The organism is Mesorhizobium sp. M1163 (genome assembly GCF_040318415.1).
GTDB lineage: Bacteria > Pseudomonadota > Alphaproteobacteria > Rhizobiales > Rhizobiaceae > Mesorhizobium.
Window position 1 is genome coordinate 1 of record NZ_JAMYMF010000016.1, and the last position, 55,008, is coordinate 55,008.

The window sequence follows — 55,008 nt, forward strand, 5'->3', positions numbered from 1 at the left end:
ACCTTTATTCCATTTTTTGGGTGGGGGCGTTTTTTTTTTTTTTTTTTTTATCTTGTTTCACCTCCGTGTTTTGGTTCGTGGGTTTGGGGGGGGGTGTGGGGGGGGGGGGGGGCCCCCCCCCCCCCCCCCCACGCCAAACAATGTTTTGGAAACGCAAAACAAAGGACGCCGGCTGCGTCCTGCAAAGTGCAACGCAAGCCGCGAGATCGTACGGAATCGTACAAGCTCTTTCGCTTTGCCGCAGTCTTGCTATCGTTGGCTGGGAGAGATGGGTGGAGGCTTCCGTGGGGCAGATCAGGTCGCCGCTAGGAATCGGTATTGATACCGACGCTGCCGTTCATACCGTCATGGCCGACTACCATTCCGGCGACATTCTCTCGACCACCGTCGTCATAGCCGATTTGCGCAGACGCTTTCCCTGGTTCCGGCAAACCGACGAAGAACTGGTTGGCTCCATCATTCGGGCGCTGGACGGGCGGGAGATCGCCGTCAGCTTCGACCATCGCAGCCGATAGGCGGCTGATTTATGGCAAACTGACGAGGCTGCGGAGCGCACGCTCCGCAGCCTCGTCAGGCTATGATCACAGGGCGTTTACTTGCCGCAGTGGTTATCGTTCACCGTCGGCGCCATCGTTCCCGGAGCCTTGCCGGTCGCATCGGGCAGAGCCCCCTGCGGGCCCGGCGGGCAATTCCGGTCGGCATTCGAATTCGTCGTTGAGAAATCGCGAATGCTGTTGGTGATGGTCGAATCCGTGCCGGTGTCAGGGCCGCCATTATCCGGGACTACGACCGTCCGCCCGCTGCCGTCGGCAGCGGTTCCTGAGGGGGCGCCGACGTTCTGGGCCATCGCTGACGTGGCCAGACCGATCGTAAGCGCCGAAGCTGCGAGAATTTTCGTGAGCATGATGCTTCTCCTTTTTACGAGGGTCGTCGCGTTGCGACTACGAAAACAACCGTTCGGGCGGGCGAAGGTTCCGACAAATTTCCTATGAATTCAGCATGTTCTCAGGTGTTCAAGGTGGCCGGCGCGCCATTGCACAGCCCGGCGTTTTCCTCGCTGCATGAGCGTGCGCCTTGCTGTCCCGCCGGAACAGGAATGCTCCTTGCGAGTTCATACCTTTGTACAATGCGAACGCGCTGATGCGAAATGGCGGCAGCGCAAACAAGGAGAGCAGACATCATGGGCCTTGGAACCATTCTCATCATCATCTTGGTCCTTGCCTTGCTTGGCGGCTTCAGCGGCTTGGGCGGCGGACCGTTCTACGGCACCGGCTATTACGGTGGCGGTGGCCTCGGCCTGGTGCTGCTCATCGTCATCATCTTGGTCGTGCTTGGGCGCATTTAGCGTCACGCTCACGACAAAACGCCTGCCGCCGGGTAATAAGCGGCGGGCGTTTTGTCGTGAACAGACGAAAAGTCTCTGGGACCCTGGCTAAAAAGGCCGACCCGGCGCCGAACCCTTCGACACCGAGGACCCCGCCATAGCAGCAGCATTAGTGTTGGCGATCGGCGGCCAGTGCTTCTTTTAGATCGGCGCTTAGCGCGCCCTCGTTGAACAGCGACATGATACGGGCGGCCAACCGCTCGCGGACCGGACTGTCGTCCGCAACACCCAACTCGCGGCAGCAGTCGTCGAGCGCTTTTCTCAGCACGCTCAGTTCGGCTGGAGTTGCTGCACCATGCATCGACATGCCATCCTCCCTGAAAAGGGCGAAAGCGCGAAGCGTCTTTCAAGCATCCACTCGCCATGTCTGTGTGGACGACTCAAATTCAATTAGCGCCGCTCGCCTCCAAACTCAATGTACGGAAATTACCGAGCGGACAGATGGGGAACAACTGCCTTTCACCTGCATTATTGTAGTGATCCAAGCCACCCTCATTTGGATCACTGGGCGTAGCCCACGACGCCCGAATGGAGCCCGTTGCATCCCTCGCGACGGGCTCTTTCGCGCCCGACATTTTTGATTTGTCGATTTCGTACCAAAGCACCTTTGGTACGTTTTCAACTCTAACTTTCAGTGGGATGTTTTCGTAGGCAAGCGGCAGGAGAAACTGCCGTGCATCGATTGATTTATTTATTTAGTAGGCTCCATACCTTTCAGCGCTTATATAAGCCGTATCGTCCGCAGGTTATACCGGGCGCGGACGGCTGGGAGATCAAAACGCTCTTGCCCTGTTTTGGGCCTGGCTATGTCTGATCCAGCAATTTCCAATCAAAATCTATTCAAAAACAAGCTGTTGCGCCGGATGAGCGCCGGCGATTTTGCATTCCTCGAGCCGCACATCGAGCGCTGTTCGCTGGAGTTGCGGCAATCGCTCGAAGTATCCGGATCACCGATCGAGGCCATCTATTTCGTCGAGGACGGCATTGGTTCAGTGGTTGCGAAAATGCCGAATGGCAGCGATGCGGAAGTTGGCCTCATTGGCTTGGAAGGTATGACCGGCTCGGCCCTGGTGATGGGCGACGATCGCATGGTCCATGATTGCTATGTGCAACTGGCGGGAGAAGCCGCCAGGATAGATGCCGAGCCATTCAAGGCAGCGCTGACGCAAAGCCCGACACTGCGGTTGTTTTTGTTGCGCTACGTGCAGTGTCTGCATGTCCAGACCGGCTACACCGCGCTGGTCAACGCGCGATCGAAGCTTGAAGACCGGCTGGCGCGCTGGCTGCTCATGTGTGACGATCGGGTGGCCGGCGACCGGCTGACGATCACCCACGAATTCCTGTCGATCATGCTCGGCGTAAGACGTCCGGGCGTCACGGTCGCGCTCCAGCTGCTTGAGGGCCGAGGGCTCATCCGGTCCCGCCGCGGCGAAATCATTATCCGCGACCGCGATGGTCTCGTTTCGCTAGCGGATGGCGGCTACGGCCTGGCCGAGGCCGAATATATCCGCCTGGTCGGACATACCGGCGAGCGCTGAGTGCTTTTCTCGCCTGTTGCTACCGCAGGTCGAGGCCCCTTGCGATACGACACAAGTGCCGTCGGAAAAATTTTCAAAGCTCCTGAACCGTCAGGGAACTTGTTTCCCATCGGAGGGTTATCGGACGCCTCTACTTTGCGAGGCTGCCACCAACTCCCGGGAGACGACCATGCCGACTACGAAAAAGGCCGCGAAGGCGGCAAGCAAGGGCCTTGAGGACCTGTTCCTCGACGGGCTCAAAGACCTCTACTACGCCGAGAAGAAGATACTGAAAGCGTTGCCCAAAATGGCCAAGGGCGCGGAGTCGGAAGAAGTGACTGCCGCCTTCGAGAAACACCGCATGGAAACCGAAGGACATGTCGATCGCCTGGAGGAGGTGTTCGAGAAATTCGGCAAGCCGGCCCGCGGCAAGACCTGTCCAGCGATTGACGGCATCATCGAAGAGGGCTCGGAAGTGCTCGAGGAGTATAACGGTGCTCCTGCGCTCGACGCCGGGCTTGTCGGCGCGGCGCAGGCCGTCGAGCATTACGAGATCGCTCGTTACGGCACTTTGATCGCATGGGCGGAAGAACTCGGCAAGAGCGACGTTGTCGAACTGCTCAGGGCAACACTCAAGGAAGAGGTCGCGACCGACGAAGCGCTTTCCAAGCTCGGCGAAAGCGGTGTCAACGAACGCGCAATGCAAGAAGCCGCTTGATTTTCAGACTGCATCCCGAGCCTCGGCAATGGATTGCCGAGGCTCGGCTAGTGCGGCGAACCAGTGAATTCTGCATCGGTTCCGTCGTAGGCGGCAGAACGGAACACCAAGAGCGCCTTGAAGCGTTGCCTCCGGCGGGACTTACTCCATCTGCTCGAACGTGCATTGCCGGGGCTCCTTATCCGGCCGCCAGCGCAACAGCTTGGTTCCGTGCCGGAACCGGTCGCCTGTCACATGGTCGAAACGAACCTCGACCACCAGTTCAGGCTTTATCGGTTCCCATTGTCCGCTGCGCTCCGTGCTCCAGCGGCTTGGTCCGCCTGGCGCCTTGCCGGTGAAACCCGGTTTAGCCCGCAGTTTTTCCAGCTGTCTGGTTAGCGCCGCCCTGTCGTCCTTGCCGATGGTCGAGGTGAATCCGACATGGTCCAGCCTGCCTTCGTTATTGTAGAGGCCAAGCAGCAGGGATCCGACTTCGTTGCTGCCGGCGAGATAGCGAAAGCCGCCGACCACACAATCCGCAGTGCGCAGCCGCTTGACCTTGACCATGGCGCGCTCGCCGGGCTGGTATGGCTCGGCGATCAGTTTTGCAACAACACCGTCGGTCGAGCCATGGCCGGCGCCTTGCAGCCAGCGCTCGGCGGCAGCGGCATCGTGCGTGCATTTGGACAGGCACAGTTCGGGCCGTCCCGCCGACGCGACAAAGGCCTCGATCGCTCGTCTCCTGTTGGTGAGGGGTTGTTCGATGATGACCTTGCCGCCGGGTTCGGCCAGCATATCGAACAGGACCAGCATGGCAGGCGTCTCCAGGCTCAACTTGCGGATCCTGCTTTCGGCTGGATGAAGGCGCATTTGCAGGGCCTCGAACGAGGACGATCCGTCGACCTCGATGACGATCTCGCCGTCGGCAACAAACCGTCGCGACCTCACATCGCGCAGCACCGCGATCAGTTCGGGAAAATAGCGGCCAAGCGGCTTGCCCGATTTTGCACGCAGATCGACGGCATCGTCACCCTTGAACACGAGGCACCGAAACCCGTCCCATTTCGGTTCGTACTGCCAAAGCCCGTCGCCGCCAGGAATTGCGTCGGCGGCTTTGGCTTCCATCGGACGAAGGTCGAGCGGCAACGGAAATGCGGTCATGGCTGGTCCGCGCCGCCGCCGAGGCATTCGCTACCGCCGTCGGCCATTCCCCTGGGCCCTGCTTTGCCGCCTCGCCACTTTGCGGCCGGTCTGGTCGGGCGAAGGCGCCAGCGGATCGACTTCGTCGGACCCGCCGATCTCCTTGGTAATGCGATAGGCCAGATAAGCGACGGCTCCTGCAACCAGCAAGCGGACCATGATTGAAAATCCTTCGTTGGCGTGAACCCACCAACCCCGAGCCGAAGGTTTTGTTCCGCCGCTGCCCATAGCCGAGGTGAATCGTCGGCTGCGCAACCAAAACCTAAGCGCATCGTTTGTTGCTTATCGACGAAAAGAGTCTGCGATGAAGACGCTGTTACCCTTGTTCGCTTTGACCCTGGCGCCAATCCAGGCCAGCAGCGCTTGGCCTGACGGGTGACCGCGATGCTCCTCGTTGTTCCGGTTTGGCAAGACATCGCGGCACGGCTGCTTCTGACCGCGCTCGCAGGCCTTTTGATAGGCCTCAACAGGGAGGCGCGCGGGCACGCGGCGGGGCTACGCACCACCGTGCTGGTGGGATTGGCCGCCGCCATCACAATGATCCAGGCCAGTATTCTGCTGGAGACCGTTGGCAAGCACCCGGATTCGTTTGCATCGATGGACGTCCTGCGCTTTCCGCTGGGCGTGTTGACCGGCGTCGGCTTTATCGGCGGTGGCGCCATTCTTCGCCGCGGCAATCTTGTCAGCGGGGTCACCACAGCGGCCACGTTGTGGGTGATGACGGCGATCGGATTGGCTTTCGGTGGCGGCCAATACGGCTTGGGCGCGGCCGGCACGGCGCTGACGCTGGCCACTTTGCTGGTCCTGAAATGGGTGGACCTTCGAATGTCGCGCGAACACCATGCCCAGTTGGCACTGACGTGGAAGGCCGCGGCTCGACAGGAGCTCGATGCGCTCATCGGGCCGCTTGGCTACCAGGCACGCCTCGTCGCAATAGAGAGGCGCCCAGATCTCAAGGACCCTGTGTTCTCGTTCGAGATCAGTTGGAGGCGGCCCGACACTGGCGCACCGCCAATGGATCTGCTGGCATCGGTGGGCGAGCATTGCGAGATCCAGAAGTTTGATCTCCTCAGCGAGCCTGCCCGGTAGAGCGGTTCATCGTTTCACGGAAACGCCGAACCGCTCTATCGCTTTGTTTCTGCGCAATTCCGGACGGAAAACCGTTTCACACTTTTCCTGGAAGTGCTCTAGCGGCTCGCAACGATCGCGGCCTGAATCAGGCCATCGCTTCTTCGCGGCACTTTCGATACCTATCTGTCGAGGCAGGACTCAAGGAGCAAGCAAAAGAGCGTGGCACAGCGATCGGGAAGTGCTGACCTTCCACTTCACGGCGGGCGCGTGCCGAAATGGCTCGGCGACCGCATGACGCGGCTTGGCGCGGTCATGTGCGAGGCGATCATCCACCATTACGGCCGCGATGAATTGCTGCGCCGGCTGGCGCATCCGTTCTGGTTCCAGTCTTTTGGCGCCGCGATGGGGATGGACTGGCACTCCTCCGGCATCACCACCAGCGTCGTCGGTGCCTTGAAGCGCGGCCTGTCGCCGCTTTCCAGCGAGCTCGGCATTCACGTTTGCGGCGGCCGCGGCGCGCATTCGCGCAAGACCCCGCACGAGCTTGCCCTGATCGGCGAGCGTGTCGGCCTCGACGGGCAGGGCCTGGCGACTGCCAGCCGGCTTGTCGCCAAGGTGGACAGCGCCGCGGTCCAGGACGGTTTCGATCTCTATCTGCACGGCTTCATCGTCACCGATGACGGCAAGTGGGTGGTGGTGCAGCAAGGCATGAACGGCGACAGCAAGGTGGCGCGCCGCTATCACTGGCTGTCGGAGGGCCTGAAGAGCTTTGTCGACCAGCCGCATGCCGCCATCGAAGGCGCCAACCAGGGCGAGATCGTCAACCTGACCGACCGCCGCGCCGAAGCGTCGCGCCAGGGACAAGTGGACCTTCTGCACGATCTTGGACCGGATCGCATCGTAAGGGAGCTTGCCGCTTTGGAGCGGGGTTCGGCGCCAGTGCCGGAGCCGGCACAGAAGCTGCTGCCGCATCTGGTGATGCCGGCGCACCACGATGTACGCGAAAGCGATGTCGTCATGCGCCGCCTGCACGGCAACATCGCGGCGGCGGCCGAGCGCGGCCCGACGGATTTCGCCGGCCTTCTCCTGGTGCCCAACGTCGGCGCGCGCACGGTGCGGGCGCTGGCGCTGGTCGCCGAAGTCGTGCATGGCGCGCCATGCCGTTTTTCCGATCCAGGACGTTTCTCGCTGGCGCATGGCGGCAAGGACAGGCATCCGTTCCCTGTGCCGCTGAAGGTCTATGACGAGACGATCGGCGTGCTGAAGTCGGCTGTCCAGAAGGCCAGGCTCGGCCGTGAGGAAGAGATCGGCGCCTTGCGGCGGCTGGACGACCAGTCGCGGCAAGTCGAGCGCTATGCCACCGGGCCGAGTCTGAAGGAAATCGTCGCCGGGGAGTTCGAGCAGTCGCATCTGCTCGGCGGCCGCAGCGTCTTCGGTTGGGAAGTCGCCCCCGAAACGACCGCAGTTAAATCAACGAAGTGATCGGCTCGGATCAAGCCTCCAGGTCGATCAACGCGACACCGAGTTCGGGACGGTGCCTGCGGCGCAGATGACCAGGCGTTTCCACCAGCGTGACCTCGAGCGTCGGGCGAACGATGGCGTCCAGCAGATGGCCGCCCCTTGTGCTGCCGTCGCTCAATCCGAGCACGGCATGGACGTGCAGGCTGGGCTTGCCGTCGTCGCCGATGGCAACATCGCCAATCGCGCTCAGCACCTCGCACTGTTCCCGGATGGGAATTTTCCGGTAGGTCCTTTCCCTAGGGTCGAACCAGCCGACAGTTGCCCTTTCGAAAGCGCCGAGCGCGGTCAGCGACGCGCTGCCAACGCCGTGGTCGGCCGCAAACGAGGTCAGCTGCGCAAACGCCTCTTCGCCGGGATCAAGCACAACGACGAACGTTCTTTGGCCGGCGCTTTCGGCAACAATCTGTGACTTCATGATCTCGCTCCAGACGCCATTTCGGTTCTGTCCGATCGGGGTTGAACGGCAAGCCGGCTCGAGAGTTCCCCGGCACGGTTCGGATGAACATAGGATCACAGCCACGTGAGGCGGAGGAACCTTGCCTTGCGTGACTGGTTCGGCCGGCTTGAGACCCAGCCAGCCGGGAGCCAGCCATGTCCGAAACCCCTCTTGCCAGCCTGAGCCGACGCAGTTTCATGACCGGATCCGTTTCGGCGGCTGCGGCAGGGCCGCTCATGGCCACGTCGGCAAAAGCCGCCGCCCCGCAACCTGCCGCTTCGGCCGAGCCGCGCGATCTGTCGGCGATTTCACTGCGCATCAACAAGCAGCCCTACAATCTCGCCCTCGACAATCGCACCAGCCTGCTCGACGCGCTGCGCGACCATGTCGGCCTGACGGGTACCAAGAAAGGCTGCGACCATGGCCAGTGCGGGGCCTGCACCGTTCTTGTCGACGGCAAGCGGGTGCTGTCGTGCCTGAGCTTCGCCGTGATGAACAAGGGCCATGAGATCACCACGGTGGAAGGGCTCGCTTCCGCCGACGGCAATCTGCATCCGATGCAGCAGGCCTTCATCGACAATGACGCCTTCCAATGCGGGTACTGCACGCCCGGCCAGATCATGTCCGCCATCGGTTGCATCAACGAAGGCCATGCCGGCTCCGAGGACGATATCCGCGAGTATATGAGCGGTAATCTCTGCCGCTGCGCTGCCTACCCCAACATAGTCGCGGCCATCGTGCAGGCCCGGGACGAAACAAGGAAAGCCTGAGATGCGCCCCTTCGTTTACGAGAGACCGGCCAGCGTGTCCGCGGCGGCCGCCATTGCTTCCCGTTTTGCCGCAGAGGGTGTTCCGCCGACCGAGGCCGCCGCGCAATTCATCGCCGGCGGCACCAATCTGGCCGACTACATGAAGCTTGGCGTGGCCCGGCCGGAACGGCTGGTCGATCTCAATGGTCTCGGTGACAGGGCCCTGCGGCAGATCGAGGTCGGCGACGACAGCATCCGCTTCGGCGCGCTGGTCCGCATGGGCGAGGCTGCTGACACAGGCGAGATCAAGCGCCTTTGCCCGATGCTTGCCGAAAGCCTGAAGTTCGCCGCCAGCGGCCAGATCCGCAACATGGCGAGCCTGGCCGGCAATGTGTTGCAGCGGACGCGGTGCGAGTATTTTCGCGAGACCTCCTGGCCATGCAACAAGCGCGAGCCGGGCTCCGGCTGCGCGGCCATGGAAGGCTTCAACCGGCAACATGCGGTCCTTGGCACCAGCAACGCCTGCATCGCCACCTACCACGGCGATTTCGCCCAAGCGCTGATCGCGCTCGGCGCGACGGTCGAGGTGGAGGCAAGGCGCGGTATGCGCAAGATAGCGTTTTCGAGGCTACATCGCCTGCCGGGAGATACGCCCAACGTTGAGACCGAACTGGCCTCCGACGAGGTGATCACGGCCATCGAGGTGCCGCTTGGCGCCTGGAGCCGCCGCTCACGCTACCTGAAGATCCGCGACCGCGAGTCCTATGCGTTCGCGCTGGCCTCGGCGGCCGTGGCTCTGGATATGGACGGCGACACCGTCAGCCAGGCGCGCATTGCGCTTGGCGGCGTGGCAACCGTGCCATGGCGGGCCAAGGCGGCCGAGGAAGCACTGAGCGGCAAGGCACTCGACGATGAGGCGGCCGAAGCTGCCGCCGAAGCCGCGTTCGCCGAGGCGAAACCGCGCGAACACAATGCGTTCAAGATACCGCTCGGCAAGCGCACGCTTGTGCGGGCACTGCTCGAAACGCGCGACATGAAGGTCTGACCCATGAACCAAGCTGCTCCCGCGCCGAAAGAGAACATGGGAAATCCCGTTCCGCGCATCGATGCCCGCCTGAAGGTCACCGGACAGGCCGGCTATTCGGCTGATCTTCCAACCGCCAATATGGCCTATGGCGCACTTGCTACCAGCAGCATCGCCAAGGGCAGCATCACCGCCGTCCGGCTCGAAAGGGCGCGTAAGGTGCCCGGCGTTCTCGATATCGTCAGCGTCGGCGACATGGACGGCATCGACAAGCCGAAATTCGGCAACACCGGTGCAAGTTCGATCGCGCCGCTGCATGACAAGGCCATTTTCCACGACGGCCAGATCATCGCGCTGGTGGTGGCTGAAACATTCGAGGCGGCCGAGGAAGCCGCGGCGCTGATCCGCGCCGACTACGCCGAAGAGACGCCCAGCGCCGGCTTCGATTCCAGGGGAACGGAGATGGAGCCGGCCGCCGGCAAGAGTCCGTTGTTCAAGGAGGACGTCAAAGCCGGCGACTTCGATGCTGCCTATGCCGCAGCCGCAGTGAAGATCGACGAGAAATATTCGACGCCGACCCAGCACCACAACCCGATCGAGCTGTTCTCGACGACGGCGGTCTGGCAGGGCGATCAGCTCACGGTCTATGAACCGAGCCAGAACGTCACCGGCTGGAAGGCCGAGCTCGCCCGGCAGTTGAAGATCGATCCGGCCAATGTGCGGATCGTCAGTCCCTATGTCGGCGGCGCCTTCGGCTCCAAGGGGCCGATGACGGCCCGCACGGCGATCGTTGCCGTTGCGGCCCGCCGCGTCGGCCGGCCGGTGCGCTGCGTCGTCAGCCGCATTCAGGCGTACGGCACGCAGACCTACAGGGCGGAGACCCGGCACCGCATCCGCATCGGCGCAAACCAGGACGGCCGCATCACCGCCTTTGCACACGAAGGCTGGGAAGTCACGTCGCGGCCCGATCCCTATGTCGTCGGTGGCACTTCGGCCACCGGACGCATGTACGATTACGGCTCGGTGCTGACCCACGTCTCGCTGGTGCATGCCGACCGCAATACGCCTGGCTACATGCGTTCGCCGCCGGAGACGCCCTATGTCTATGCGCTGGAAAATGCCATGGACGAGATGGCGATGGCGCTCGGCATGGACCCGGTCGAGTTCCGCCGCGTCAACGAGCCGCAGAAGGAGCCGATCGGCGGCAAGCCCTTCTCCAGCCGCTCGCTCGTGAAATGCTACGACCAGGCCGCCGAGGCCTTCGGCTGGTCCAAGCGCGAGGCCGCGGTTGGCTCGATGCGTGACGGCGACTGGCTGGTCGGCATGGGCTGCGCCACCGCAATCTATCCGACGGCGGCTGCGCCATGCGCCGCCCGCGTCTGCCTGACCACTGACGGCGAGGTTCGCGTCCAATGCGGCTCGCATGAGATCGGCACCGGCGTGCGCACGGTGGCAGCGCAGATGGCAGCCGAACGGCTCGGGATAGAAATGGACAAGGTCAGCGTCGAAATGGGCGACAGCGCCTTGCCGCCGGCACCGGTGTCCGGCGGGTCGATTTCGACGGCAAGCGTGTGCTCGGCGGTGCTGAAGGCCTGCGATGCCGTCCGCGCAAAGCTCTTCGCCGCGGCCGTCGCCGAAGCCGGGCCGCTGGCCGGGTCCGGCAACGCCAAGCTTGAAATGAGCCAAGAGAAAATCGTCGCGGACAACGGCAAATCGGCCAAGCTGTCGGATGTTTTCAAGACGATGCAGATCGGTGCGATCGAGGAATATGCCGAATTCGCGCCAAAGGGATCGTCACCGGAGGCGCTGAAGAAGCTCTATGCCGGGCAATCGGAGTTCCACGGCGGCGACCAGGACAAGGATTCGGTGAAATACGCCTTTGGCGCGGAATTCGTCGAGGTGCGCATCAACAGCCATACGCGCGAGATCCGCGTCCCGCGCATCGTCGGCGCCTTTGCCGCGGGGCGCATCATGAACACCCGCACCGCGCGCAGCCAGCTGATGGGCGGTATGATCTGGGGCATCGGCCAAGCCTTGCACGAGGCGACGGAAATCGACAAGCGTTATGCGCGCTACGTCAATCGCGACCTGCAGGACTATCTCGTGCCGGTCAACGCCGACGTGAAGCAGATGGAAGTGATACTGGTTCCGGAGATCGACCACGAGGTGAACCCGGCCGGCGTCAAGGGTTTGGGCGAACTCGGCAATGTCGGGACCGCGGCGGCGGTCGCGAGCGCGGTCTACCACGCCACCGGCAAGCGCATTCGCGACCTGCCGATCAGGATCGATCACCTGATCGTCTGACCTCTCCAACTCAGCCGGCTTCGGACCGGCTAGGCGCAGTTTGCATCTATTCCTTCGGCGCGGTGGCGGGCGCGGTATAGCGGCGGCGCACTGCGTCCAGGACGTGGTTGCGGCTCTCCTGCGCCGAAAGTGTGTCGTCTTTCTCCGCTTCGGCGGTTTCGCGCGCCAGCTCCTTATCCCTGATCTGGTGGCGAAACCATTTGGAATAGTCGCCGGCGCGCAAATGATGTTCCCAAGTCTTGTCGTCAATGCCCTCGGCGATCTGGGCGAAAATCATCAGATTATGGGCGCGCAGGTTCATCGCATGGTCGGGGCCGCGGAAATAGAAGCTGCCCTTCTCGTCGAGCTGGCCCTCGGCATATTTGCGGCTATGGCGCTTGAGCGACTGCCGCGGCTCGATCGGCTCGACCGTGCAAGGTTTCTTGTGCGCCTGCGGCCGCCAGAACAACACGTGCTCGTCTTTTGGAGAGCTCAGATCCTTGTCCTTTGGCGGTTCGGTGCCGGTCTCGCGACAGAATGTCTTGACGACCTTTTTCGCCTTGGGGCCGAGTGCGATGACGGCGGTGACCAGCCGCAATGCTTCGGTTGAGATCGCATCCGGATGAACGGTGATCAGGATCGTGCCCGGCAATTCCATCGCCAGAACCATTGGCGTGTCGTCGCGCCGCTTCGGCAAGAGGTGATGCGCTTCGTCGATGATCAGCCAGTGTGGTCGCGCGGTGCGGAAGCGAACACCGCCAAGGCCCGGCAGCAGGTCGGCAAAGAAGTCCGGCCGCTCGTTGACGCGCAGCGCCAGGCCGTTGACGACCAGATTGTTGTCCGGCTTCTCCAGGAGATCGAGCAGTTGCGTCTTCGTCGGCGCATTCGAGCCGTCGCCCAGCCGGACGGCGCCCTCGAGGCCGTCATAGTCGCCTTCCGGATCGAAGATGCAGAACTGGAACTTTCTCTCGACAAAGCGCTCCGTCAGTGCGGTCGCCAAGGTCGATTTGCCGATGCCGGAGCTGCCGGCGATCAGCACCGTATCGGTTGGCGACAGATACACCTCCTTGCCATCGTCCGAGCCAAGCAGAATGCCGTCGCGGTTCGGCACAAGCTCGCGATCGCGCTCGACCACCTTGGCGATCAGTTCCTCGACGCCTTTTCCGCGCGCGCCTCGTGTCACGAGATCCGCCGTATCCTTGACTGCCGGCAGTGCGTTGTCGACGGCGACGCTGAAGCCGCAGGCGCGCAGGAAGGCGTGGTCGTTTTCGGCGTCGCCGACACCGACGACGTTGTGCGGCGACAATCTGAGGTCCTGAAGCGCGGCTGTCAGCCCGGTCGCCTTGTTGATGCCGCTGGGCAGGATCATCACCGCGCCCTTGTTGAAGATGATTTCCAGCTCCAGCCCCAATTTCTTGATGACCTCGAGCGCGACAGCCTGATGCGGTTCCCAGGTGGCGACGATGGAGCGTCCGACCGAAAGCGGTTTGACACCGCGTTTCCTGAGTTTGGCGATGAACTCGGGGGCGGGCGGCGGAGATATCGCCCGCTCTTCCTCGCTGACCGGCGTGTAGATCAGCGCCCCGTTTTCCGCGACCACCTTGTCGAAGATCGCAACTTCGGGAAAGACGCGTTTCAGGTCGGGCAGCTCGCGCCCGGTGACGAGAATGAGCTTGCGGCCGCTCTTCTTGAAGCGTTGAAGCGCCGCAAGTGTCTTTTCGGCGACAATCCCTTCATGCGCCAGCGTGCCGTCGTAGTCGGTGGCCAAGGCTATGAAATACATGTCGTCAGTAGCCGCCGACGATTGGCAATATCTCGCCGGTGATGTAGCTCGAGCAGTGCGGCGAGGCGAGGAACACATACGCTGGCGCGATCTCTTCCGGTTGTGCCGGTCGTTTCATCGGTGTGTCGGCGCCAAATTTCGAAACATCGCCGGCTTCCTTGTCCGAGGGGTTGAGCGGCGTCCAAACCGGGCCTGGTGCCACGGCGTTGACCCTTATGCCCTTGTCGACAAGGTTGCCCGAGAGCGCGCGGGTGAAGGCATGAATGCCGCCCTTGGTCATGGAGTAATCGACCAGTTGCTTCGATCCCTCGATGCCGGTCACTGAACCGGTGTTGATGATCGCCGAACCGGGTTTCATGTGCGGAACGGCCTCCTGCGCCATGTGGAAATAGCCGTAGAGGTTGGTCTTCAGCGTGGTGTCGAAATGCTCCTCGGTCAGCTCGCTGAAATCGCTGGAATGGACCTGGAAAGCGGCGTTGTTGACCAGCACGTCGATCCGCCCAAACTGCTGCACGATCTCAGCCACCGCGTTGTGGCAGTGGCCGCGTTCGCTGACATCGGCCTTGATCAGGATGCATCGCCGACCTTCGGTTTCGACGGCCCTTTTGGTCTCTTCGGCGTCCTTGTCCTCCGACAGATAGACGATCGCCACATCGGCGCCTTCACGTGCATAGAGCACGGCCACCGCGCGGCCGATGCCTGAATCGCCGCCGGTAATGACGGCCACTTTGCCGTCGAGCTTTTTCGATCCGATATAAAATGGCGCATCGTAAAGCGGCGCCGGCTCGATCGCCCATTCATGCCCCGGCTTCGGCTGGTGCTGCTCGGGGAAGGGCGGCTCGGGATATTTGCGGGCACCGGCCTGCATGGCGCCTTTTGGCTTGCCCTTGGACTTGGACTTGTCCTTCTCGTCGATACGGCGCTGGATGTGCCGTTGCTTGGCGGCCTCGCCGGCGATTTCCGATTTCATCTGCATGGTCATCTCCCTGGCTTGAAACCCAACAACGCACGTCCGGCGAAAAGGTTTATGCGACCACTTCATTCCTTCAGCCCGGCGACCCGCTCCAGCAGCGGCCGTTGCAGCCGCGGTAGATGGCCGACGACGCTGAAGGCCGCGTTCCTGAAGCTTTGCATGATGCCATTGTCCGACCGGGCCATTGACAGGATGCGCTCGCTGAGGGTGATCCACCGTCGCCCTATCGGGTGGCGTTAGCTTGTGTAGCCGGCCAGCGTGCCTTCGACGAAACGCCTGGCGAATGATGCGGCGAGATTCATGCCGCGCGCGCCCAGCGGCGAATGGGATGGAGGTCGGGGATGGTCATGATGGTTGTCCGGGTGAAACGAAACGTGACCTCATCCGAACACATGGAGTGTTCGATGGTTTCCGGTCAGCCCGACCCGATGGGCCAGGGCGGGGTAACCATTCTGTGATCTCCGCTGCCCCGGCCGGAACTTACCCACGCAGCCGCAGTTAGGGGCTTTGGGGGGTGGATACGGTTGCTGGATGTGAAATCGGCGAGGGGATGCCGCAGGTCTTTTCAAGGAGCGCCAACGGCATTTCACGCTTCGCTCTGTGGGGCGCGTGTTTCATGGCCATCTTTGCGGCTCTCGGCGGTACCGCCATCCTGCGTTCGGACTTCGTCACCGGCGTTGGCCGGCCGTTGGCGCAACCAGTGCCGTTCAGCCACAGGCACCATGTCGGCGAGCTCGGCCTCGATTGCCGTTATTGCCATAGCGGCGTCGAGACTTCGTTATCGGCTGGTCTGCCGGCGACGGAGGTGTGCATGACCTGCCATTCGCAGCTCTTCACCAACGCGGACATGCTGGCGCCGGTACGGGCGAGCCTTGCCTCCGGGCAGCCATTGCAGTGGCAGCGGGTGAACAGTGTGCCCGACTTCGTCTATTTCAATCATTCGATCCATATCGCCAAAGGCGTCGCCTGCGAGACGTGCCATGGCGAGGTCGACGACATGCCGCTGATACGGCGGGCGCACGCCCTGTCGATGGAATGGTGCCTGGGATGCCATCGCGATCCCGAGCCCAATTTGCGTCCGCCGCAGGACGTGTTCCTGATGCACTGGAAGCCGCCGGCCGGCATCGCCGAAATCCGCCGGTCGCTCATCAGCCTTCTCGATATCCACCCCGAGACCATGACCGACTGTTATGTCTGCCACCGCTGACAAGCCGATTGCGGCTCCAGACATGGCCGGCCTGCGCGAACGGCTTTCGCCTGGTCCGGAGCTGTGGCGGAGCCTCGACGAACTCGCCGATACACCGGAATTCCGCCGCTTCGTCGATGCCGAATTTCCTTCGATCGCCGAGCGCATCCCGGCGCGGCTCGACCGGCGCACGCTGCTGAAGCTGATGGGTGCATCGCTGTCGCTGGCCGGGCTTGCCGCCTGCAGCCGGGCCGAAGACATCCTGCCTTATATCCGCCAGCCGGAAAACATCGTTCCCGGCCGGCCGCTTTATTACGCGACCACGCTGTCGAGCGACGGCTACGGCATCGGTGCGGTGGTCGAAAGCCATGAGGGCCGGCCGACCAAGGTGGAAGGCAATCCCGACCATCCGGCCTCGCGCGGTGCGACGGACGCTGTCATGCAGGCGGCGGTGCTGTCGCTGTTCGATCCCGATCGCTCGCGCATGCCGCTGAAGCATGGCGAACCCGCAGCCTATGACGACTTCCTTGCCGACATGGCCGAGCTCACCTCGCGGCTCGCTGGAGCTGGCACGGCGCTGCTGATCGAAGCAACGACCTCGTCCACCATGAAGGCGCAGCTCGAGGCGCTGCGCGCGCGCTATCCCAGGCTGAGGCTGTTCCGGCACGATCCCCTGGCGACGCTGTCCGGCACCGAAGCCACACAGGCCCTGTTCGGCAGGGCGCTTGCACCGGTCTGCCGGTTTGATCGCGCCGAGGTGATTTTCAGTCTCGACGCGGATTTCCTGGGCGAGGGCCCCGGTCGTCTCGCCTACGCCCGTGATTTCGCTGCAAGACGCCGCGTGCGCCGGGCGGACGATACGATGAGCCGGCTCTATGCGGTGGAGTCGACGCCGACGATCACCGGCGCTGCCGCCGATCATCGCCGGCCGGTGCGGCCGAGCGAGGTCGAAACCGTCGCAGCGGCGCTGAGCGCCGTGCTTGGCGGCGAAGCGGCGCCAAGCGCCTTGGCATTGGACCCGACCTGGCTGGCTGCCGCCGCGAACGACCTGAAGGCGGCCGGCCGCTCGGCGCTGATCGTGCCGGGCGCCCATCAAACGCCGTTCGTCCATGCCGCCGCTCTTGCCATGAATGCGCGGCTTGGTGCGCTTGGCAACACCGTGGAACTGATCGAGCCGCCCGACGCGATGCCCATCGAGGGCGACCTCGCGCGTCTTTGCCGGGCGATCGCCGCGCGGGACATCGACACCGTTGTCATACTTGGCGCCAATCCTCTCCACACTGCGCCTGCGGGACTTGATGTCCACGACGTGTTTTCGCAGCTGAAGCTTCTTGTCCACTGGGGTCTCTACCGCGACGAAACCGCCTTCGTCGCACACTGGCATATCCCTGCTGCGCATGATCTCGAGAGCTGGAGTGACCTGCGCGCCTATGACGGAACCGCGTCGATCGTGCAGCCGCTGATCAGGCCGCTTTACGAGGGGCGGACGGTGCATGAACTCCTGGCCGTGCTTGGCGGTGAATTAGCTGTTTCTGCGCTGCCGCTCGTCCGTAGGACATGGGCACAAACGACTTGGGCGCAAGCACTGGACGATCCGGCGTGGCGAAAGGCGCTTCGCGACGGCTTTGTATCCGGCAGTGCCAGCAGTCCAGTCGATGTTGCAATGCCTGCGGATTTGCGCGGCCTGAAGCCGCGCATCGAAGCGGCAAAAGGCGTCGAAATCCGTTTCGTTGCCGATCCCTGGCTGCGCGATGGACGCAATGCCAATTCGTCCTGGCTGCAGGAGCTGCCGCGGCGGCTGAGCAAGATCGTCTGGGGCAACGCAGCCCTGATGTCGCCGGCGACATCAGGACGGCTTCAGGTGGAAAACGGCCGGGTCGTCAACATCGCCTCGAACGGCATGGACATCGATGCGCCGGTCTGGATCATGCCTGGCCATCCCGACGACACCGTGACGCTTGCTCTGGGTTTCGGCCGGAAGCTCGGTTCGGTGGCAGCACTCGCTGACGGCCACGACGCGTACAGGCTGCGAAGCCCTGAGGCTCCCTGGATCGTCTATGGCGCCATGATCACGCCGCGCGACAGCAGCGCACGGGTCATCACCACACAACACCACCAGGCGATGGAGGGCAGGGCGATCGTTCGCCATGCCTCGCTCGATGCCTTTCGCAAAGATCCGCACTTCGTGCGCGACGGCGTGCCGCCGACGCCAAGCGAGTCGCTCTATCCTGACTGGCAATACAGCCAGGAAGCCTGGGCCATGTCGATCGATCAGTCGGCATGCATCGGCTGCATGGCCTGTGTTTCTGCTTGCCAGGCGGAAAACAACATCGCCACCGTCGGGCCGGACGAGTCGGCACTCGGCCATGAGATGCATTGGCTGCGGATCGACCGCTACTATTCCGGCCCACTCGACGATCCCGAGGTCTTTTTCCAGCCGGTGCCTTGCATGCATTGCGAGAAGGCGCCGTGCGAGGTCGTCTGTCCGGTCAACGCCACCACCCACACCCATGACGGGCTCAACGCGCAGGTCTATAACCGTTGCATCGGCACGCGCTACTGCTCGCAGAACTGCCCCTACAAGGTGCGGCGCTTCAACTTCCTGGACTTCCAGGAATTCGACAAGGATGCCGCGGGACCTGAACAGGCCGTGCACAATCCAGACGTCAGCGTCCGTTCGCGCGGCGTGATGGAGAAATGCACCTACTGCGTCCAGCGCATTTCCGAAAAGCGCATCAAGGCTCAGATCGAAAACCGCGCCATCGCCGACGGCGAGGTGGTGACCGCCTGCCAGCAGGCCTGCCCGACGCAGGCGATCGTCTTCGGCGATCTCAACAGCAAGGGCGCCAGGGTGGCGCAGGAAAAAGCGGCACCGCATCACTATGCCTTGCTCGAGGAGCTGAATACGCGACCGCGCACCACCTATCTCGGCAAGATCAAAAATATCAATGGCCGTCTCTCGTCAGGCGGGAAAGCCGATGGCTGAGGCTTTTGCTGCAAAACCGGGCGCATTGCCCGTTCTGCGTGGCAGGCACGACCTTCCGGAGATCAGCGGCCGTATCAGTGCGGTCGTCCTCGACGGCAGGCTGCCGCGCTATTTCTGGGCAGCTTTTTTTTCCTGCTTCGTCTTCGTCCTCATCTTCCTCTATTCGATCACCTATCTGATCTCGGTCGGCGTTGGCGCCTACGGCATCAACGTCCCCGTCGTCTGGGGCACGATGATCGGCAATTTCGTCTGGTGGATCGGCATCGGCCACGCCGGCACGCTGATCTCGGCCGTGCTCCTGCTTCTGCGCCAGCCATGGCGCGCCTCGATCAATCGCTTTGCCGAGGCGATGACGCTGTTTGCCGTTGCAATGGCCGGGCTTTTCCCGATCCTGCATCTCGGCCGCCCGTGGTTCTTCTACTGGTTGCTGCCGCTGCCCAACACCCATATGCACTGGCCGCAATGGCGCAGCCCGCTGGTCTGGGATTTCGCGGCGATCGCCACTTATGCCAGCGTTTCGCTGATGTTCTGGTATATGGGCCTGCTGCCCGATCTCGCCGTCCTGCGCGACCGAGCGAAATCGCGCCCGGCGCAGCTGTTCTACGGCATACTGGCAATCGGCTGGCGCGGTTCGGCCTTTCATTGGGCGCGCTATCAGACGGTCTATTTCCTGATGGCGGCACTGGCCACGCCGCTGGTCGTCTCGGTGCATTCGATCGTCTCGCTCGACTTCACCTTCGCCATCACGCCGGGCTTCCACTCGACGATCTTTCCTCCCTATTTCGTTGCCGGAGCGCTGCTGTCCGGCTTCGCCATGGTGCTCACCATCGCCATCCCGCTGCGCTGGGCGTTTTCGGTCCAGGATCTGATCACGCTGCGGCACATGGACAATGCCGCCAAGCTGATGATCGCCGCCGGCATGATCGTCATCTATGGCTACGCGTCCGAGGCCTTCTTCGCCTGGTATTCGGGCGAGATCTACGAGCGCACGATGATGTGGCAGCGCGCCTTCGGACCTTATGCGCCGCTGTTCTGGGCCATGCTCGCCTGCAACGGCGCAGTTTTGCAATTGCTCTGGTTCCGACGGGTGCGCCTCAACATGCCGGGGCTGTTCGCCATTGCACTCATCATCAACGTCGGCATGTGGATCGAGCGCTATGTCATCGTCGTCACCGGGCCAAGCCGCGATTACCTGCCGTCGTCCTGGGGCGAGCAGTCATTGAGGTGGCTCGACTTCGGCATCCTGTTCGGCTCGATCGGCACCTTCTTAGCACTGGTCTTCCTGTTCATCCGCATCCTCCCGGCCATCACCATCTTCGAGGTCGAGGAGCTGGCCGAGGAAAGGGGCAGCGCAGGATGAGACTTTACGGCGTCATCGCGGCTTTCGCCGATCCCGAAGCGCTGACCGAGGCGGTCCGCACCATGCGGGCGCGTGGCTACCGGCGCATGGACGCGTTCTCGCCATTCTATGTGCGTGGGTTGGCCGAGATGCTCGGCATGCGCAAGACGCGCTTGCCGTGGGCCATCCTTGGCGGCGCCGTCGCTGGCGCGGTGTTTGTCTACGGGCTGATCCTCTATTCGGTCGAGATCGACTATCCGCTCAATGTCGGCGGCCGGCCGCTGCATTCCTGGCCGGCCTTTCTCGTCATTGCCTTCGAGGCGGCGATACTTGGCGCCGCGCTGGCCGCATTCTTCGGCGGGCTGGCCGCCAATCGCCTGCCCGAATATTACCACCCGGTCTTCAATGCCACGAGCTTCACCTACGCGCGCGGCGGCAAGTTCTACCTGCTCGTCGAAGCCGCCGATCCGAAGTTCCGCAAGGGCGTGACCAAGGGCCAGCTGACCCGGCTTGGCGCCGAAACCGTCGAGGAGGTGGAGGCGTGAACATGCGCACGAGTCTGCTGGCGGCAGCCTTGCTGCTCGCCGGCTGCCGGCAGGACATGGAGGACCAGCCGCGCTACGATCCGCTCGAAAAGAGCAACCAGTTCGCCAACGGCATGTCGGCGCGGGCGCCGGCCGAGGACACGGTCGCACGCGATGCCGATCTTTCGCCGGTGCCGGACACGTTTCCCTATCCGGTCACCATGACGCTGCTGCGGCGAGGCCGGCAGCGCTTCGACATCTTCTGTTCGCCTTGCCACGGCCGCACCGGCGACGGCCACGGCATGGTCGTCGAGCGTGGCTTTCCAGCGCCGCCCACCTATCATCAGGACGCGCTGCGCAAGGCGAGTGACAGGCATTTCTATGAGGTCATCAGCTACGGCTATGGCGCCATGTTTTCCTACGCGGCGCGCGTCCCGCCTGCCGACCGCTGGGCGATCGTCGCCTATATCCGCGCCCTGCAATATTCGCGCGAGGCGCCAATTGCCGAACTGCCGGAAAGCCTCCGCGCCGAGCTCAATGCGGAGCCAGATCGATGATGCGGCTTGCCACCGAACGTTTGATTTTGCCGGCGCTTGCCGTGGCCGCCGCCGGACTTGTGCTTTGCGCCGCGGGATTGGCCTTCGACCTCAGAGCCATGTTGGCCGGCTGGCTGCCTGCGGCGCTGTTCCTGCTCGGCCTGCCGCTCGGTGCGCTGACCATCCTGATGGTGCATGGGCTGACCGGTGGCCGCTGGGGCGAGGCAATTCGCCAGCCGCTACGCGGCTTGGTCACGACGCTGCCGCTGGCGCTGCTTCTGCTGCTGCCGGTTCTGCCCAGGCTCGACCTGGTCTTTCCCTGGGCGAGTGCCGACGCGGCTGCATTGCCCGAGACGGTGCGCCTGAAACTCTCTTATCTGAACGTTCCGTTCTTTTTGTTGCGCTTTGCCGCCTGCGCTGCGATCTGGCTGGTGCTGGCGTGGCGCGTGCTCGACTGGACAACGACCGATAGCGGCCGCGGCAGCGCCGGCCGCGGCAAGGCCTATGCCGCTGGATTGATTGCGCATGGGCTGACGGTGACGATCTTTGCCATCGACTGGATGCTCTCGCTCGAGCCGGAGTTCTCCTCGACGATCTATGCGCTGCTGGAAGCATCCGCCGAAGTCGTCGGCGCTTACGCTCTGGCAATGACGGTGCTGTGTGCGAACCGCTCGATCGAGATCATGCCGGGCGGCGAGGAGGATGTCGCGCTGAGCGAGGATTTGGCCAACATGCTGTTCGGCTTCGTGCTGCTATGGGCCTACCTGTCGTTCATGCAATGGCTGGTGACCTGGGGCGGCGACCTGCCGAACGAGATCCGCTGGTACCTCATTCGCAGCAGCAATGGCTGGCAATATCTGCTCTGGCTGCTGATTGCGCTGCAATTCGCGATCCCCTTTGCCGGGTTGCTCAGCCGGGATCTAAAGCGCAGCCATGCCGGCCTTCTGTCGATCTGCGGCATCGTGCTGGCCGGCCATTATGTCGATGTCCTGTGGCGGATCAGACCGCCGCTTGCCGGTGGCGGTGTGACAGCGTTCTGGTGCGACCTTGCCGCGCTGGCAGGAGCCGGCGGCCTCTGGCTTGCGCTGCTGCTTTTCGTGCTTGGCCGGCCGGACGGTATCGGCTTCTGGCGCCGGGGGCCGGCGCATGGCTAGGGCGGCCCGCCATCCCGAAACGCGCGATATCTGGCCGGGCGCGCTGCTTGCCTTCGCGGCCGGCTTGCTGCTGTTCCTGGCGGCATCAGCCATCGTCCTCGGGCTCGTCTTCGACACCAGACCGTTGTGGCCGCTGCCGGGGCCATCGTCGGCCGGCAACCGAGCCAGTCCCGCCTTGCAGCGCTTTCCGGAAGACGACCTAGCCGCCTTCCGCAAGGCGGAGGAGCAGGCACTGAACAAAGTCGGCTGGGTCGACCGCACCGCCGGCATTGCTCGCATTCCGATCGAGGACGCCATGTGGGCGATCGTCAGCCACGGTTTGCCGAACTGGGGGCAGCCGCCGGCGGCCGCCGGCGCCGACTGCGGATTGGTCGAGGCCGAGATACCACGCGCGCCACAGGCCGCTCGCTGCCGGACCGCGCCAGGCCAGGGAGGCCGGCCGTGAAGGCTTGGCTAACCGCTTTTTCCCTCCTCGTGGTGCTGCCCGCCTCAGCCGTCGCACGCCCGGCCTTCGATCCCGAGATCGGCGCACAGCTCAGCCTCGACCGGGTGTTTCGTGATGCATCCGGCGTGCAGCGCACGATCGGCCAAACGCTTGCGGGCCGGCCGGCGCTGCTGATTTTCGGCTATGACAAATGCCCGAACCTTTGTGGTGTGACCCAACAGGCGGTCGCTTCGGATTTGAAAAAGACGTCGCTCGATCCCGAAACCTATCGCGCTTTGTTCGTCTCGATCGATGCCGCCGACACGGCCGGTGATGCGAGCGATGCGCAAACCACCGTCGCCGCTGTGGCCGACGCGAGGAACCTGTCGGCATGGCGGTTCCTGACCAGTGCCGACGGCGCCGGTGCCGCCCTTGCGGCGGAGGCTGGCATCAGCTTCGACACACGCGCCAGGATCGACCAGTTCGCCCATCCGATCGCCGTCATCGCGCTGACGCCGAAAGGCCGGATAGCGCAGGTGCTGCCGGCGCTGAGCTTCACGCCGCGCGATCTTAAGCTTGCCCTTGTCGAGGCATCTTCCGGCAAGCTCGGCTCGATCGCCGATCATGCCTTCCTGCTCTGCGCCGGCTTCGATACCTCTAAGGGGCAATATACGCCGGCGATTTGGGCTGCCTTGAAGCTCGCCAGCATCGTGATGGTGGTGGGGTTGGCGACGGCCATACTGCAGCTGGCGCGCAGGAGGCGGGCGTGAGCTTCGGTATCCGGTTTTTCCCGCCGGAAGCCTCGTCGATCGCAAGCAGCATCGATGCGTTGTTCTATACATTGCTGGCCTTCGCGGCCGCGCTCGGCCTGTTCCTGACCGTTCTCGTGGTCGGCTACGCCGTCAAATATCGCGTCGGCTCCGCCGCCGACCGTACCGGGGCGCGTGCCCGCAGCCTGCCGCTGGAGATGACATGGAGCATTGCCAGCCTGGTGATGGCCTTCATCTTCTTTGGCTGGGGCGCAGTCCTGTTTGTGCGGCGCGACCATCCGCCGCCGGACGCTATCGAGATCGCCGGCCTCGGCAAGCAATGGATGTGGGAGTTCCGCCATTCCGGCGGCCAGCGTGAGATCAACGAGCTGCACGTGCCGGTCGGCAAGGCGGTGGTGGTGTCGCTGGCATCGCAGGACGTCATCCACTCCTTCTATGTGCCGGCCTTTCGGGTGAAGCAGGATGCGGTGCCGGGACGCACCACCAACGTCTGGTTCATTGCCACCGAACCGGGCCGCTACCATCTGTTCTGCGCCGAATATTGCGGCACCCAGCATTCCGAAATGGGCGGCTGGGTAACGGTGCTGGCTCCGGAGCAATATGCGTCGTGGCTGGGCAGCCAAGATGAAGGCGAAAGCCTCGCCGCGAGCGGCGGGAAACTGTTCCGCGCGCTCGGCTGCTCCGGCTGTCATGGCAATTCCAGTAAGGTGCGGGCGCCCGGCCTCGATGGGATTTTCGGCCGGCCGGTGGCGCTGGCGAACCGGCAGACGGTCATCGCCGACGAACGCTATCTGCGCGATTCGATCCTTGTCCCGAACAAGGAAATCGCCGCCGGCTATCAGCCGGTGATGCCGAGCTTCGACGGTCTGGTCGATGAAGCCGAGTTGCAGATGCTGATGGCCTATCTCAAGTCGCTTTCGTTCCAATTTCCCTCGTTCCCGGCGGCAAACAGCGAGGCGCCGCAATGAATCGCGATTTGGCGCCGGCAAACTATCTCAGTGAGGGTGCCTGGCCGCGCGCCTGGCTGCTGACAACCGACCACAAACGGGTAGCGTGGCTCTATTTCGTCTCGCTGACGGCCTTCTTCTTCCTCGGCGGTGCGTTTGCCGTGCTGATGCGCATCGAGCTTGCGACGCCGGCCGGCGACCTGGTCTCCGACGATGTCTACAACCGGCTGTTTTCGCTGCACGGCATCATCATGGTATGGTTCTTTCTGGTGCCGTCGATCCCGGCGACGCTCGGCAATTTCCTGTTGCCGCTGATGATCGGCGCGCGCGATCTTGCCTTTCCCCGCCTCAACCTGGCCAGCTGGTATGTCTTCATGTTCGGCAGCCTGTTCGCGCTCGCCTCGGTGCTTTTGGGCGGCGTCGACACCGGCTGGACCTTCTACACGCCGCTGTCGACGCTCTATGCCAACGGCTTTGTCTCGACCGCGGCATTTGGCGTTTTCATCGTCGGCTTTTCGACAATCATGACCGGCATCAATTTCATCGTTACCGTTCACACCTTGCGGGCGCCCGGCCTCACCTGGTTCCGGCTGCCGATCTTCGTCTGGACGCTGTACGCCACCAGCCTGGTGATGGTGCTGGCCACGCCGGTGCTTGCAGCATCGCTGATCCTCATCGTGCTGGAGCGCGTCTTCGGCATCGGCATCTTCAATCCCGACCTCGGCGGCGATCCGCTGTTGTTCCAGCATCTGTTCTGGTTCTACTCGCACCCCGCCGTCTACATCATGATCCTGCCGGGCATGGGGGTGGTCTCGGAAGTGCTGCCGTGCTTCAGCCGCCGGCCACTGTTCGGCTACAAGGCCGTCGCCCTGGCTTCAATGGCGATCGCCGTCTTCGGCTTTCTCGTCTGGGGCCACCACATGTTCGTCAGCGGGCAGTCGGCCTATGCCGGCGTGGTGTTTTCGTTCCTGTCCTTCTGCGTCGCGATCCCATCGGCGATAAAGGTGTTCAACTGGAGCCTGACGCTGCGCAAGGGCGAAATCAGCTTCGAGACGCCGATGCTTTATGCGCTGTTCTTCCTGGCGCTATTCACTTTTGGCGGGCTGGCCGGCCTTTTCCTTGCCGCCCTCGCCGTCGACGTCCACGTTCACGACACCTATTTCGTCGTCGCCCATTTCCACTACATCATGGTCGGCGGCATGGTGACCGCCTACATGGCCGGGCTGCATTTCTGGTGGCCGAAGCTCACCGGCCGCATGTATTCGGAGATTTGGGGCCGTATAGCCGCGGCTGTGACCTTCATCGGCTTCAACCTGACCTTTTTTCCGCAATATGTGCTCGGCTTTTTGGGCATGCCGCGGCGCTACCATACCTATCCGCCGGAATTCGCTTTCTGGCACATCTGTCGTCGGCAGGCGCCGTGGTGCTGGCGATCGGCTATCTGATGCCGCTCCTCTATTTGGCGTGGTCGCTGTTTCGAGGCGCGCGGGCGCCGGATAATCCATGGCGAGCCACCGGGCTCGAATGGCAAACAAGCTCGCCGCCTCCGGCGCATAATTTCGATCGCATGCCGACCGTCACCAGGCCAGCCTACGATTATCCGATGAAAGGCCTGACCGAGAAACGGTCGGACCCGGTGGAGGATCTGGTTTGAAGTCACCGATGACAAGCATCGCCTTCGACCGGCCGACTCGCGAAACGGCAGCCGCCAGCTTTGCCATGTGGGTGTTCATCGGCTCCGAGGCGATGCTGTTCGGCGCCATCCTGCTCGTCTTCATGTTTGCCCGGTTGAGTTATGGCGACGCCTTCGCCGGCGCGGCGAAGCATCTGTCGCTGCCGTTGGGCACGGCCAATACCGTCGTCCTGATCACCAGCAGTTTCGCCATAGCGCTCGCCCATATGTACACGGCCGCGCGGCGATGGCGCGCCGCCGGCCGGGCATTGGCTGCGACGGCGCTGCTCGGCGTCGTCTTCCTGGCGATCAAGGCGACGGAGTACGCCAGGGAATTCGGCGAAGGGCTGGCGCCGGTGCTCGGCGCGCCTTTCATCTATAAGGGCCCGGATCCTGTCCATGCCGAATTCTTCTTCGGCCTCTATTTCGCGATGACCTCACTGCATGCCTTGCATCTGATTTGCGGCGTAATCGTCATCGGCGGCATCCTCGCTCTGTGGCCGCGCACGATCGAGGCCAGCCGGTTCCGCCGCGTGCAGGCAATCGGCCTCTATTGGCATTTCGTCGATATCGTCTGGGTCTTCCTGTTCCCCGTCCTCTATCTGATCAACAGATGAGCGAGTTCCGCAAACTCACGCTTGCCTATGGCGGGCTTCTGGCCTTGCTGGCCCTGACTGTCGGCTCGTCCTTCCTGGCGCTTGGCGCCTTCAATTCGGCACTCAACCTGACGATCGCCGTGGCCAAGGCTGCCGTCATCGCCATCCTGTTCATGCATCTGGCCAGCGCCGGCGTCCTGCCGCGTCTTGCGGTCGCTGCTGCCGGGCTTTGGCTGATGATCCTGTTCGGGCTGACGCTGATCGGACAATAGGCCGAAGCGGCGCACCTCGTTCATACCCTTACAGCGGCTCCGGAACGGCTTTGCACGGACGGCTTTTGCTCGGCCGCCGGCATGGAAGCCCTTTGGCCATCGCCATTCAGATGCCGGGCCTCGTCCTCGGCTGCGTCTTCAAGCTTGGCGACGAGCAGATCCTTGAGGTCGCCAACCTCTTCCTCGATATCTTCGATGGGTACGCCGGCGTCGGCCGCCTCTTCCTCGCATTCCCTGGCGAGGATTTCCGCCTCTCTTTCAAGCCTGATCGGAGGCGGCGGCACATGAACGTTTTCGTGAATCCAGTCCTGCAAGAATTCTATCGCACTATCACTCATGGGGCTCACCTGTAGCGGCAAACTGTAGTGCCATTAACGTACGTGCTGCAAAATGGATGCTTGGCAACGCCGGATTTCGAATAGCGATACTTGACAATAGCGTGATCGCCAAGGAGCTAGAGCTTTGCAGCCAGGGAAATCATTTGGCGTCGCAGAAATGCGGCTAACCAGACAGTTGGAGCGGGATGTAATTTGAAGGCATCCCGCCCTAAGACGCGTTGCGCCGTCGCGCCGGTGTTGCGCGATTCGGGTCGCCGGACGGCCGAACATCGTCATCTGCGGCAGATCGTGTCGGCCGCTCAGCGACACGGTCGGCGCGCATTTTGCGTTTATGCGCCATCCAGAATGGCAAGAGCTCGGCAAGAAAACTGTATATCGTGGTCTTCATCGGCATGCTCCGGACAACGGTTACAACTCGTCATCCCGGAGTTCCGTTCCAGCAAAGAGTTGCGTTCCGGCAAATCCGTCGCCTCTACAATTGCGATTCGATAGGCAGGCATCCAACCAGCGCTGCAACGATGCGCCGATAGAGACTGGCCTCCGGTTCACGCGAACATTGCCGCATCTCGCCATCCGCCATGCCGAGCCACCGCAAGGCGCCTTTGTCCAGGACCAGCTGGTAGCTCGTCTGTGGCGACTTTTCGTGCTCGAACAGCCGGCGCAACTCCATCACCAGATTGGCATCGTGGAAAAGCACGCCCATTTCCGCATTCAACGACACCGAACGCGGATCGAAATTGAAGGAACCGACAAACCCCAGCGTGTTGTCCACCGTAAAGGCCTTGGTATGGAGGCTGGCTCCCTTTGAGCCGAAAACGGAGATGTTGGCCTGGCGGTTGAAGGGTTGCAATTCGAAAAGCTGGATACCTTTTTTAAGCAGCTTGCGGCGGTATTTGGCATAGGCGCCGTGCACGGCGGCGACGTCCGTCGCGGCGAGCGAGTTGGTGAGGATTGCAACCTCGGCGCCACGATCCACCAGCTTCGACAGGATGGCCAACCCGGTGCGGCCGGGGATGAAATAGGGCGAGACGATTTCAAGGCGCTGCCTGGTCGCCGCGATAGCGGGAAGCAGCTCTTTGGTCAGCCAGTTCCTGCGCCGCTTGCCGCGCACCTTTTCCGGCGGATCGGAAATGACGCGAACGCCTTTCGTCCAGCAGACGTCGCTGTGCGCTGCAATGAACTCCGTGATCGTGCGCCAGGCACTGAGGCTGTTCAAAAGCTGGCCGTCCGCGGTCGCATCGAGATCGTCGAGGAAATCGGCGCGCGAGCCCGCCGCAGCCGGGTTGAGCAGCTGGATCGGCTTTGCCGCCTCGCAATTCCAGAACGCCTCGAAGATCTGCATCGTCTGCCCTACGGCAGGACCGAGAAGCAACAGGTCGAGATCACGGAAATTTGTCTCCGCGGCGTCGAAATAGGCATCGCCGATATTTCTTCCTCCGACGATGGCCAGGCTCCCGTCGGCGATCCAGGCCTTGGTGTGCATGCGGCGGGTCATCGCAAACAGCCGGGCGACCATCTCCAGCGAGCGAAAGATGCTGCCGTTCCTCATGCCGCTGGGGTTGAACAGCCTCAGCTCGATGTTCTTGTAGCTGTTGAGCGCCAGGTAAGCGGCGTCGCTGTTGCGCGGATTGATATCGTCCAGCAGCATGCGGACGCGGACGCCGCGCTCCGCCGCCTTGACGACCTCCTGCATCAGCAGCCGGCCGCTATGGTCGTCGTGCCAGAGATAGTACATCAGGTCGAGGCTGCTGGTGGCACTGCGCGCGGCAAGGATTCGTGCGGCAAACGCGTCATAATTGTCGGCGATCAGCACCAGCCCGCTATTGCCGGCCGCGATCTTGTCCCGGGCAACCCGCGAAATGGCCGTATCCATGAAATACACCGGCAAATATCAGCGAAGCAAACGATCTGAATCTGACTAACAACCCTCCAGGTTCATTCTGGTTGCAGTCGCGGCTGCCGTATCGCGTCCAGGTTCAGCCGGGCCTTGATCGGCAGATGATCGGAAGCCCGCTGCGCCAGCGGCGTCTTGTGCACCTCGATGCTGGAAATCAGGTGCGGCGGCCTGGCCAGGATGCGGTCGAGCGCAAACAGCGGAAAGCGCGACGGAAAGCTCGGCAGAACCGCATCGATCGGACCGAAATGCGGCAGCAGGGCCAGCAGCGAAGACCTGTTGCGGACGCGCCATTCGTTGAGGTCGCCAAGCAGGATTGTTGGCCGCAGAACCGGGTGCGTGGCTTCGACAAGTGCGTTGGCTTGCTGCGAGCGCGAGCGCCGCAGCAAGCCGAAATGCGCGGCTATGATCCTAAGCGAGACGCCCTTCAGCTCCAGGTCCGCGATCACCGCGCCGCGCGGCTCCAGGCCGGGCAGCCGGATCTGGTTCACGCTTTCGACCACGCCGCGGCGTGCCAGGATCAGATTTCCGTGCCAGCCATGGCTGCGGCGGTTTTCCGGGATGTGTGTGGGGACGAGATCGCTGTCGCGCTCGAGTGCCGCGAGATCCAGCAATCCCTGCCTGCTTCCGGTCCTTTCGTCGGCCTCCTGCAAAGCAATGATATCGGCGTCGATTTCCTTGACCACGGCCGCGACCCGCTCCGGATCGAACCTGCCGTCGGTGCCGACGCATTTATGCACATTGTAGGATGCGACCGTAGTGCATGAAATTTCATTGCCGGGTGCCGCAAACCGCGGCACTTCCCTTCGCAGTGCAGCGCCAAGCGACCTTGGGAGGGTAGGCGATCGATCCAGCATGTGGTCCATTTGCTGTTGAGTCGGCGAGTGGCGGCCATTGCGATTATGGCGCGTGCGGAGGTCTGAAACAACGACGACCTTGCAGAACCGTTCCCGTCGGTCTTCTTCCACCGCGAGCAGCGGTGAGGTTTCACTGGAAGTCTGCCTCTGTCATGGAACAATCGCAGCCGCGCGCGGTTCAGCAAACTTGCGCCGAAGACGATCTGACGCCATGCGGCGTGATCGAAACGGGATGGCCGGATCATGGAAACACCCGCCTTCTGCACCACGCCAGTGCTGCGCATCGCGTACATCGCCGGTGGCTCTGGAGCCGGCGCGCCCGTCCTGCTTCTCCACGGCTGGCCGGACGACGCAACCACCTTCACGCGCATTGCGCCTGTCCTGCATCGTGCTGGCTTCCGCACCTTTGCGCCATGGCTGCGTGGGTTCGGCAAAACCACCTTCCTGTCGGACGAGACCATGCGATCCGGTGAAATTGCCGCCATGGCTCAGGACGTGATCGATTTCGCCGACGCATTTGGCCTCGGCCGTTTTGCGGTCGTCGGCCACGATTGGGGCGCGCGGATCGCTTACCTGCTCGCCTCGGTATTTCCCGAACGGATACGGTGCTGCTCGGCATTGTCGCTTGGCTGGCAGCCGGGCGAACTCGCAACGCCGTCGCTGGGCCAGGTCAGGGCATTCTGGTACCAATGGTTCATGGCAACGGATCGCGGCGCCGAGATCGTTCGCCAGCAAGGCAAGGCGTTCGCGCATTTTCAATGGGAAAGCTGGAGCCCGCCCGGCTGGTTCGAGGAAGAGCTTTTTGACAGCGTTGCCGCTTCCTTCGAAAATCCCGATTGGGCCGACGTGACGTTGCACTCCTACAGGGTTCGCTGGGGCGAAGCCGATCCCGATCCGCGCTACGCCGATCTTGCCCGGCGCCAGATTTCCGCCAAGTCCATTCCCGCGCCTACTCTGACGATCCACGGCGATGCCGACCGCGTTGTGCTGCCGCAATCGTCCGAAGGCAAGGAACGATACTTCACGGCCCATTACGAGCGCCAGCTTCTGGCTGGCATCGGCCACTTTCCGACGCGCGAAGCACCCGAGCGCGTTGCCGATCACCTTGTCGGGTTCCTCGACAGTTTCGGAAGAGGAGAAGCGTAGAACTGGAACCCTGACCGGCGATAGTACGTTTCGGGAAGGCAGCGCAGTCAACGGAGAAGTCGAATGCAGTCCTTAGCCGCAGATTCCGCCCCCCGCCCAGGCCCGCTCAGGATTGTCCCGTTTGATGGAACCGTGACCGTCCGGTTCTCCGATGCCATTATTGCGTCGAGCGAGCGGGCAAAGGTGCTCTATGAAGACGGCCATGATCCTGTTTTCTACATACCCTTCGAGGACATCTATTTCGACCTCTTGGAGAAGACGAACACGACGAGCCACGGCCCGCTGAAGGGCACGGCAAGCTATTGGCGTGTTCATGCGGTCGGTTCGTCGGCAGAAGACTTCATGTGGGCCTACGAGACGCCCGACACCCCGGCATTGGCGATCGCCCGCCATGGTGCGTTCGATCCCGGCAGGGCGCGGATCGACGCCGATCCCGCGGAAGACAAGCGGCACACGCCGCACGTCACCGAGTAGACCCACATCGGCGACAGCCGCCAGCTGTCCGTCAGCTCGCGAACTCTTCCCTGAGAATGCGCAGGCCGTCTTCGTATTTCGCTGTCGAGGCACCGATCTGCCGTGCCTGCCATAGATTGTCGGCGAGATCGGCGCGCTTGACTGGCAACGCCAACGGATTGGCCGCGGCCCTGCGAACGAAAGCGGCATCATCCTCGTTTGGCAGTCGCGTCATGGCGTTGATGGCAGACACGATGGACGGCCCGAACCCGGCCGCCTCAAGCCGGTCGCGGTTCCAGCCGTCACCTTTTTCGATGACGTCGTGAAGATAGGCGATGGCTTTCTGGTCGAGCGTTTCGACGGCATCGACGACCCGGCGGCAATGTTCGACATAAGGCCGCCCCGTCTTGTCCGTCTGCCCGGCATGAGCCTGTTCGGCGATTTTCGCTGCGCGATAAAGCACGCTCATTGGGTCGACCCCGTAACAGCGCATGTCCTGGCTAACGCGCCATCGTCAGCGCGAGTTCCGATGCACCGCGGGAACCCTGCTGCCTCACTTGCGAGCTGAATGCCGCGGCGGCGGGCCCGACACGTCAGGAGACACGTTCAAAACTGTCGAGGCTGGTTCCAAAGGCGCGCCAGGCGGGCAGTTTCCTGGCTCGGGCCGGGGCACCTTCCTTTTCCGCCGACAAAGCAGCATCCGCGACGGTGTGCCACAGCATCTCCAGCTTCCCGTTCCTGAGGATGCCGGTATAGCTCACCGCCGCGGCTCCGACCCGCCCTTCTGCCGCGCAGGTGAAGCCGATGACGTCTCCATGGCAGGCTCCGAACAGCGGGACGGTCATGCCGAAGAAGGCGCTGTCCTCCAGCGCCGTCCTGAAGGTTCCGCTGATCCGTCCGCCCTCTTCGCTGGTCAGTTCGACGACCGACCCGTACTGATTCCGCCAGGTGCCCAGCCAACTCATCGCTGCTCCTCCTGATTGCTACCAAAGGGATTGCGTTGCCACACGGCCGCCAAGCCGCGGCCGGTGTAGCGGCCTTCAATCAGCCGCGATGCCAGCCATCGACATCTGAACGAAGCGCAGCGGCGCTTCCAGCGTCCAGGTGATGCCGTGCCTGGCGAATTCCAGGCGGCCGGTGCCGCTGAGCGCCTGCGGCGTGACGCGTTTGAGCACAACCGTTCCGAAACCGCGTCGCGTGTTTTCATCCACCAATGGTCCGTCCAGTTCCCGCCAGACAAAGCGGAAGCCATCGCTGCCGTCGGCGGCTGGCGTCACGGTCCATTCGACCTCGACCCGTCCGTCATGGTGCGACAGCGCTCCGTGTTTTACCGAATTGGTGGCCAGCTCGTGAAAGGCAATGCCGAGATATTGCACCGCGTTCGGCTGCAGCATGATCGTCGGCCCGCTCATCGACAGACGGGCCTGTGTCGCGAAGGCCTTGGTCTGTGCATGGATCAATTCGCCGATGGTCGCGCCACGCCATTCCGCATCGACCAGGAGGTCGTGCGATTCCGAAAGCGCCATGATGCGTTCCCGGACCCGTGAAAGGAAAGCCTCTGGCGTACCCGCCAGCTTGCTGGTCTCGCGGATCATCGAGACGATCACCGAATACTGGTTTTTAACGCGATGGTTGACTTCGCGCATGAGTGTGCGGATGCGCCGTTCGCTTTCCTTGTGGGGGCTGATGTCGCGCGCGATCTTGGAGGCGCCGATGATACGCCCGATGCCGTCGCGTATCGGCGAGATGGTGAGCGAAACCGGAACCAGGGTGCCGTCCTTGCGCTGCCGGATAGTCTCGTATGAAGGAATCCGTTCGCCGGCGCGAATGCGGCTGATGATCATGGCTTCCTCATCCAGGTGGTCGGGCGGGATGAGGATCGTCACCGGGCGCCCGATCGCCTCGGCGGGCGTATAGCCGAACAGGCGTTGTGCCGCGTCGTTCCAGCTGGTGATAATGCCGTTCAGGTCTTTGGACACGATGGCGTCCATCGAGGATTCGACGATGGCGGCGAGCCTTATGCCGGCGTCGTCGGCCAGCGTCTGCATGCGCAGGTCGAGCAGGGTGTTGATGGCACCGACAATCTCGCCGGCTTCATTGCGAAGCAGGACCGGATGCGCGCTGAACGGGATGAGTTGGCCGTCCGGCCGCTCGGCGATGGCTCGGCCCCCACGAACGTCCCGCTCCTCGAGCAAGGCAACGGCCATTGGACACTCGTCATGCGCCATCGGTCGCCCGTCGAGGTGGCGAAGCTTCCATGACCCGCACCAGCGATCCTGGCCGATAACCGGACGATATCCCCAGAGATCGGCAGCGGCTTCGTTGAAGAAGGTGATGTAGCCTTGTTTGTCGGTGGTGTAGACGGCCACAGGCAACGCCTGCATCAGATAGGCAGAGGAAACTTGCGGGATCCCGCCAGTCCTTAGTTCAACGACGTCCACCAGTCCCCCGCTCCGCTTGGCTTGCCGACGGATTGCTACGTCATCTAAATGCGCGCGAGCGTTTTCGGTTCCGTTCGATCCGCTTTCGGACATTCAGGCTGATTTGCGTTTCGGGGCCGTTCTCGGCTTTTTGCTGGGAGCCTTGCCGCCTTCCTGCGCCAGGCTTTTGCGCAGAACATCGGCGAGATTGATGACGTTCGTCTTGGGCTCAGGTGCCGGCTTGGGCGGTTTCTTGCCCTTGCGCTTGGCCTCGATCATTGCAACCAGCGCCTTTTCATAAGTATCGTCGAACTTCGAGGGGTCGAATTTGGCGGGCTTCTTGTCGATCAGCAATTGCGCGATTTCCAGCATCTCGGGATCGACCTTGCGAGCCTTCAGCCCTTCGAACACCGCGTCCGCCGCGACCACTTCATTGTGGTTGCGTAATTCCGTCATCAGCATGCCCTTGCCCAGCGGCTGGATCAGCACCTCTCGGCCTCGCTGGTACAGCACGACGCAGGAGCGGGCTGCCACTTTCTTCCTGGCCATGGCGTCCCGGATCACCGCGAAAGCCTCCGTGGAGGGCGCGTCGGCCGGAACGAGATAGTAGGGTTTTTCGAGGTAGCGTGCGTCGATTTCGGCGGCAGGCACGAACTCGCCGATCTCGAGCGTATGCTGCGATACCATCTTCAGTTTCTTGATTTCGTCCGGCTCGATGCGGATGAACTCGCCCTTCTCGACCTCATAGCCTTTTACCTGCTCCGCCGCCTCGACTGTGTCGCCGGTCTCCTCGTCTAGATAGGCGCTCTTGACCGGGAGACCGTCTTTGCGGTTCAGGACCCTGAAATGCACTTTCTCGGCCTCGCTGACGGCACCGATGATCTTGACGCCACAGGAAACCGATCCGACTTTCATAAAGCCCTTCCAGGCAGCTCGCGGCGTCGCCATGTCGATCACTCATTTGTCGAACGGACGGAACGGCTGCGCGCGGAAATCGTTCCGCCATGGCAGGCTGTTCCATATGCCGGCCCGGACGTTCGTTTCATTTTCGTCAGGGGAATAGCGGAATGGCCCAACGCAGCGCAGGATTGCTCATCTTTCGCCGAAGGGAAGGACATCTCCAGGTCTTGCTGGTGCATCCCGGCGGACCATTCTGGGCGAAGAAGGACGACGGCGCATGGTCGATCCCGAAGGGCTTAGTCGACGAGAACGAGGACGAGCTGGCGGCAGCAAAACGCGAGGCCGAAGAGGAACTCGGTCTTGCCGTCGACGGGGATTTCGAAAGCCTTGGCAGCTACAGGCAGCCGGGCGGCAAGCTCGTCATCGCATGGTGCGTCGAGGCGGATTTCGACAGCGACGCCATCAGCAGCAACACCTTCGTCATGGAATGGCCGCCAAGGTCCGGCTCGATGAAGGAATTTGCCGAAGTCGACAGAGCGGGCTGGTTCTCCCTGCCTGAAGCCAACCTCAAGATCCTGAAAGGCCAGCGCGCCATGTTGGCGGACTTTGCTGGTCGGCACGGCGCCGGATGAACCGTATCGGCTTAGTTCTTCAGGGCTGCGCCTGGCTTGCCTTTACCGCGCTGTCCCAAGCGAATTTTGAGCGCGCAGCGTGCGCAACGTGATCGAATAGCGGTGCTCGGCAACCGGCGGAATGCTGTGCTCCCATTCGTTGCGCGCAGCGCCCATCATCAGATAGGCCGATCTTGGCTCGACGGTGACCGTCTTGCGGTCCCATCGCGTGCCGTTTTTCCGCCGCAGGCGAAAGCTGCAGGCGGCCAGCAGGGAAACACCGGCGACGACCTCGAAATGTGGCTTGTCGCGGTGCCAGCCGATACCGGCGCCCGGCCGGTACTCGTTGATCAGCACCTGCACGAAGGTCTCGGCGGGCAAGCGGGCAAAGGCTGCAACCTTTTCCCTGAGCGGCAGCAGAAAGCCGGGTATCGGCGGTGCCTCGACGACTTCGCGCCGGTCGTAATCATAACGCAGCCCAAAACCGACCACCCGCCGGTTTGCCAGGTGGCCGTGAAAGTCGAAGGCCTGAAAAGGCAGGCTTGCGAGTTGGCTCGCCAACGCTGCCTCCTCGTCCGACGTGATCAGTTCGGGCCGGTAGTGGAATCCTTCCGGCAGGTCGTCGGTGGCGGCAAAGAGATCGCCCTGGCGGGCTGCAGCCGATGTCTTGGGCGATGGCATCAACCGTATTTGGTGAAGCCGGCCCGTAGCGGCAAGGCTGGCTTGGGCAGCAAGGAACCTCGCTCTCAGTGCAGGGTTATTCACACGACGGCGTGGATTGGACCTGTTGAGAATGCCTTCAACTGCAATCAGAAGCATCGATTACCAGCCGGCGACGAGGGTACTCTCCGTATGGTTCGTCCCGAGCGGAAACCGCTATGATTACGAGGACGTGCCGCCACAGGTCCACGCGGCATTCCGCAAAGCCTCGTCAAAGGGCCGGTTCTTCAACGAGCACATTCGCGACCGGTACAAATACCATCTGGTCGAGCAGAGTCATTCGAGCTGAGCCTTCAGCCGCTTCCCACGATCTCGGCTCTCCGCCATGCTTGGCCGCGCGGTGGCAACGAGCGGACTTCGCAGTTGGCGAGCGACCTGATATTGATCATGGTCCCACCCGAAACATCGAAAGCTTGGAATGTCCGCCGAAGCCGAAACAGACCAGATCCAGCAATTGCTCGGCACCCTCGATCTGGCGGGCGCCCTGGACAGTGACAGCTACAAGAGGTTTCTCGACCAGCTGCCGATTGCAATCGCAATTTCCGATTTGGGCGGCGATGAACGCGTTGTCTACGTCAATTCCGAGTTCCAGAAACTGTCAGGCGTTTCCGTCGCAGAGCTGGAGCGCCGCAACTGGGCTGCGCTGAACGGAGAAGGGTTGGGCGAATACGAGCATCGGCCGCTGGCCCGGGCCATCGTCGAGGATATCGATCGCGCGGGAACGTTCAGCATGCAACGTGCCGGCACAGAGCCCGCCATTGTCGATGTTTATTCGAACCTGATCGAGGACGAGCGCGGGCGACGGTCCTTTCGACTGGTCGCCCTTGTCGATGTTACCGCGCACAAGGCAAGTGACAGCGAAGCCTTCGAACAACGCATCCGGGAAAAGGACATGCTGTTGCGCGAATTGCAGCATCGGATGAAGAACAATCTCCAGATGATCACGGCTCTCATCAGGTTGGAGGCCCGCAGCGCGGCGTCACCCGATCAGAAGCGTTTCGAGCGTCTCGCCGGCCGCGTCGATGCGCTCGCAATTCTCTACCAGACGCTGTCGGTCGACGAACAGAAGGCCGAGGTGGACCTCGGCGTCTATCTCAGCCAGATCGCTTCCGCCGTGATGACGTCGCATGCCATGCAAGGCATCCGGCTGGACATGAAGGTCGACACTTATCCCGTGTCCATCAACGTGGCGATGCCAACGGGTCTGGTGGTCAATGAGCTTTTGACAAACGCGCTGAAGCACGCCTTTCCGGGCCGCGAAGGCGGGACGATCACGCTGCGCAGTGTTGTCGATGGCGACGGTTTTCGCATCGTAGTCGCCGATGACGGCATCGGCCTGCCCGAAGGCGAGACCTGGCCGAAACCCGGCAAGCTCGGAGCACTGACCGCTCAATCGCTGACCGAAAATGCCAAAGCCCGGTTCGAGGTGGATTCTGCCCCCGGCAAAGGAACGCGGGTGACCATCGTGTTCAACAGATCGGCCGCCCTCGGGACGTAGCCGGTCGAGCAAGCGTCGCCATTCGAGGCCATCCGCCTCAGCCGGGCCCCTCCATCACCTTGCGCGTGTGGCGGGCGATGACACCTTCTTCGTCGGTCGCCACGATGCGGACTTCCACCTTGCTCTCCGCCTGGCTCATCAGCGCGGCATGAGAGCTGTTGGCGGCTTCGTCGATCGCCACGCCGAGCCAGCCAAGCCTGTCGCAAATCGCTTTGCGGGCCGGGGCCGAGTGCTCGCCGATGCCGCCGGTGAACACCAGGCATTCCAGCCCGCCCAGCGTGTTGGCGAGGGCGGCAACTTCCCTGGCGGCGCGGAAGGCGAAAAGCTCCACCGCTTCGCGGGCCCGGCGGTCGTCGCTGGCCTCCAGCGTGCGCATGTCGCCGGAAATGCCGGACACGCCGAGCAGGCCGGATTCCTCGTAGAGTATGTCTTGCAGCGCCTCTCCGGGAACGCCTCTTTCCAGCAGCAGGTACAAAAGCACGCCCGGATCGATGGCGCCGCAGCGTGTGCCCATGACCAGGCCGTCAAGCGCCGAAAAGCCCATCGTCGTATCGACGCTGCGCCTGTCGCGCATGGCGCACAGGCTCGCCCCATTGCCGAGATGGGCGACGATGGTTCTTTTCGCCGCCAGATCGGGCGATATCTGCTTGAGCTGGCCGGCAACATATTCGTAGGAAAGCCCGTGAAAGCCGTAGCGGTGGATGCCGTCTGCCTCATAGTGGCGCGGCAGCGCAAAACGGCTGACCAGAGGCTCGATGGTCCGATGGAAGGCGGTGTCAAAGCACCCGACCTGCGGCAGGTCGGGCCGCAGCGCGGCAAGCGTCCGGATCGGCGCGAGGCTGCGCGGCTGGTGCAGTGGCGCAAGCGGCGTCAGCCTGTCGAGAGCCTCGATAATTGTCGGCGTCAGGCGGACAGGTTCGACGAAGTCGCGCCCGCCATGGACGATACGATGGCCGGCGGCGATGAGTTTCCTTCCGCCAAGTTCGTTCTCGATCCATTGCAGCATCTGGCCGATGCCTAAATCGGGCGATGCGTCCGCGGCAAGTGGCCGATCGCACTGCAGCTCCCCATCGGCGGCTTTCGCGGTCAGCCTTGGCGCATCGCCCAGATCCAGTGAACCGCGCGAGGCAAGATCCAGCTCGGCGGACGCTGCAAGATCGTAAAGTCGGAACTTGATGCTCGACGAGCCGGCATTCAACGCAAGGATCGATCGTCGCATCAATCGCCGGCCCTCGTCGCGCTGTCCTGTGGCCAGGACCATTTCTGGATCTCGGGCATGTCCTCGCCATGTTCGCGGACATAGGCCGTGTGCTCAGCCAATTTCCCATGCAGCGCCGCGGCAAGATCCTTCGCCCGCTCGGCCAGCCCCAGCACGCGCGCGATCGCGGCGAGCGCCAGATGATAGCGGTCGAGCTGGTTGAGCACCACCATATCGAACGGCGTCGTCGTCGTGCCTTCCTCGCGAAAGCCATGCACATGCATGTTGTCGTGGTTGGCGCGCCGGTAGGTCAGGCGGTGAATGAGATAGGGGTAGCCGTGATAGGCGAAGATGACCGGCTTGGCCTTGGTGAACAGCGCGTCGAATCTGTCGTCGGCAAAGCCATGCGGATGCTCGGAATTCGACTGCAAAATCATCAGGTCGACGACATTGACGACGCGGATCTGCAGGTCCGGAATGCCTGAGCGCAGGATGTCGGCTGCGGCAAGCGTCTCCAGCGTCGGCACGTCGCCGGCGCAAGCGAGAACCACATCCGGATCTTCGCCCTTGGCAACCGTCCCGGCCCATTCCCAGATGCCGGCACCGGCCTTGCAGTGCGCTTCCGCGTCTTCGGCGGACAGCCATTGCGGCGCCGGCTGCTTGCCGGCGACGATGACGTTGATGCGGTTGTAGGTTTTCAGGCAATGGTCGGTGATCCACAGCAGCGTGTTGGCGTCGGGCGGGAAATAGAGCCTGACCGTGTCGGCCTTCTTGTTGGCGACGAAATCGGCAAAGCCCGGGTCCTGATGGCTGAAACCATTGTGATCCTGCCGCCAGACATGCGAGGTCAGCAGGTAGTTGAGCGAGGCGACCGGCTTGCGCCAGGCAAGTTCGCCGGAGGTCTTCAGCCATTTGGCGTGCTGGTTGACCATGGAATCGACAATGTGGACGAACGCCTCGTAGCACGAGAACAGGCCATGGCGGCCGGTCAGCAGATAGCCCTCCAGCCAGCCTTGGCAAAGATGTTCACTGAGCACTTCCATGACGCGGCCGTCACGGGAAAGATGGACGTCGTAGGGCTCGATCCGCTCCATCCAGACGCGGTCCGTAACCTCGAACACGTCGTCGAGGCGGTTGGAGGATGTCTCGTCCGGTCCCATCAGCCGGAAATTCCTGGCCTCGGCGTTCAAGCGGACCACGTCGCGAAGATAGCTTCCGACCGTGCGCGTCGCCTCTCCCACAGTGCCGCCCGGACGCGGTACGTCGAGCGCCAGGCCTTTCCAGTCGGGAAGCACGAGGTCCTGTTTCAGCAGGCCGCCATTGGCGTAGGGGATTGCGCCCATGCGTCGTGACCCCGTAGGTGCCAGCGCCGCGAGCTCCGCCAGGAGATGGCCGCCTTTATCGAACAGTTTTTCCGGCTCGTAACTGCGCATCCAGTCTTCGAGGATCTGGCGGTGCGCCGCATCGCCGCGTGCGTTCGATACCGGTACCTGGTGCGAACGCCAGAAATCCTCGACCTTCTTACCGTCGACCTCTTTCGGCCCAGTCCAGCCCTTTGGGCTGCGCAGCACGATCATCGGCCACAGCGGCCGCTCTCCCTTCCAGCCCGCGGCTCGTGCAGGCTCCTGGATGGAGTGGATCCGGTCGAGCACGGTATCGAGCGTGCGGGCCATCTCCCGATGCATCGCAGCAGGTTCATGACCTTCGACGAAGAAGGTTTCGTAGCCATAGCCGAGGAACAGGCTGCGCAACGCCTCGTCTTCCATGCGGCCGAGGATCGTCGGGCTGGCGATCTTGTAGCCATTGAGATGCAGGATCGGCAGGACGGCGCCGTCGGATGCCGGGTTCAGGAACTTGTTGGAATGCCAGGCCGCGGCGAGCGGACCGGTCTCGGCTTCGCCGTCGCCGACGACGCAGGCGACCACAAGGTTCGGATTGTCGAAGGCGGCGCCGAAGGCATGGACCAGTGCATAACCGAGCTCTCCGCCTTCGTGGATCGAGCCGGGCGTCTCCGGAGCCGCGTGGCTCGGCACTCCGCCGGGAAACGAGAACTGCCGGAACAGCTTTCGCAAGCCGTCTTCGTCCTTGCCGACCTCGGGATAGATCTCGCTGTAGGTCCCCTCGAGCCAGGTGTTCGCGACCATTGCCGGGCCGCCGTGACCCGGACCGCAGATGAACAGAACATCGAGACCACGTTCACGGATGATCCGGTTCAGATGCACATAGATGAAATTGAGGCCGGGTGTCGTGCCCCAATGGCCGAGCAGCCGCGGCTTGATGTGCTCGGGCAGCAAAGGCTCGCGCAAGAGCGGATTGTCGAGCAGATAGATCTGGCCAACCGAAATGTAGTTCGCGGCGCGCCAGTAGCGGTCCATCACATCGATCTGGTCAAGGCCGGTTGTTTGCGCAGTGGTGCGGGCCTCGTCGTTCATGGAAATGCCTCCGGAATACCCTCGTCCGTCGTTATCTGGGGTGGCGTCGCGCCGGAGAAAGGATTTGCCTCGAAATAAGTTTGGGCGGCCGCCAGCGCCGCTTGCCGATCCTGCAACCTGGCGAGCCCGACAAAAGCGGGTCGGTCTTTGGGGAACTTCGGGGCTTGCCAACGGTTAGGAAGGTGCACCGCATTGTATGAATCCAGGCGGACTGCCGAGGCCTTGGGACATGGACCGGCCAAAAGTGCCGTTTGAGCAGCTTGGGCGATTGTGGCGGAGGCCCATAGGAGGAGCAGAAAAATGCTCGATCTCTCCCATGCCCGCAACCAAATGGTCGACATTCACTTAAGCCGCCGTGGCATTCGCGACCGCAATGTCCTTCAGGCGATGCGCGAGGTGCCGCGCGAGGCTTTCGTCGAGCCTGGTTTTGAAGAATTTGCCTATGAGGACGGGCCGCTGCCGATCGCCGAAGGTCAGACGATATCGCAGCCCTACATCGTTGCGTTGATGATCGAAATGGCGGAGATCGGAGCCGGTGACCACGTCCTCGAGGTTGGCACCGGCTCGGGCTATGCGGCTGCCGTAATGAGCCGGATCGTCGAACGCGTCTACACGATCGAGCGCCACGCCGCGTTGGCTGAAACGGCAAGGCAGCGGTTTAAAAAGCTTGGCTACGACAATATCGAAGTCCGCACCGGCGACGGCACCAAGGGCTGGCCCGAGGCGGCACCCTTCGATGCGATCCTGGTTGCGGCCGCCGGGCCCGGCGCACCGCTCGCCCTGCAAGAACAGCTCGACGTCGCCGGCCGGCTTATCATCCCGGTCGGCGACGAATTCGACTCGCAGCGCCTGCTCAAAGTCACCCGGACTGGCGCAGCAACTTACACCGAGGAGGATTTCGGCGGCGTGCGGTTTGTTCCACTGATCGGCGAGCAAGGCTGGGGCGAGCCAGGCAGCGACAGCCAAATAGCGGCCGATCTTCCGCACCGGCATCAGCGCAGAAGCAGCCTGCCGCAGATGATAGCGACCGCCGCCGAACCGCTTCCGGATTTCGACGATCCCGCCTTCGGTGCGCTGTTCGACCGGTTTGCCGACCGCCGCGTCGTCTTGCTCGGCGAAGCCAGCCACGGCACGTCGGAGTTCTACCGCGCGCGCGCCGCGATCACTCGCAGGCTGATCGAGAAGCATGGCTTCACCATCGTCGCGGTCGAGGCCGACTGGCCCGATGCCGCGGCGATCGACCGCTACGTCCGTCACCGGCCACCGCGGCCGGGCGCCGATCCGCCGTTCCAGCGCTTTCCCACCTGGATGTGGCGCAACACCGACGTCGCGGCGTTCGTCGACTGGATGCGAGAGCATAATGAGCGGATCAGGATATCCTCCCGGCGGGCCGGGTTCTATGGCCTCGACATCTACAATATGGGCGGGTCGATCGCGGCGGTCTTGCAATATCTCGACCGGATCGATCCGCAGGCGGCAAGGATCGCACGCGAGCGCTATGGCTGCCTGACGCCGTGGCAGAACGACCCGGCCACCTATGGCCGTGTCGCACTCACCTCCGGCTACCAGAAATGCGAGAAGGCCGTGCTCGAGCAATGCCGGGAACTGCTTTCCAGAGAGCTCGACTATGCGCAGCAGGACGGCATCGATTTCCTCGACGCCACCCAAAACGCCCGCCTGGTCGCCTCCGCCGAACGCTATTACCGCACCATGTATTACGGCGGCGCGCAGTCCTGGAACCTGCGCGACACCCACATGTTCGAAACACTGGAGCACCTGCTGCAGGCCCGCGGCCCGGCCGCCAAGGCGGTGGTGTGGGCACATAATTCCCATATCGGCGATGCCCGCTATACCGAGATGGGGATCGTCAGGGACGAAGTGAACATCGGCCAGCTCTGCCGCCAGCGTTTTGGCGACGAGGTTGCCTTGATTGGGCTCAGCACGCATTCCGGGACGGTGGCCGCCGCCACCGACTGGGACGGCGACATGGAAGTGAAACCGGTTCGTCCTTCCCACAACGACAGCTATGAGCGGCTTTGCCATGACAGCGGCGTCTCGCCTTTCCTGCTCGATTTCGAGCGCGACGACACGCTGCGCCAACGGCTTCTGGAGCGCCGGCTGGAACGCTTTATCGGCGTTATCTACCGGCCGGAGACCGAGTTGCACAGCCACTATGCGGATGCCTCGCTCGCCCGCCAGTTCGATGCTTTCGTCTGGTTCGATGAAACCAGTGCCGTGACGCCGCTTGGGCCGGAACATGCGGGGACAGGCCTTCCCGAGACCTATCCTTTCGGGCTGTAGCGAATTTGGACCCTGGGGGAAGCGGAAAATCGAAAGAAGGACGTCACCAATGGCCGGAAAGAAGACTCATGAGCAGCAATTGCGCATCATCGAAGAGCGCGAGAACACGAAAAACGCTGGCAAGGATTTCGACGCGGAAGCGGATTTGAAAAAGACCAGGCAAGAGCGCGAGGCGTTCCGGCGCGGTGCCGAGCTCAGATCGGACCCCAAGGACATTGCCGATCCCGACGACCGCAACATCATCCGCGGCGAGCACCAGGAAAGCGCCCACAACAAGCATCGCGCCGACCGCTGAAACGGCGGGATCGCTTAACGTTAAGACAGTATGGCGCCGGTTCCCGTTCCCCGATCTGACGGATGCAGCGTTCGTGGCCGCAAATTGGCTGACGAGGGCGCCGTCTTGATCCCCTCGGCGCTATTCAGCAAAAAATGTCGCGGCGACAGCAATTGAGACGAGGCTCAGCATCGCCAGGCCTGCCCTGGCGACATGCGAAGTCTCCCAGACGTTGCGCAAATCTCTCCAGTCGCCGGTCTGCTTTCGAGAAAACATTGAAAAAAACGTCGCGGCTGATTGCGGCATGGCAACGTCTTGCACCCAGAAATTATTGACGGGATGCGTGACCAACCAATAGGTCGCATGTTCCGCCAGCAGGAAGACAAGCGCCGCCAAGGTCCACCAGAATCGAGCGCTTGGATAAGGCGTCAGGTAGAGCAGGATGGCGAGTGCAATGATGCCGCCGATCTCGGCAAACCCGCCGATCGTGAAGCCGGGATAGTAGATCGCCTGCACTGATTTGTAGGTAGCCTCCTTGAGGCGCAACTTGCCCGGCAACTCCAAAGCGTGCGCAAGCGACAGCGCCATCGTGACAGCGACCAGAAGAAGGGCGGCGATCATCAATACGCGCATGTTCCTGCTCCCTGACCACAGCGTGGTTGGTGATCCGGTAAAGGCGACGCCACCCGACTTCCCTGCAGGCCGGTTCGGTCATTCCCCGATCTGGCTGGTCGACCGTTCGTGGAGTGTGGCGCCGGTCTGCGCGTCGACCGCGACCATGCTGACCTCGTAGCCCCAGAGCTTGCGGATATGGCGCAGCGTGGCGTCACGGCTGCCGCCTTCCAGCACGATGCCGTCCTTGACCTTGTGCTGCAGGCGCAGATGCCGGTCGCCGAGCAGGTCCACGTCCACCACCTGGATGTCCGGCCGGCTGGCGCCGATGTCGTAGCTGTGGGCGAGTGCGGCGCGGACGCTCTCGTAGCCGCGCTCATTGTGTATCGAGGCGACTTCGTAATGCGGGTCGTTGGCGGCATCGGCAAGGACAAAGAACCGCCATTTCCGTATCAGGGTAGGGCTCAGATACTGGCGGATGAAGGACTCGTCGCGATGGTTGGCCCAGGCGTCCAGCAAGGTCTGGCGCCAGTCGCCATTGCCGGCGATATCGGGAAACCAGTCGCGGTCCTCAGCCGTCGGCGCGGTCGAGATGCGCTGGATGTCCTGCATCATGTCGAGACCCAGCGCGTAAGGATTGATACCGGAAAAGCGCGGATCGTCGAACCCTGGCTGGAAGATCACGTTCGAATGGTTGCGCAGGATTTCCAGCATGGCACCTTCGCCGATCAGGCCGCGGTCGAACAAAAGGTTCATCAGCGTGTAATGCACGAAGGTGGCGCAGCCCTCGTTCATCACCTGCGTTTGCCGCTGGGGATAGAAATACTGCGCGATCACGCGGACAATTCGGATGACCTCACGCTGCCAGGGTTCCAGGATCAGGCTGTTCTTTTCCAGGAAATAAAGCAGGTTTTCCTCGGGCAGCTTGAGCGATTTCTTGCGCTCCGCCATTGTATCCGTCTCGCGGGGCTTGGTGCCGTCCTTCGAAGGCGGCAGCGTGCGCCATAGGTCGTTGTAGGAACGCTCCTCGTATTCCAGGCGCTCGCGAACGCCCTCGCGCTGCTTTTCCGACGACAGTTTCGGCGGCCGGTGATATCTGAACACGCCCTGTTCCATCAGCGCATGTGCGGCATCGAGGATCTCTTCCACCGCATCGACGCCATGCCGCTCCTCACAGCGGGCAATGTAGCCTTTGGCAAAGTCCAGATAGCTGAGGATGGCGCTGGCATCCGTCCACTGCTGGAACAGATAATTGTTCTTGAAGAAATGGTTATGGCCGAGTGCCGCGTGCGCCGTCACCAGGGCCTGCAGGGCCATGGTGTTTTCTTCCATCAGATAGACGATGCAGGGATTGGAATTGATGACCAGTTCATAGGCCAGCCCCCGCCCGCCTTTGCGATAAAGCAATTCCTGGTAGAGGTAGTGCTTGCCGAACGACCAGTGCCGGTACATCAGCGGCATGCCGACCGAGGAATAGGCGTCGAGCATCTGTTCGGACGAGATGATCTCCATCTGCACCGGATAGACATCGAGGTGGAGCTCTTCCGTGGCGACCGCCTCGATGGTCTCGTAAGCGCGCGACAGCGTCCTGAAATCCCAGTCGGAACCGGAAAACAGCAATCCGGATTTGCTCGCCATCAGCCCACTCTTTCACCGCTCTTTTGATAACCCGGCTGTCTGGCGAAGAGTTGGCGGAAAACCGGGTAGATGTCGGCCGCCGTGGCGATGCGGCTCATCTGGAAATTCGACCATCTCAGCTTGACCGCACTGTAGGCACGCCACAGCGACGTGCCGTTGTCGGTGGCGCCGAAGATGTGGCTCTCGCGCTCGTCGAGGATCTCGACATAGGCAAAATACTGGCAAAGCCGCATGATCTGTTCGTCAAGAAGGGTGATGCAGCGCTCCGAATCGGTGACGAAATTGTCGCCGTCCGAGGCCTGGGCGACATAGATGTTCCATTCTCGGCTGGGATAGCGTTGCTCGACGATGCGGTGCATCTCCTCGAGCGCCGTGGAAACCACCGTGCCGCCGCTCTGGGTGTTGTAGAAGAAGGTCTCCTCGTCCACCTCCTGCGCCTCGTGCGTGTGGCGAATGAAGACGACCTCGGTCCGGTCATAGCGCCGTTTCAGGAACAGGTGCAGCAGCACGAAGAAGCGCTTGGCCAGATCCTTCTCGCGTTCGCCCATCGAACCGGACACGTCCATCAGGCAGAACATCACCGCATTGGCGTTCGGCACCGGCTGGGCGTCGAAGCGGTTGAAGCGGATATCGACCGGATCGACAAAGGCGATCCGCTTGCGGCGGCGCTCCAGCCGCTCAAGCTCTTCCTGCAGCGCCACGATGCGCTGCCGCATCTCGGTGTTTTGCGGCTTCGCCTCCAGCGTCGCGATCTCCTGCGCGACAGCGTCGACCGCCTCCTGCTTGGGACGCCTGAGCGCTATGCGGCGGCCATGGCTGTTGCGCATCGTGCGCCCGACATTGATGTTGGTCGGCGAGCCGGTCGCGGCGAAGCCGGCCCGGCGCGGCTTGAAGGCGAGGATCTCCTTGAGGTTGAGCTTGACCATATCAGGCAGTTCGAGGTCTTCGAAAAAGAGGTCGAGCACCTCTTCGCGCGACAGCACGAAACGGAAATCGTCCTCGGATTCGGTTCTCCCCGGGGCGGATCCCATGCCGCCGCCCTGGCCGGGCTTGGGCAGCCGGTCGCCGGGGGCAAACTGCTTGTTACCGGGCAGGACGTGCTGGCGGCTGCCGCTGTTCCGGGCATCGTTGAAACTCGGCTCGCCGGTGCCTCGCGCCGGCATCGAAACGGCATGCTCGGCATCCACGTCGGCGATCTTGCCGGTGCGGATCTGATCGCGGATGGTGCGCTTCAACTCTTCGCGCGCCCGCCGCAGGAAACGCTGCCGGTTGCCGAGGCTTTTGTCCTTCGGGTTCAGTCGGCGATCGATGAAGATCGGCATATGTTACCCCGGGCTGGCTTCAACCCGCCTTGTTCACCCGCATGTACCAGTCCACCAGCCGGCGGACCTGGCGCTCGGTGTAACCGCGCTGGATCATTCGCTGCACGAATTCGGTATGCCGCTTCTCCGTCACGCTGTCCTGCTTGGAGCCGAAGCTGATCACCGGCAGCAGATCTTCGACCTGCCCGAACATCCGCTTCTCGATGACTTCGCGCAGCTTTTCATAGCTTGTCCATGATGGGTTGCGGCCATGGTTTCTGGCCCGCGCGCGCAGCGTGAACTTCACCACTTCGTTGCGGAAGTCCTTGGGATTGGCGATGCCGGCCGGCTTTTCGACCTGCGACAGTTCATTGTCCAAAACCTCGCGATTGAGGATCTGGCCGGTATCGGTATCCTTGTAGTCCTGATCCTCGATCCAGGCATCGGCATAGGCGATGTAGCGGTCGAACAGGTTCTGGCCGTATTCGCTGTAGGATTCCAGATAGGCCTTCTGGATCTCGTGGCCGATGAACTCGGCATAACGGGTGGCCAGCTCCGACTTTATGAAATCGAGATAGTCCGCCTCGGTTTCCTTCGGGAACTGCTCGCGCTTGATCGCCTCTTCCAGGATGTACATCAGATGCACCGGATCGGCCGCCACCTCTTCGGTGTCGTAGTTGAAGGTCTGCGACAGGATCTTGAAGGCGAAGCGAGTGCTGACGCCGGTCATGCCTTCATCGACACCGGCCGCGTTTCGGTACTCCTGGACCGACTTCGCCTTGGGATCGGTTTCCTTGAGGTTCTCGCCGTCATAGACGCGCATCTTGGTGTAGAGAGGCGAATTGTCGTGTTCGGCCAGGCGGGTCGAAACGGTGAACCGGCTGAGGATATCGAGCACTTCCGGAGCGCACGGGCTGGAGGCCAATTCGCTTTCGCGCAACAGCTTCTCGTAGATCTGCCGCTCTTCGGTGACCCGCAGGCAATACGGCACCTTGACCACCAGGATGCGGTCGAGGAACGCCTCGTTGTTCTTGTTGTTCTTGAACTGCAGCCATTCCGATTCGTTGGAATGGGCAACGATGATGCCCTGATAGGGGAAGGCGCCGAAATTCTCGGTGCCGTTGTAGCTGCCTTCCTGGGTCGCAGTCAGCAGCGGATGCAGCACCTTGATCGGCGCCTTGAACATCTCGACGAATTCGAGCAGTCCTTGCGTCGTCCGGTTCAGCCCGCCGCTATAGGAATAGGCGTCGGGATCGGACTGGCTGAAGTTTTCCAGCTGCCTGATGTCGACCTTGCCGACCAGGGCCGAAACGTCCTGGTTGTTCTCGTCGCCCGGCTCGGTCTTGGCGATGCCGATCTGGCGCAGCCTGGACGGCATCAGCTTGACGACGCTGAATTTGGAGATGTCGCCGGACAATTCGTCGAGGCGCTTGGCCGCCCAGGGCGAGATCAGGCCGTTCAGCCGCCGCCGGGCGATGCCGTATTTGTCCTCCAAAAGGTCGCCCATGCGGTCGGGGTCGAACAGCCCGAGTGGCGATTCGAAGACCGGGCTGACCTGGCCGCCGACCTTCAGCGTATAGATCGGACGCTGCTCCATCAGCCTTTTCAACTGCTCCGCAAGCGAGGACTTGCCGCCGCCGACCGGGCCAAGGAGATAGAGGATCTGCTTGCGTTCCTCGAGCCCTTGCGAGGCATAGCGGAAATAACCGGCGATACGCTCGATCGTATCCTCCATGCCGTAAAAGTCGGCGAAGGTCGGATAGATCTTGATCGTCCGGTTCGAAAAAATACGGCCGAGCCGCTCGTCCTTGCTGGTATCGACAAAGGTCGGCTCGCCGATCGCCTCGACCATCCGCTCGGGCGCCGAGGCGTACATCGACTTGTCCTCGCGGCAGGCAAGCAGATATTGCTGGAGGCTTATCTCCTCCTGCGCCGCATTCTTGTAAACCTCGGAAAACAGATCGAAGACGTCGGATTGATTCTCACGCATGGTATTCCTAGCCCCGGAGCCGGTGTGGCTGCACGTTTGTCTCTTGAACAACCAAATGTCGGAAAGCCCTTGTGGTTCCCTTCACTTTGCAGAGAGTGCCTGTGACCGAATGATAAGACTCTAGATAAGAGCATCCTGCATGCCGACAAGGCGTGGAACGTCCTGCTCGAGGCACAAAATCCTGAATCACGCCACGCCGTGCGGGCGACCTCCGACAAGACGGAGGAACGGTTCTGGTCCTTCCCGGTTGTGAGGGAAAGGAGACGGTTCGATGTTTGAGACTAGTTTGTGGTTGCTCGTTGTTGCAGGCGGTCCACTGCTGCTGGCAATCCTGATCGCCTACGCCCTGCTCACCCAGCGCCGTCGCGGCCCGGCGGAGCGCAGGGAAAGCGACCGCGCGACCGAGCGCCTGTACCAGGAAAAGAAGGACTGACCGGCGGGATCGCAGCTCAGCTGCCGGCAACCGCCAGCCCGGCCACTTTTTCGGCGCGCAGCAGCATGCCGAACAGGTCACGCGGCTCATCGGGATCGGCCAGAAGGTCTAGTTCCTCGTAAAGGCCGGTCCGCTGAAGCTGATCGCGGACGTAGCGCAGCGCGGAAAAATCCTCGATCGCAAAGCCGACGGAATCAAACAGCGTGATCTGTCCGGCGTCCGTCCGGCCTGCTGCCTTTCCTGTCATCACCTGCCACAATTCGGTGATCGGATGGTCCGCATCGAGCTGCTGGCTCTCGCCTTCGATGCGCGTCTGCGGCGGATATTCGACGAAAATATTCGAGCGCAGCAGAATGTCGCGATGCAGCTCGGTCTTGCCCGGGCAGTCGCCGCCGACCGCGTTGATGTGCACGCCGGACCCGACCATGTTGTCGGTCAGGATTGTTGCCGATCGCTTGTCGGCGGTCACCGTGGTGATGATCTGTGCACCTTCAACGGCCTCCTGCGCCGACGCGCAGAGCTTGATGTCGAAACCCATGCCGGCAAGGTTCTTCATGCATTTGGTCGAGGCCGCCGGGTCGATATCGTAGAGGCGCAGCCTGTCGACGCCAAGCAGCGCCTTGAACGCAATAGCCTGAAATTCCGATTGCGCGCCGTTGCCGATGATCGCCATGCATCTGGCGGCCCCGGGAGCGAGGTATTTCGCCGCGACCGCCGAGCTGGCCGCCGTTCGCAGGGCAGTCAGGATGGTCATTTCCGAAAGCAGCATCGGATAGCCGTTGCCGACATCGGCAAGCACGCCGAAAGCGGTCACGGTCTGGCGGCCGTCACGCGTGTTCTTCGGATGCCCGTTGACGTATTTGAAGCCGTAAAGCTGCCCGTCGCTGGTCGGCATCAGCTCGATGACGCCGTCAATGCTGTGCGAGGCGACGCGCGGCGTCTTGTCGAACAGCTCCCAACGCCTGAAATCCTCTTCGATATAGGCGGCAAGCTCGACCAGGAAGCGCTCGATGCCGATGGCAAGCACCAGCTTCATCATGCGGTCGACGCTGACGAACGGAACGATGTTCAAATTGACGGTCATGGCTCAGAACCCCCTCGTCGGGCGATCCATGATCCGCCGGCCCATCAGGCTTGCGGTCAGGTCGACCAAAAGCGTGGCGGTGCGGCCGCGCTCGTCGAGAAAAGGGTTGAGTTCGACCAGGTCGAGACTGGTGACGAGCCCGCTGTCATGCAGCATTTCCATCGCCAGATGCGCCTCGCGGAAGGTGGCGCCGCCGGGAACGGTGGTGCCCACCGCCGGCGCGATCGACGGGTCGAGAAAATCGACATCGAGGCTGACATGGAGCATGCCGTTGGCGGCGCTCACCCGTTCGAGAAAGGCGCGAAGCAGTTGCGCGATGCCGTGCTCGTCGATCGAACGCATGTCGTGGACCGTCACGCCGGCTCTGCGCAACGCATCCCGTTCCGCCAGGTCCACGCTGCGGATTCCCAGCGCGCATATGCGAGCCGGGTCCACCTGCGCCGCGAGGCGGGGGAAATAGCCCTCGAAGCCGGGCTGCCCGCTGGCATAGGCCAGCGGCACGCCATGCAGATTGCCGCTGGTCGTCGTGTCGAGCGTATGAAAATCGGGGTGGGCGTCGAGCCACAGCACGAAGAGCGGCCGGCCGGCATTCGCTGCCCGGCGGGCAATGCCGGCGAGCGTGCCGGCCGAAATGCTGTGGTCGCCGCCGAGAAAGATCGGCATTGCGTCGGCGCTCGCAGCATAGGCGGTTTCGCTGATCGCTGCCGTCCAGGCGGCGATTTCCGGCAGCGCCTTCACCACCGCGTTGCCGTGTACGACAGGGCGCATGTCGGCAGGGACAATCGTTCCGAGGTCGGTCAGCGTATGGCCAAGCTCGGTCAGCGCGCCGGCCAGACCGGCCGTGCGCAGCGCGCTCGGCCCCATCTCGCAGCCCATCCTGCCTGAGCCGGCCTGGATCGGAGCCCCAACGATCGTGCAATGCATTCTCATACCCCACCAAATTGCGATGCTTTAGTGAAGCCCGCATCGCTGGCAGAATGAACATGTCAAATTGGCAAATTTGTTGAAGTGCCTTATCATAGTGGCAGCATCTACTTCCGTTGTGAGCAATCATGGACCGGCTCGACGAGCAGATCATCACCTCTTTGCGGCATGACGCCCGGCGCAGCATTTCCGACCTTGCCGTTAGCCTGGGTGTCTCCCGGGCAACGGTAAGGTCCCGGATCGAGCGACTTGAAAGAGACGGCGTCATCGTCGGCTACACCGTCATTCTACGCGCCGACGCAGTCGATCAGCGGGTGCGTGGCATCATGATGATCGAAATCGAAGGCCATGCCGCAGATCGCGTCATCCGGGCGCTGGGCGGCTTCTCCGAGGTCTCGACGATCCACACCACCAATGGCCGTTGGGATCTGGTGATAGAACTCGGAACCCAGACGCTGAGCGAGTTCGATGCGGTGCTGAGACGTATCCGCCTGATCCCCGGAATTACCGGCAGCGAAACAAGCCTGCTCCTGGCAACGCCGCGCACCACCAAAGCGCGGCTGTGACCTTCGCCCGTGACCTGTAGCGGTAACGAAGCTACGGAACCTTCAATTGCCGCCGCGGTTAGAGCAATTCCAGGAAAAGCGTGGAACGATTTTCCGTTCGGAATTGCGTCAAAACAAAAACATTGAGCGGTTCGGCGTTTCCGCGAAACCGTTCCAAGCCCACACAGGCCTTCTTCGAGGGAGAACAAGCATGGCTCACGCCCAGCAAGAACTCGTCGAATTCGTTATCAGCAAAGCCTTCAATCCGGTCATGCGGGCCAAACCCGACGGAAAATCCGATGCCGAGCGCAAGATGCTCGAACATGTCCAGCAGGCCACGAAGACCGAGATCGAGCGCTATCGCCGTTACGGCTCGGCTGAGGAGGTCGCGACCAATTTCAAGCGCGACCTGAATTCCGACGCTGCCAAAAAGTTGCACGCCCAGCTGCGACGCCTGCATCTGCCGACGATCGAGCACATTCGCGACGACTTCGAGGACAAGGCCCGCGCGTTAGGCGTCAAGGCCTCGCCGTAGATCCGCGACCGGTCGTCCTCGGTGACGTCCGTCCGGTTGTCATCACAATCCGTCCTTGGTCGGAGGCCACCCTGACCGAACCGTCTCGGGGATGTTGTCCGACGTCAGCTCGCCCCGATTGAGCTTTCAATCGCTTCACCGGCTTCGCTCTCGTCGAGACCGGAAAGCGGCAACCCGCCGACCACGACGGCTTCGTCGCTCTCGCTGTCATAGACCTCCCAGAGGCCTTCCGGATCCTGTCGTTTGTCGCAGGGCATGGCCACTCCTCCAGGCAACGCCGCTATTGTACGGCTGCTACCCATTTCAGGGCCTGAGCCTTTTCGTCTTCCGGGAACACCCGCGCCTCGATTTGCGGAAACAGCGCGTCCGTCATTTCCGTGGCTGCCTTGATCCACTGCTTGTCGGAAATCACGGCGGCACGTTTGAAGCGGTGGAGCTCGCGGAGTTTGCTCAGCCCATACTGCAGGTCGCGCCGTAAGGCGCCAGCCGTCATGTCTTCGAAATCGGTAAGGTCAGTCAGGACGCCGATGTCCTTGTGGTCGCTCAGTTTCGCTTCGATGGCCGGGATGATTTTTTCGTAGTCCTCCGCCGTCACAGTGCCGGCGACACGAAAGGCAGCGACGTTTTGGGGAGCGGAAATCATCTCGATCATTTTTTCCTCCGGTTTCTGAATGGCTGGCTGCCTGAAACAAACTCGGGCCATTCGCGGATGTCCCCTGCCAAAAGCGTGTTCACTTCGACCTAAAATGACGATCGGCTGGCTTCCTGACGGGTTCTCGGATCGCCTGCGTGACGACGGTATAACGCGTGATTTGGCCCTCCACGGGGTCCTCTCCGTGGAAGTGGATTTCTGCATCCAGCGGCATCTGCGCGGTGTTGCCGAATTGCTTGACCGCGCACGCATGCACGAGCTGTACGTCGGGGTCACGCGTCATGGCCTCCATTGCCGCAAGCTCTGCCGTGCTGCTGCCGCCGATCCGCCAGCTGGCTTCCAGCACACCCGATCGCCAGATGCCCGAGGAATCGACACCTTGGCCGATGTCGTAGTTGCGCCTCGAGGCGAAGAATCCGGGATGGCCAAGCATCGCCGCGTCGTAGGTCCTCGCCTGCGCCACAGCCAAAGTCAGCGCCGGAGACAGCTGCAGCCTGTCGAGCGCTTCCCATCCGCCGCGCGCGACGACCAGATCGGATCCGCCGTAAACGGGCTGTCCGGCATTGTCGGCGGTCATCCGCTGCACGCCGTAATAGCTGACCGATGTTCCGTCGATCGCGGTTCTGCCAATGCTCAGCGTGACAATGTCGCGAAGCTCCGTTTCGAGAACAAGCCCGTATTCGCTTAGGTCGGAGGATGGATATCGTTCCAGCAGCCTTTCGATATCGGCGACCGTCGCGGCGGTGTGCTGGTCGCGGCCCCGCGAAGCGCGCGGTGGCTTGAACCGGACCAGCCCGAGCTGCAGCAGACGTTCCGCTGCGCGCAGCGCGTCATCGCGTGAAAATGCGGTGTAGCCGGGCAGTACGGCCGCGCCGACGGCGCTGCCGAAGCCGGCTGGCCAATCTTTTGGCCGTGCCGCCGACCCGTCCACCAGCTCGTGGGTTATGGCCTTGGTGGTTGCGAGGCGCCAGGGCACCACACCGCCGAAGAGGTCGTCGGGCCCGTTGATGCCCAGTTGGACCGCATCGGCGGCAAGCAGGCTGTCGTCCGGCACGAAATACAGCCCGCCGTTGTCACCGCCCCAGTCACGCAGGCCCTGGCGGAAGGAAAATCCCTTCAACGCCGCAATCGTGCGCGCGACGGCAGCGACGGTCTCCCACTCGTGGGCATAGATGGTCTCGCCGCCCGGCGCGGAGAACGCGACCACA

General features: G+C 62.5%; 56 protein-coding genes and 1 pseudogene (1 of these 57 only partly in view). 31 read left to right on the top strand and 26 right to left on the bottom strand.

Annotation, left to right across the window (positions count from 1 at the left end):
• Positions 1–284: 284 nt before the first annotated feature.
• Complete coding sequence (locus NKH43_RS16505; protein WP_352859019.1) at positions 285–515, top strand: hypothetical protein; 231 nt, start codon at positions 285–287, stop codon at positions 513–515.
• Between the two features lie 77 nt (positions 516–592).
• On the opposite strand, the gene NKH43_RS16510 is transcribed toward NKH43_RS16505, so the two are convergent.
• Entirely contained in the window at positions 593–904 is a 312-nt protein-coding gene (locus tag NKH43_RS16510) for a hypothetical protein (protein WP_352859020.1), read from the bottom strand.
• 276 nt (positions 905–1,180) lie between these two features.
• On the opposite strand from NKH43_RS16510, the gene NKH43_RS16515 reads away from it, so the two are divergent.
• Complete coding sequence (locus NKH43_RS16515) at positions 1,181–1,345, top strand: DUF3309 family protein (protein WP_023720548.1); 165 nt, start codon at positions 1,181–1,183, stop codon at positions 1,343–1,345.
• 148 nt (positions 1,346–1,493) lie between these two features.
• Here NKH43_RS16515 and NKH43_RS16520 read toward each other — a convergent pair whose 3' ends face one another.
• Complete coding sequence (locus NKH43_RS16520; RefSeq protein WP_352859021.1) at positions 1,494–1,691, bottom strand: hypothetical protein; 198 nt, start codon at positions 1,689–1,691, stop codon at positions 1,494–1,496.
• Between the two features lie 556 nt (positions 1,692–2,247).
• On the opposite strand from NKH43_RS16520, the gene NKH43_RS16525 reads away from it, so the two are divergent.
• Positions 2,248–2,922 (top strand): Crp/Fnr family transcriptional regulator, encoded by a 675-nt coding sequence (locus tag NKH43_RS16525; protein WP_502895982.1) that lies wholly within the window; start codon positions 2,248–2,250, stop codon positions 2,920–2,922.
• A gap of 169 nt (positions 2,923–3,091) precedes the next feature.
• Positions 3,092–3,619: a YciE/YciF ferroxidase family protein gene (locus NKH43_RS16530; protein WP_352495102.1), complete on the top strand. Its 528-nt coding sequence runs from the start codon at positions 3,092–3,094 to the stop codon at positions 3,617–3,619.
• A gap of 141 nt (positions 3,620–3,760) precedes the next feature.
• Here the strand turns inward: NKH43_RS16530 and NKH43_RS16535 are convergent, their stop codons facing one another.
• Positions 3,761–4,759, bottom strand: coding sequence for an ATP-dependent DNA ligase (locus NKH43_RS16535; RefSeq protein WP_352859025.1), 999 nt, complete (start codon positions 4,757–4,759; stop codon positions 3,761–3,763).
• A gap of 30 nt (positions 4,760–4,789) precedes the next feature.
• Positions 4,790–4,957 (bottom strand): hypothetical protein, encoded by a 168-nt coding sequence (locus NKH43_RS16540; RefSeq protein WP_352791470.1) that lies wholly within the window; start codon positions 4,955–4,957, stop codon positions 4,790–4,792.
• 225 nt (positions 4,958–5,182) lie between these two features.
• On the opposite strand from NKH43_RS16540, the gene NKH43_RS16545 reads away from it, so the two are divergent.
• Together NKH43_RS16545 and NKH43_RS16550 are read left to right on the top strand one after the other, a co-directional pair.
• Entirely contained in the window at positions 5,183–5,887 is a 705-nt protein-coding gene (locus NKH43_RS16545; RefSeq protein WP_031194456.1) for an MgtC/SapB family protein, read from the top strand.
• A gap of 201 nt (positions 5,888–6,088) precedes the next feature.
• Entirely contained in the window at positions 6,089–7,351 is a 1,263-nt protein-coding gene (locus tag NKH43_RS16550) for a DUF763 domain-containing protein (protein ID WP_352859027.1), read from the top strand.
• A gap of 10 nt (positions 7,352–7,361) precedes the next feature.
• On the opposite strand, the gene NKH43_RS16555 is transcribed toward NKH43_RS16550, so the two are convergent.
• Positions 7,362–7,805 (bottom strand): PPC domain-containing DNA-binding protein, encoded by a 444-nt coding sequence (locus NKH43_RS16555; protein ID WP_023720542.1) that lies wholly within the window; start codon positions 7,803–7,805, stop codon positions 7,362–7,364.
• Positions 7,806–7,981: 176 nt separating this feature from the next.
• On the opposite strand from NKH43_RS16555, the gene NKH43_RS16560 reads away from it, so the two are divergent.
• From NKH43_RS16560 to NKH43_RS16570, 3 genes are read left to right on the top strand one after another with little or no spacing between them, the layout of a single operon-like run.
• On the top strand, positions 7,982–8,596 hold the full coding sequence (locus NKH43_RS16560) for a (2Fe-2S)-binding protein (protein ID WP_352548009.1): 615 nt from the start codon (positions 7,982–7,984) through the stop codon (positions 8,594–8,596).
• 1 nt (position 8,597) lies between these two features.
• Positions 8,598–9,620, top strand: coding sequence for an FAD binding domain-containing protein (locus NKH43_RS16565; protein ID WP_352481425.1), 1,023 nt, complete (start codon positions 8,598–8,600; stop codon positions 9,618–9,620).
• Positions 9,621–9,623: 3 nt separating this feature from the next.
• Entirely contained in the window at positions 9,624–11,903 is a 2,280-nt protein-coding gene (locus NKH43_RS16570; RefSeq protein WP_352859029.1) for a xanthine dehydrogenase family protein molybdopterin-binding subunit, read from the top strand.
• Positions 11,904–11,949: 46 nt separating this feature from the next.
• Here the strand turns inward: NKH43_RS16570 and NKH43_RS16575 are convergent, their stop codons facing one another.
• Both NKH43_RS16575 and NKH43_RS16580 read right to left on the bottom strand, forming a co-directional pair.
• On the bottom strand, positions 11,950–13,665 hold the full coding sequence (locus NKH43_RS16575) for an HAD family hydrolase (protein WP_352859030.1): 1,716 nt from the start codon (positions 13,663–13,665) through the stop codon (positions 11,950–11,952).
• A gap of 4 nt (positions 13,666–13,669) precedes the next feature.
• Positions 13,670–14,641 carry an SDR family oxidoreductase gene (locus NKH43_RS16580; RefSeq protein ID WP_352481428.1) on the bottom strand — a complete coding sequence of 324 codons (972 nt, stop codon included), beginning with the start codon at positions 14,639–14,641 and terminating at the stop codon, positions 13,670–13,672.
• Positions 14,642–15,188: 547 nt separating this feature from the next.
• Here NKH43_RS16580 and NKH43_RS16585 point away from each other — a divergent pair.
• The 12 genes and pseudogenes from NKH43_RS16585 (at position 15,189) to NKH43_RS16640 (ending at position 27,044) form a co-directional block, all read left to right on the top strand.
• Entirely contained in the window at positions 15,189–15,845 is a 657-nt protein-coding gene (locus tag NKH43_RS16585; protein WP_502906484.1) for a cytochrome c3 family protein, read from the top strand.
• Positions 15,829–18,810 carry a TAT-variant-translocated molybdopterin oxidoreductase gene (locus NKH43_RS16590; protein ID WP_352859034.1) on the top strand — a complete coding sequence of 994 codons (2,982 nt, stop codon included), beginning with the start codon at positions 15,829–15,831 and terminating at the stop codon, positions 18,808–18,810. Before NKH43_RS16585 ends, NKH43_RS16590 begins: the two co-directional genes overlap by 17 nt.
• Complete coding sequence (gene nrfD, locus NKH43_RS16595; RefSeq protein ID WP_352859036.1) at positions 18,803–20,170, top strand: NrfD/PsrC family molybdoenzyme membrane anchor subunit; 1,368 nt, start codon at positions 18,803–18,805, stop codon at positions 20,168–20,170. The genes NKH43_RS16590 and nrfD overlap by 8 nt, the downstream gene beginning before the upstream one ends.
• Positions 20,167–20,694, top strand: a complete 528-nt coding sequence (locus tag NKH43_RS16600; protein WP_352791458.1) for a DUF3341 domain-containing protein — start codon at positions 20,167–20,169, stop codon at positions 20,692–20,694. The genes nrfD and NKH43_RS16600 overlap by 4 nt, the downstream gene beginning before the upstream one ends.
• Positions 20,695–20,696: 2 nt before the next feature.
• Positions 20,697–21,230 (top strand): c-type cytochrome, encoded by a 534-nt coding sequence (locus tag NKH43_RS16605; RefSeq protein ID WP_352481518.1) that lies wholly within the window; start codon positions 20,697–20,699, stop codon positions 21,228–21,230.
• Entirely contained in the window at positions 21,227–22,363 is a 1,137-nt protein-coding gene (locus tag NKH43_RS16610) for a hypothetical protein (RefSeq protein ID WP_352548018.1), read from the top strand. The genes NKH43_RS16605 and NKH43_RS16610 overlap by 4 nt, the downstream gene beginning before the upstream one ends.
• Complete coding sequence (locus NKH43_RS16615; protein ID WP_023720528.1) at positions 22,356–22,808, top strand: hypothetical protein; 453 nt, start codon at positions 22,356–22,358, stop codon at positions 22,806–22,808. The genes NKH43_RS16610 and NKH43_RS16615 overlap by 8 nt, the downstream gene beginning before the upstream one ends.
• On the top strand, positions 22,805–23,557 hold the full coding sequence (locus tag NKH43_RS16620; RefSeq protein ID WP_352481433.1) for an SCO family protein: 753 nt from the start codon (positions 22,805–22,807) through the stop codon (positions 23,555–23,557). The genes NKH43_RS16615 and NKH43_RS16620 overlap by 4 nt, the downstream gene beginning before the upstream one ends.
• Positions 23,554–24,525: a cytochrome c oxidase subunit II gene (gene coxB, locus NKH43_RS16625; RefSeq protein WP_023720526.1), complete on the top strand. Its 972-nt coding sequence runs from the start codon at positions 23,554–23,556 to the stop codon at positions 24,523–24,525. The genes NKH43_RS16620 and coxB overlap by 4 nt, the downstream gene beginning before the upstream one ends.
• Positions 24,522–26,158: pseudogene (ctaD, locus tag NKH43_RS16630) on the top strand (cytochrome c oxidase subunit I). The gene coxB and the pseudogene ctaD overlap by 4 nt, the downstream one beginning before the upstream one ends.
• Before the next feature lie 8 nt (positions 26,159–26,166).
• Positions 26,167–26,793 (top strand): cytochrome c oxidase subunit 3, encoded by a 627-nt coding sequence (locus tag NKH43_RS16635; RefSeq protein WP_352859038.1) that lies wholly within the window; start codon positions 26,167–26,169, stop codon positions 26,791–26,793.
• Entirely contained in the window at positions 26,790–27,044 is a 255-nt protein-coding gene (locus tag NKH43_RS16640) for a cytochrome C oxidase subunit IV family protein (RefSeq protein WP_352859040.1), read from the top strand. Before NKH43_RS16635 ends, NKH43_RS16640 begins: the two co-directional genes overlap by 4 nt.
• A 20-nt stretch (positions 27,045–27,064) precedes the next feature.
• On the opposite strand, the gene NKH43_RS16645 is transcribed toward NKH43_RS16640, so the two are convergent.
• From NKH43_RS16645 to NKH43_RS16655, 3 genes are all read right to left on the bottom strand, one after another.
• Positions 27,065–27,382, bottom strand: coding sequence for a DUF768 domain-containing protein (locus NKH43_RS16645; protein WP_023720522.1), 318 nt, complete (start codon positions 27,380–27,382; stop codon positions 27,065–27,067).
• 472 nt (positions 27,383–27,854) lie between these two features.
• Positions 27,855–29,255 (bottom strand): phospholipase D family protein, encoded by a 1,401-nt coding sequence (locus NKH43_RS16650; protein WP_352859042.1) that lies wholly within the window; start codon positions 29,253–29,255, stop codon positions 27,855–27,857.
• A 62-nt stretch (positions 29,256–29,317) separates the two neighbouring features.
• The gene (locus NKH43_RS16655; protein WP_502901015.1) at positions 29,318–30,133 is read right to left on the bottom strand and encodes an endonuclease/exonuclease/phosphatase family protein; all 816 of its coding nucleotides are present in this window, start codon (positions 30,131–30,133) and stop codon (positions 29,318–29,320) included.
• A 243-nt stretch (positions 30,134–30,376) separates the two neighbouring features.
• On the opposite strand from NKH43_RS16655, the gene NKH43_RS16660 reads away from it, so the two are divergent.
• Positions 30,377–31,279 carry an alpha/beta fold hydrolase gene (locus tag NKH43_RS16660; RefSeq protein ID WP_352859044.1) on the top strand — a complete coding sequence of 301 codons (903 nt, stop codon included), beginning with the start codon at positions 30,377–30,379 and terminating at the stop codon, positions 31,277–31,279.
• A gap of 63 nt (positions 31,280–31,342) precedes the next feature.
• On the top strand, positions 31,343–31,753 hold the full coding sequence (locus tag NKH43_RS16665; protein WP_352473066.1) for a DUF427 domain-containing protein: 411 nt from the start codon (positions 31,343–31,345) through the stop codon (positions 31,751–31,753).
• Between the two features lie 31 nt (positions 31,754–31,784).
• Here NKH43_RS16665 and NKH43_RS16670 read toward each other — a convergent pair whose 3' ends face one another.
• From NKH43_RS16670 to ku, 4 genes are all read right to left on the bottom strand, one after another.
• Complete coding sequence (locus tag NKH43_RS16670) at positions 31,785–32,201, bottom strand: HD domain-containing protein (protein ID WP_352859046.1); 417 nt, start codon at positions 32,199–32,201, stop codon at positions 31,785–31,787.
• Between the two features lie 124 nt (positions 32,202–32,325).
• Complete coding sequence (locus NKH43_RS16675) at positions 32,326–32,697, bottom strand: avidin/streptavidin family protein (RefSeq protein WP_352859048.1); 372 nt, start codon at positions 32,695–32,697, stop codon at positions 32,326–32,328.
• 75 nt (positions 32,698–32,772) lie between these two features.
• The gene (locus tag NKH43_RS16680) at positions 32,773–34,173 is read right to left on the bottom strand and encodes a PAS domain-containing HWE histidine kinase family protein (RefSeq protein ID WP_352859050.1); all 1,401 of its coding nucleotides are present in this window, start codon (positions 34,171–34,173) and stop codon (positions 32,773–32,775) included.
• 93 nt (positions 34,174–34,266) lie between these two features.
• Entirely contained in the window at positions 34,267–35,100 is an 834-nt protein-coding gene (gene ku, locus NKH43_RS16685) for a non-homologous end joining protein Ku (protein ID WP_352859051.1), read from the bottom strand.
• Between the two features lie 119 nt (positions 35,101–35,219).
• Here ku and NKH43_RS16690 point away from each other — a divergent pair, with 119 nt between their 5' ends.
• Entirely contained in the window at positions 35,220–35,684 is a 465-nt protein-coding gene (locus NKH43_RS16690) for an NUDIX hydrolase (protein WP_352859053.1), read from the top strand.
• 42 nt (positions 35,685–35,726) lie between these two features.
• Here NKH43_RS16690 and NKH43_RS16695 read toward each other — a convergent pair whose 3' ends face one another.
• Positions 35,727–36,344, bottom strand: coding sequence for an alpha-ketoglutarate-dependent dioxygenase AlkB (locus tag NKH43_RS16695; RefSeq protein ID WP_352859055.1), 618 nt, complete (start codon positions 36,342–36,344; stop codon positions 35,727–35,729).
• Between the two features lie 112 nt (positions 36,345–36,456).
• Here NKH43_RS16695 and NKH43_RS16700 point away from each other — a divergent pair, with 112 nt between their 5' ends.
• The gene (locus tag NKH43_RS16700) at positions 36,457–36,672 is read left to right on the top strand and encodes a KTSC domain-containing protein (RefSeq protein WP_352859057.1); all 216 of its coding nucleotides are present in this window, start codon (positions 36,457–36,459) and stop codon (positions 36,670–36,672) included.
• 129 nt (positions 36,673–36,801) lie between these two features.
• Complete coding sequence (locus NKH43_RS16705) at positions 36,802–37,881, top strand: sensor histidine kinase (protein WP_352859059.1); 1,080 nt, start codon at positions 36,802–36,804, stop codon at positions 37,879–37,881.
• Positions 37,882–37,918: 37 nt separating this feature from the next.
• Here the strand turns inward: NKH43_RS16705 and NKH43_RS16710 are convergent, their stop codons facing one another.
• Together NKH43_RS16710 and NKH43_RS16715 are read right to left on the bottom strand one after the other, a co-directional pair.
• On the bottom strand, positions 37,919–39,100 hold the full coding sequence (locus NKH43_RS16710; protein WP_352859149.1) for an acetate/propionate family kinase: 1,182 nt from the start codon (positions 39,098–39,100) through the stop codon (positions 37,919–37,921).
• Complete coding sequence (locus tag NKH43_RS16715; RefSeq protein WP_352859061.1) at positions 39,100–41,511, bottom strand: phosphoketolase family protein; 2,412 nt, start codon at positions 41,509–41,511, stop codon at positions 39,100–39,102. The genes NKH43_RS16710 and NKH43_RS16715 overlap by 1 nt, the downstream gene beginning before the upstream one ends.
• A 300-nt stretch (positions 41,512–41,811) precedes the next feature.
• Here NKH43_RS16715 and NKH43_RS16720 point away from each other — a divergent pair, with 300 nt between their 5' ends.
• Entirely contained in the window at positions 41,812–43,812 is a 2,001-nt protein-coding gene (locus NKH43_RS16720) for a protein-L-isoaspartate(D-aspartate) O-methyltransferase (RefSeq protein WP_352481446.1), read from the top strand.
• 49 nt (positions 43,813–43,861) lie between these two features.
• The gene (locus NKH43_RS16725; RefSeq protein ID WP_023720508.1) at positions 43,862–44,107 is read left to right on the top strand and encodes a hypothetical protein; all 246 of its coding nucleotides are present in this window, start codon (positions 43,862–43,864) and stop codon (positions 44,105–44,107) included.
• A 120-nt stretch (positions 44,108–44,227) separates the two neighbouring features.
• On the opposite strand, the gene NKH43_RS16730 is transcribed toward NKH43_RS16725, so the two are convergent.
• From NKH43_RS16730 to NKH43_RS16745, 4 genes are all read right to left on the bottom strand, one after another.
• Complete coding sequence (locus NKH43_RS16730) at positions 44,228–44,719, bottom strand: DUF1772 domain-containing protein (protein WP_352481447.1); 492 nt, start codon at positions 44,717–44,719, stop codon at positions 44,228–44,230.
• Between the two features lie 78 nt (positions 44,720–44,797).
• Entirely contained in the window at positions 44,798–46,336 is a 1,539-nt protein-coding gene (locus NKH43_RS16735) for a SpoVR family protein (protein ID WP_352859063.1), read from the bottom strand.
• Positions 46,336–47,658 carry a YeaH/YhbH family protein gene (locus tag NKH43_RS16740; RefSeq protein ID WP_352859065.1) on the bottom strand — a complete coding sequence of 441 codons (1,323 nt, stop codon included), beginning with the start codon at positions 47,656–47,658 and terminating at the stop codon, positions 46,336–46,338. Before NKH43_RS16740 ends, NKH43_RS16735 begins: the two co-directional genes overlap by 1 nt.
• A gap of 19 nt (positions 47,659–47,677) precedes the next feature.
• Positions 47,678–49,627 (bottom strand): PrkA family serine protein kinase, encoded by a 1,950-nt coding sequence (locus tag NKH43_RS16745; RefSeq protein ID WP_023677059.1) that lies wholly within the window; start codon positions 49,625–49,627, stop codon positions 47,678–47,680.
• A 271-nt stretch (positions 49,628–49,898) separates the two neighbouring features.
• Between NKH43_RS16745 and NKH43_RS16750 the strand changes: the two genes are divergently transcribed.
• Positions 49,899–50,060, top strand: a complete 162-nt coding sequence (locus tag NKH43_RS16750; protein ID WP_023677058.1) for a hypothetical protein — start codon at positions 49,899–49,901, stop codon at positions 50,058–50,060.
• A 16-nt stretch (positions 50,061–50,076) separates the two neighbouring features.
• On the opposite strand, the gene ocd is transcribed toward NKH43_RS16750, so the two are convergent.
• Positions 50,077–51,144 carry an ornithine cyclodeaminase gene (gene ocd, locus NKH43_RS16755; protein ID WP_352859066.1) on the bottom strand — a complete coding sequence of 356 codons (1,068 nt, stop codon included), beginning with the start codon at positions 51,142–51,144 and terminating at the stop codon, positions 50,077–50,079.
• A gap of 3 nt (positions 51,145–51,147) precedes the next feature.
• Positions 51,148–52,068 (bottom strand): arginase, encoded by a 921-nt coding sequence (gene rocF, locus NKH43_RS16760; protein ID WP_352859068.1) that lies wholly within the window; start codon positions 52,066–52,068, stop codon positions 51,148–51,150.
• 128 nt (positions 52,069–52,196) lie between these two features.
• Here rocF and NKH43_RS16765 point away from each other — a divergent pair, with 128 nt between their 5' ends.
• Positions 52,197–52,634: an Lrp/AsnC family transcriptional regulator gene (locus tag NKH43_RS16765; protein ID WP_352449541.1), complete on the top strand. Its 438-nt coding sequence runs from the start codon at positions 52,197–52,199 to the stop codon at positions 52,632–52,634.
• Between the two features lie 190 nt (positions 52,635–52,824).
• Positions 52,825–53,148 (top strand): hypothetical protein, encoded by a 324-nt coding sequence (locus NKH43_RS16770; protein WP_352859070.1) that lies wholly within the window; start codon positions 52,825–52,827, stop codon positions 53,146–53,148.
• 104 nt (positions 53,149–53,252) lie between these two features.
• Here the strand turns inward: NKH43_RS16770 and NKH43_RS16775 are convergent, their stop codons facing one another.
• The 3 genes from NKH43_RS16775 to NKH43_RS16785 form a co-directional block, all read right to left on the bottom strand.
• Positions 53,253–53,405 carry a hypothetical protein gene (locus NKH43_RS16775; RefSeq protein WP_352859071.1) on the bottom strand — a complete coding sequence of 51 codons (153 nt, stop codon included), beginning with the start codon at positions 53,403–53,405 and terminating at the stop codon, positions 53,253–53,255.
• A gap of 23 nt (positions 53,406–53,428) precedes the next feature.
• The gene (locus NKH43_RS16780; RefSeq protein WP_352859073.1) at positions 53,429–53,800 is read right to left on the bottom strand and encodes a SpoIIAA family protein; all 372 of its coding nucleotides are present in this window, start codon (positions 53,798–53,800) and stop codon (positions 53,429–53,431) included.
• A 79-nt stretch (positions 53,801–53,879) separates the two neighbouring features.
• Positions 53,880–55,008: the 3' portion of a DUF3182 family protein gene (locus NKH43_RS16785; protein ID WP_352859075.1), read on the bottom strand. The gene runs 143 nt beyond the window's last position; the window shows 1,129 of its 1,272 coding nt (coding positions 144–1,272); its start codon lies beyond the right edge, outside the window — the gene reads right to left on this strand; the stop codon is at positions 53,880–53,882.

What these genes read in the sequence shown, in the direction of transcription:
- NKH43_RS16545 (WP_031194456.1), top strand. Translation starts at nt 5,183, where the DNA reads ATGCTCCTCGTTGTTCCGGTTTGGCAAGACATCGCGGCACGGCTGCTT.
- NKH43_RS16560 (WP_352548009.1), top strand. Translation starts at nt 7,982, where the DNA reads ATGTCCGAAACCCCTCTTGCCAGCCTGAGCCGACGCAGTTTCATGACC.
- NKH43_RS16645 (WP_023720522.1), bottom strand. Translation starts at nt 27,382, where the DNA reads ATGAGTGATAGTGCGATAGAATTCTTGCAGGACTGGATTCACGAAAAC.
- NKH43_RS16575 (WP_352859030.1), bottom strand. Translation starts at nt 13,665, where the DNA reads ATGTATTTCATAGCCTTGGCCACCGACTACGACGGCACGCTGGCGCAT.
- rocF (WP_352859068.1), bottom strand. Translation starts at nt 52,068, where the DNA reads ATGCATTGCACGATCGTTGGGGCTCCGATCCAGGCCGGCTCAGGCAGG.
- NKH43_RS16540 (WP_352791470.1), bottom strand. Translation starts at nt 4,957, where the DNA reads ATGGTCCGCTTGCTGGTTGCAGGAGCCGTCGCTTATCTGGCCTATCGC.
- NKH43_RS16635 (WP_352859038.1), top strand. Translation starts at nt 26,167, where the DNA reads ATGACAAGCATCGCCTTCGACCGGCCGACTCGCGAAACGGCAGCCGCC.
- NKH43_RS16580 (WP_352481428.1), bottom strand. Translation starts at nt 14,641, where the DNA reads ATGCAGATGAAATCGGAAATCGCCGGCGAGGCCGCCAAGCAACGGCAC.
- NKH43_RS16675 (WP_352859048.1), bottom strand. Translation starts at nt 32,697, where the DNA reads ATGAGTTGGCTGGGCACCTGGCGGAATCAGTACGGGTCGGTCGTCGAA.
- NKH43_RS16615 (WP_023720528.1), top strand. Translation starts at nt 22,356, where the DNA reads ATGGCTAGGGCGGCCCGCCATCCCGAAACGCGCGATATCTGGCCGGGC.
- NKH43_RS16765 (WP_352449541.1), top strand. Translation starts at nt 52,197, where the DNA reads ATGGACCGGCTCGACGAGCAGATCATCACCTCTTTGCGGCATGACGCC.
- NKH43_RS16730 (WP_352481447.1), bottom strand. Translation starts at nt 44,719, where the DNA reads ATGCGCGTATTGATGATCGCCGCCCTTCTTCTGGTCGCTGTCACGATG.
- ocd (WP_352859066.1), bottom strand. Translation starts at nt 51,144, where the DNA reads ATGACCGTCAATTTGAACATCGTTCCGTTCGTCAGCGTCGACCGCATG.
- NKH43_RS16670 (WP_352859046.1), bottom strand. Translation starts at nt 32,201, where the DNA reads ATGAGCGTGCTTTATCGCGCAGCGAAAATCGCCGAACAGGCTCATGCC.
- NKH43_RS16650 (WP_352859042.1), bottom strand. Translation starts at nt 29,255, where the DNA reads ATGGATACGGCCATTTCGCGGGTTGCCCGGGACAAGATCGCGGCCGGC.
- NKH43_RS16660 (WP_352859044.1), top strand. Translation starts at nt 30,377, where the DNA reads ATGGAAACACCCGCCTTCTGCACCACGCCAGTGCTGCGCATCGCGTAC.
- NKH43_RS16515 (WP_023720548.1), top strand. Translation starts at nt 1,181, where the DNA reads ATGGGCCTTGGAACCATTCTCATCATCATCTTGGTCCTTGCCTTGCTT.
- NKH43_RS16745 (WP_023677059.1), bottom strand. Translation starts at nt 49,627, where the DNA reads ATGCGTGAGAATCAATCCGACGTCTTCGATCTGTTTTCCGAGGTTTAC.
- NKH43_RS16780 (WP_352859073.1), bottom strand. Translation starts at nt 53,800, where the DNA reads ATGATCGAGATGATTTCCGCTCCCCAAAACGTCGCTGCCTTTCGTGTC.
- NKH43_RS16750 (WP_023677058.1), top strand. Translation starts at nt 49,899, where the DNA reads ATGTTTGAGACTAGTTTGTGGTTGCTCGTTGTTGCAGGCGGTCCACTG.
- NKH43_RS16570 (WP_352859029.1), top strand. Translation starts at nt 9,624, where the DNA reads ATGAACCAAGCTGCTCCCGCGCCGAAAGAGAACATGGGAAATCCCGTT.
- NKH43_RS16640 (WP_352859040.1), top strand. Translation starts at nt 26,790, where the DNA reads ATGAGCGAGTTCCGCAAACTCACGCTTGCCTATGGCGGGCTTCTGGCC.
- NKH43_RS16695 (WP_352859055.1), bottom strand. Translation starts at nt 36,344, where the DNA reads ATGCCATCGCCCAAGACATCGGCTGCAGCCCGCCAGGGCGATCTCTTT.
- NKH43_RS16770 (WP_352859070.1), top strand. Translation starts at nt 52,825, where the DNA reads ATGGCTCACGCCCAGCAAGAACTCGTCGAATTCGTTATCAGCAAAGCC.
- NKH43_RS16610 (WP_352548018.1), top strand. Translation starts at nt 21,227, where the DNA reads ATGATGCGGCTTGCCACCGAACGTTTGATTTTGCCGGCGCTTGCCGTG.
- ku (WP_352859051.1), bottom strand. Translation starts at nt 35,100, where the DNA reads ATGGCGACGCCGCGAGCTGCCTGGAAGGGCTTTATGAAAGTCGGATCG.
- NKH43_RS16510 (WP_352859020.1), bottom strand. Translation starts at nt 904, where the DNA reads ATGCTCACGAAAATTCTCGCAGCTTCGGCGCTTACGATCGGTCTGGCC.
- NKH43_RS16720 (WP_352481446.1), top strand. Translation starts at nt 41,812, where the DNA reads ATGCTCGATCTCTCCCATGCCCGCAACCAAATGGTCGACATTCACTTA.
- NKH43_RS16590 (WP_352859034.1), top strand. Translation starts at nt 15,829, where the DNA reads ATGTCTGCCACCGCTGACAAGCCGATTGCGGCTCCAGACATGGCCGGC.
- NKH43_RS16535 (WP_352859025.1), bottom strand. Translation starts at nt 4,759, where the DNA reads ATGACCGCATTTCCGTTGCCGCTCGACCTTCGTCCGATGGAAGCCAAA.
- NKH43_RS16520 (WP_352859021.1), bottom strand. Translation starts at nt 1,691, where the DNA reads ATGTCGATGCATGGTGCAGCAACTCCAGCCGAACTGAGCGTGCTGAGA.
- NKH43_RS16525 (WP_502895982.1), top strand. Translation starts at nt 2,248, where the DNA reads ATGAGCGCCGGCGATTTTGCATTCCTCGAGCCGCACATCGAGCGCTGT.
- NKH43_RS16555 (WP_023720542.1), bottom strand. Translation starts at nt 7,805, where the DNA reads ATGAAGTCACAGATTGTTGCCGAAAGCGCCGGCCAAAGAACGTTCGTC.
- nrfD (WP_352859036.1), top strand. Translation starts at nt 18,803, where the DNA reads ATGGCTGAGGCTTTTGCTGCAAAACCGGGCGCATTGCCCGTTCTGCGT.
- NKH43_RS16735 (WP_352859063.1), bottom strand. Translation starts at nt 46,336, where the DNA reads ATGGCGAGCAAATCCGGATTGCTGTTTTCCGGTTCCGACTGGGATTTC.
- NKH43_RS16665 (WP_352473066.1), top strand. Translation starts at nt 31,343, where the DNA reads ATGCAGTCCTTAGCCGCAGATTCCGCCCCCCGCCCAGGCCCGCTCAGG.
- NKH43_RS16705 (WP_352859059.1), top strand. Translation starts at nt 36,802, where the DNA reads ATGTCCGCCGAAGCCGAAACAGACCAGATCCAGCAATTGCTCGGCACC.
- NKH43_RS16655 (WP_502901015.1), bottom strand. Translation starts at nt 30,133, where the DNA reads ATGCTGGATCGATCGCCTACCCTCCCAAGGTCGCTTGGCGCTGCACTG.
- NKH43_RS16700 (WP_352859057.1), top strand. Translation starts at nt 36,457, where the DNA reads ATGCCTTCAACTGCAATCAGAAGCATCGATTACCAGCCGGCGACGAGG.
- NKH43_RS16605 (WP_352481518.1), top strand. Translation starts at nt 20,697, where the DNA reads ATGCGCACGAGTCTGCTGGCGGCAGCCTTGCTGCTCGCCGGCTGCCGG.
- NKH43_RS16600 (WP_352791458.1), top strand. Translation starts at nt 20,167, where the DNA reads ATGAGACTTTACGGCGTCATCGCGGCTTTCGCCGATCCCGAAGCGCTG.
- NKH43_RS16690 (WP_352859053.1), top strand. Translation starts at nt 35,220, where the DNA reads ATGGCCCAACGCAGCGCAGGATTGCTCATCTTTCGCCGAAGGGAAGGA.
- NKH43_RS16775 (WP_352859071.1), bottom strand. Translation starts at nt 53,405, where the DNA reads ATGCCCTGCGACAAACGACAGGATCCGGAAGGCCTCTGGGAGGTCTAT.
- NKH43_RS16715 (WP_352859061.1), bottom strand. Translation starts at nt 41,511, where the DNA reads ATGAACGACGAGGCCCGCACCACTGCGCAAACAACCGGCCTTGACCAG.
- NKH43_RS16530 (WP_352495102.1), top strand. Translation starts at nt 3,092, where the DNA reads ATGCCGACTACGAAAAAGGCCGCGAAGGCGGCAAGCAAGGGCCTTGAG.
- NKH43_RS16740 (WP_352859065.1), bottom strand. Translation starts at nt 47,658, where the DNA reads ATGCCGATCTTCATCGATCGCCGACTGAACCCGAAGGACAAAAGCCTC.
- NKH43_RS16710 (WP_352859149.1), bottom strand. Translation starts at nt 39,100, where the DNA reads ATGCGACGATCGATCCTTGCGTTGAATGCCGGCTCGTCGAGCATCAAG.
- NKH43_RS16725 (WP_023720508.1), top strand. Translation starts at nt 43,862, where the DNA reads ATGGCCGGAAAGAAGACTCATGAGCAGCAATTGCGCATCATCGAAGAG.
- NKH43_RS16585 (WP_502906484.1), top strand. Translation starts at nt 15,189, where the DNA reads ATGCCGCAGGTCTTTTCAAGGAGCGCCAACGGCATTTCACGCTTCGCT.
- NKH43_RS16565 (WP_352481425.1), top strand. Translation starts at nt 8,598, where the DNA reads ATGCGCCCCTTCGTTTACGAGAGACCGGCCAGCGTGTCCGCGGCGGCC.